Source organism: Kribbella hippodromi, assembly GCF_039531045.1.
GTDB classification, from domain to species: domain Bacteria; phylum Actinomycetota; class Actinomycetes; order Propionibacteriales; family Kribbellaceae; genus Kribbella; species Kribbella hippodromi.
Window position 1 is genome coordinate 135,038 of record NZ_BAAAPH010000012.1, and the last position, 57,671, is coordinate 192,708.

Below are 57,671 nucleotides of genomic sequence, written 5' to 3' on the forward strand. Positions count from 1 at the left end.
CCCGGTCACGTCGTGCTCGGTCACGCCGGTGATGCAGCGCTTGACCAGCCCGGTGATGCTGGGCTCGATCAGCCCGGTCACGTCGTGCCCGGTCACCCCAGTCATGCTGAGCTCGACCAGCCCGGTGATGCTGGGCTCGGTCAGCCCGGTCCCGCCGTGCTCGGTGGTTCTGGTCGTGTTGGTTCTGGCGTGGTTCGGAAGCCTGCGTGTGTGTTGTGGTTTGCGGGTGCGCACTACGCGGCTGGTGCGTTGCCGGTGGAAGAGGTTGTGCAGTGTGCTCGTGAGGCCGGCGTGCCGGTGATTGTGGACGCGGCGGCTCAGATTCCGCCGGTTGCGAGCTTGTGGCGGTTCACGCGCGACATCGGCGCGGACGCGGTGATTGTCAGCGGTGGGAAGGGACTGCGCGGTCCCCAGGCCAGCGGGTTGGTGCTGGGCAAGCGGTCAATTGTTGACAATCTGCGGATGCACACCTCGCCGAAGCACGAGCTCGGACGGGGGATGAAGGTTGGGAAGGAGGAACTGCTCGGATTGCTCGCCGCGGTCGAGTGGACGCTCGCGCAGGACGAGGGCGCACTGCTGGCCGGCTATGAGCGGATTGTCGACGATTGGATCGCCGGGCTGCAGGGGTTGCCTGGCGTGGTGGTCGAGCGCGGGTACCCGAGCGAGGCCGGTCAGCCGCACAGTCGCGCCGTACTCCGGCTGGTTCGTGACCGGGACGAGATCGTTCAGGCGTTGTGGGACGGCGACCCACGGATCTCCGTCGGTACGTACGGTCTGCCGGCCGATGCGATTGCCCTCAATCCGCAAACGCTGCAACCCGGCGAGGAGAAGGTGGTTCTCGATGCCGTAGTGCGTCTTCTAGGCCCATGAGCCGGAGTTTTCGGTGTTCAGGTGCGCATCGCCCGGTTGATCATCAAGGAGTCGAAGCTCGCGTGGGCCCACCGCGATCAACTGCCGCTCAAAGATGACCTGCAGCGTGCCGCGTTGATGAAACAGGCGGCTGGCGGCGCTGGGGAAGAGCTGCGAGGTACAGGTCTGGGCACCGCGAGCGCAGCCGGACTCCCGGCTCGGGACGCTAAGGTCAGGAGATGGTTCGTACGCGCCGAGGGAGGAAGCGTGCCGGGTACCAGGAAGCCGGATGAGACGCGGGACGGGGTCGATCTGACCAACTTGGACCAGCCGTTGTTCGACGGGTCCGAGGCGACCAAGCGGGACCTGGTCGACTATCTGGACGCCGTGCACGAGCGGATTCTTCCGGAGCTGCGGGAACGGCCGTTGTCGGTGATCCGGATTCGGCCGGGACAGCCGAAGTTCATGCAGAAGAACGTGCCGAAGTACACGCCCGAGTGGGTGAAGACCGTGCAGGTGTGGGCGGAGGCGTCCAAGCGCGAGGTGTCGTACGCGTTGTGCGACGACCGGCGGACGCTGCTCTGGTTCGCGAATCAGCGTGCGGTCGAGTACCACCCGACGCTGATGCGCGCCGACCGGTGGGACCGGGTCACGCACCTGGTTCTCGATCTTGACCCGCCGGAAGGCGAGACGTTCACGATGGCGGTGCGGGCTGCGTTGCTCGTACGACAGGCGCTGACCGACTCCGGGCTGAGCGGAGCGGTGAAGACGAGCGGCGCGAAGGGCGTGCACGTGATCGTGCCGATTGTTGACAATGTGACAATCGAGGACGCCGCGGCTGCTACCCGGGCGATCGCGGCGCGGGCCGAGAAGCTCGATCCTTCGGTCGCCACCACGGCGTACATCAAGGAGGATCGGCACGGGAAGGTGTTCGTCGACTCGACACGGGCTGGTGGGGTGACGGTGGTCGCGGCGTACAGTCCGCGGGTTCGGCCGGGGACCACGGTGTCGTTTCCGGTCGGGTGGGATGACCTGGAGAGCGTGACGCCGCGGGACTTCACGGTGCGTACGGCGCCGGGGTTGCTCGGTGCGGCCGACCTGTGGGCGGACCAGCTGCCCGCGCCACAGGCGATCCCCGAGGATCTGCTCGAGGAGGGACGAGCCATCCCCGTTGCCCGAGTGGCCGCCATGCACGAAGGCAAACGCCGCAAACGCGCCCGCGAAGCCCAACAAGCACCCGCTGACCACTCAGAGGAGTAAGTGCCGAGCTGCGGCGGCATTCCCTGTCGGTTTCGGCAAGCGGGTGTTGGGTGCCCCCAAACCGGTTTGGGGTGGTTTGTGTAGATGGTGTGGGGAGGGTTGTCTCCCGGTACGGGTGGTTAGGCGCCCCCAAACCGGTTTGGGGGCGGGCTCCCGTGGGTTCAGCTTGTGGTGGTGGTTGGTGGCTCGGACTGCAGCTGCTGGGTGGTGGATGGCGCGGAGTTCGGCTGCTGGGTGGTGGGTTGCGGGGCGGGGAGGGGGTTGGCGGATTGCTCGGTGCCGGGTTGCATTTCTTCTTCCCAGGCCTTCTTCGAGCGGCCCAGCTGGCGAACCAGGCCGGGGAGTTTGGCGGGGCCGAAGAGCAGCAGGACGATGGCGAGGATGACCAGCCATTCGCCGCCCTGGGGCATTCCGAGCAGAGGCATGACGTCTCCGTATCTTGATCGGGGGCAACCAGACGACGCGCAGCTGTCATCAACGGTTGTCATCCGAAGCTGACCACTTCCAGGTCCCTTCTAGGGCAACCAACGGCAGGCGTACCGCGCGCTGTTAGCGTTCTGCACCGGTAATCGAAGTCTTCGAGGAAGGTGGCAGGCGTGGCGGCGGTACGGCGGATCAGGTGGCGGCAGCGCTTGCGGTACTGGTTCGACGGGACGATGGACCGCGGGACGCCGGCGCTGATCGGCTGGCTCGGGCTCGCGTCGGTCGCGCTGATCGCAGTGGTGACGGTTCTGGTTGTCGTACTCACCAACTCCGACACCGAGGCCAGCGGTGGCTGGGGCGGGGTCGCCTGGATGAGCCTGCTGCGCACGCTGGACCCGGGAACGATGGGCGGCGACACCGGGCGCCCGGTGTTCCTCGGGCTGATGCTGACCGTGACCATCGGCGGCATCTTCATCGTCAGCGCGCTGATCGGTGTCCTGACGACCGGTCTGGACAACCGGATCAGCCAGCTGCGCAAGGGAAAGTCGCAGCTGATCGAGACCGGTCACACGATCGTGCTGGGCTGGTCCGACGAGGTGTTCACCGTGATCGGCGAACTCGCCAGGGCCAACCAGGGGCACCGCCGCGCCTGCGTCGTCGTCCTGGCCGACCGGGACAAGGTCGACATGGAGGACCAGATCCGGGCGCGGATTCCGGAGGCGAGCAGCATCAGGGTGATCTGCCGGTCGGGAAGTCCGCTGAAGCGCGCGGACCTGGAGCTGGTCAGCCCGAACACCGCGCGCGCGATCCTGGTGTTGCCGCCGACCGGGCCCGAAGCCGACATCGACGTCATCAAAACGCTGCTGCTGCTGAACAACCGCCAGTGGGACAAGACCAGGCCGCACGTGGTCGCTGCGGTGCTCGACTCGGACAATCTCGCCGCGGCGCGCTTGGCGGCCGGTGACCACGCGCTGCTGGTCGATGCCGACGACATCATGGTTCGGCTCGTCGTGCAGTCGCACCGGCAGGCCGGCCTGTCCGCGGTATGTATCGATCTGCTGGACTTCGACGGCAGCGAGTTCTACCTCACACCCGCCGCGCCGCTCGCCGGTTCGTCGTACGGCGAGGCCCTGAACGCGTACTCGCTGGGTGTCCCGGTCGGAGTGCACAAGCCTGGGCAGATGCTGCTCAACCCGTCGACGGATACGCCGATCGAGGCCGGCGACAAATTGGTCGTGCTCGCCGAGGACGACCTGCTGATCGAGATCGCCGACAGTCCGGCACCGATCGTCGAGGCCGCGATTGCCGCGCCCACCGACCGGCCGCCGGCGCCGGACCGTACGCTCCTGATCGGCTGGAACGCCCGCGCCACCAAGATCATCGATCTGCTCGACCGCTTCGTCGAACCAGGTTCACTGATCGACATCGCCGCGCCGGAAGAGCCGACGGCTGCCGTGCGGGCCCCGAGGGCGAATCTCACCGTCGGGTACAAGGTCTGCGAGCCCACTACCCGGGCGTCGCTCGAGGCGCTCGGGCTCGGTACGTACCAGCACGTCGTCGTACTCGCGGACGACCGGACCGATCCGGATCACGCGGACGATCGGACGCTGGTGACGCTGCTCCACCTGCGTGACATCGAGGTACGGCTCGGTGATCCGTTCTCGATCGTGACCGAGATGTACGACGACAACAACCGCCAGGTCGCGCAGGTGACGAAGGCGGATGACTTTATCGTCAGCAGCAAGCTGATCAGCCTGCTGCTGACGCAACTGGCCGAGAACCGGCACCTGGAATCCGTGTTCGGTGACCTGTTCGATCCGGCGGGCTCTGAGATCTACCTCAAGTCCGCCGGCGACTACCTCGTGCCGGCGATGGAGGCGAACTTCGCCACCGTGATCGAGTCGGCGCGGCGCCAGGGTCACAGCGCGATCGGGTACCGGGTGCGCAGTCGCAGTGATGTCGCTCCGGGGTACGGAATTGTGCTGAACCCACCGAAACTCGAGCCACTGACCTTGGCGCCGGAGGACAACGTGATCGTCGTGGCCCCGGCCTGAACGAACGGGGTACGCGGAAGGGGCGGGCGGGTGATCCGGTCGGGGCGTGCGGGTCGAGGCAACCGGGGCGGAGCTCGGCTGCGACTGGGGCGGAGCTCGCGTGGCAGCCGGGGTGGAGCTCGCCTGTCGACCGGGGCGCAGCTCGCCCGGCAACCGGGGCGGAGCTCGCCTGTCGACCGGGGCCGTTGGTCGCCTGCCGACGGGGGCCTTGTGGTCGGGGCCTTACTCGGGGGCGGTGTGGAGGCGGAGAGCTTCGCGGCGGACGGCGGGGGACGGGTGGTTGCGGAGGGCAACCAGTAGCTCACGCCAGGCGGGCGGCCAGCCGGCGCGGGGTGCCGCGCTGGTGATCACGGCGCAGGCCAGAAGCCCGGCCGCGACCCCGGCGGTGGATTCGGTGGCGGGGCCGGTGGTGGTGTCAGTCGTGGAGCCGGGGACGCGGCCGGTGGTGGAGACGCCGGCGACTGGGTCTGTAGCGGGGACAGGGCGCGTGGTGGAGCTGTCGGAGACCGGGGCCGTGGCGGGGACAGGGGTTGGTGAGAGGGCTGTGTGGGTTAGGGAGGTGGCGGTGGGGAGGAGGGACTCGGGGGTCCAGGTGTGTGTGGTCATGGACAGGCGGTGTTTTAGGAGGGTGGCGGCTGTCAGGGCGGCCAGGGGGTCGTGGGTGACTGTGGCCAGTAGGGCGGGGAGGTCGTCGGCGGGGGAGTGCAGGGCGGTGACAAGTAGCTGTATGCGCGTGTGCGCGAAGTCCGGGCCGGTCAGTTCGTCGGCGATCGGCTTCAGCAGCTGACGGGTGTCTGCGGAGCGCTGGCTGAGGTGGTTGGTCAGCTGGTCGACCAGGTGGGTCAGGCGTTGGCGGGCGGGGTGATCGCGGTCAGGGGTTGCGTTCGGCAGGTTGGGGTCGGTTTCCAGCCGCAGCAGCAGCCGCACCACATCAAGAAGCACCGCAAGGCTGGACGCCGGTTCCGCGACACCGCTGCCGGTCGGTCGGGCCGCACGTGGACCAGGCGGATTCGCCGCGACGCTGCCCTCGCTGCCGATCGGTCGGGTCGCCGCGACACTGCCCTCCCCGCCGGTCGGCGAGGTCGCACGTGGACCAGGCGGATTCGCCGCGACGCTGCCCTCGCTGCCGATCGGTCGGGTCGCCGCGACACTGCCCTCCCCGTCAGTCGGTGAGGTCGCATGTGGGGCAGGCGGATTCGCCGCGACACCGGGCGGTTGGGTGGGGTGTAGGGCAGGTGGGTTTGTGGTGAGGATGGTGATCAGGGCGGTGGTTGCGTTGCGCCATACGTAGCTGCGGTCGTGCAGGTTGGTGATGAAGTCGGCGCAGACCTGTGCCACAGCGGCGTTGTGGGGCGCCCAGCGTGGCAAGGCGAAAAGGGCGGCGCCGACGATCTCCGGCTCGCTGCGGGTGGTCACCGCGATCAGGAGGTCCGCGTACCTTGACCGGAAGGCGAGGGGTACGTCGTACGCCCGGCGTGCTGTCAGAGCCAGTGCAGTCGCGGCTGAGTCGTGTACGGCCTGCTGTAGCACCGCCCACGCCGACGGGTCGTACAACAAGTACTGCGAAGCGGTCCGGGCGATAGCAGCTCGTACGTCCCGGTGCGCACCTGCCCAAGTCTCAGTGAGCACTGCACCAGCACCAGGTGCCCGCAGCTCACCAAGCAGCCGCACTACCTCCTTGCGTGCAGTCACCTTGACGGCGTCCCCCGCCAGCACCGGCTGCAGTAACCCCGGCAACAGACTGGGCCGTACATACCGGGCAGCACGTGCAGCCGCGTACACAGCGACCCGCGCCCGGTCGTCACCTGCATGTGCCAGCAGCACAGGTACTGCGAGATCAGGTCGATCGGCCGACGCGAGCGCAGACAGCGCAGCCTCCGGCAACAGCACATCCGTACTGGCGAGGAACTGGTCCAAAGCAGGCCGACCAGCGGACGGCACCCGCCCGAGCGTCTTCACGGCTGATGCCCGGTACCACGAAGGCATCCGCTCGTCACGCGCTACTCCAACCAGCAGCTCCGCGTACCGGGCCTGCTGCCGCGGCAACCAAGTACGCAGTGCATAGCTCGGCACCTCCCACGACAAGCTCTCCCGGTCGAACCGCCGGATCTGGTCCGCGGCTGCGAACACCGGGTCGAGTAGGTCGGTGCGCAGTTCAGTGACTACCCACCAGACCGCATGCCAGCGCGCCATCCGGACGTCGCGGTGGATGATCCGCTCAATGCGGTCCCGCCGGGTCGCCGGTGCGTCCAGCCAGTACCGGCAGGCCTCTCCGACGATGTTCTCCCGCCCGGACCACACCGCCTGTTCCAGCACGTCCTGCAATGGTTCGATCGACCAGGCGCGGCGACCGAATGCGTCAGCCACAGCCAGTGCGAGCCCGTAGTCCTGACGCTTGGCCGCTGCCTCAACAGCCGGCCGCAGTGCCTCGTACACATCCGTCTCACGTCCGCGTGGCAGTCCGTCGACCAGGCCGTCCAGCCGGAGCGTGCCCACGTTCTCGGCCAACCGCCCGTGGGCCTGCAGACCCCATTCGAGTACGGCGGCCTGGTCGGCGATCGCGCCACGGACCACAGCACGCTCAGCCAGGCTCGCCAACGCCCGCCGCGTAGCCCAGGACGTATCGCGTGCGTTCAGTGCGTCAGTCAACAGTGTGTCGAGTGCAACCGCCAGCGCAGCACTGAACAGCGTTGGAGGCAACGATGCGACAGTATGCAGAGCAGCGAGCCGCACCGGGTCCTGGTCGTTGCGCAGCCGCTCAGCTGTCCAACCAACAGCCTCAACCACCTGCTCCGGCTGCCTGCTGTAACCAGCCGACCGGATGACTGCCTGATGAACAGAGCTACGCACCCCAGCATCCGGGTCACGTACGTCGACCTCAAGCAGTGCGAACGCCTCGGAGTACGGCAGATAGGCACTGACACTCCGCCGCAGCGCAGCATCCGCCTGGATCACCGGCAACGCCAGCATCCGCCGCGCCTGCTCAATGCGAACCGCATGCGGCAGTACGTCCAGCAGGTCGTTGCCCAACCGAGCCTGACCCAGATCGATGTACGCAGTGACGCCCGCGAAGATCGCAGCGCGCCGCGACGGCGCCAATGCGTGCAACAGACTGGACAGCTCCGGCCACATGACCCGGCCGAGTGCGATCAGCTCATCGTCGGTGTACCTGTGCAGGCGACGCTGATACGCCGGAGTGAGCGCCCGTGCCACGACACTGCGCCGGTCCGGTGCCATGAGCAGCTCCAGCACACCAGACGGGTCCTGGTCAGCTAGCGGACCGAGTACGTCAAGCACTGCGTCCGGTAGATCATGCGCAGGTACCGCCTGCTTGATCAGCATCATCACTGCGTCCGGTGCGATGTGCAGTGCCGCAGTGACGCCGTGGCCAACGCCCCGCCACCACTCGTCCCGGTCCTCACCAGCAGGCAGCGTTTCGGATGCGTACGCGAGCACTACCGCCGAGTGGTGTCGTGCGAGCTCTCGCCAGCCGCCGGGCGTCACGCAGTACGCCAGCTCAGGCAGTAGCCGCGCCACCGTCGCGTCATCGGTCGCGTCCAGCAATCCGGTTGCTGCTACGTCTCCCCACCGCGCCCGGTGCTCGTCGATCAGCCGTACGGCGAGGTGCTCACGCCGCTGCCGTCGTACCAGTGACACCAGCTTGGACCGTAGTGCGGCCGGTGCATCGTCGTACGCGATCCGCAAGTCGTCGTCCGGGACAGGTACGCCGCGTCCAACCGCAGCGAGTGCCCGCGACTGCACGGCCGGATCTTGATCGCGCAGCATCCGGCTGACGTACGCCGCATCGCGCGTGACCTCAGCGATCTGCAGTCCGAGGAACCGCTCGAAGCTACTACCACTACCGAGCTCCGGTAGCAGTCCGATCAGCTGTGGCGCCTGGTCGGCGAGCAGACGGACACGCTGGGCGTACGAGAGTCCGTCGATCGCACGCAGCAGCTCAGGCAGACGCATGCGCCTATTTTGCCGAACGACCAGTGTCAGTCCGTCAACTGACCCGTTCCAGTTCCGCGAATGCTTCAGCCAGCTTCGGCAGGGTGTAGTGGGCGTTCAGTCCACTGGGGTTCGGCAGCACCCACACACGGGTAGAACCGATAGTGCGGTCCTGTTTGCCTACTACCGCAGTACGCTCCGCGAAAGCATCCCGGTACGCCATGACACCCAGCACCGCAAGCCACTCCGGCTGGTACGTGAGTACTTTCGCGACCAGGCTCTTCCCACCGGCAACGTACTCCGCCCGGGTCAGCTCGGCCGCCTTCGCAGACGGCCGGTCCACCACGTTGGTGATGCCCAACCGGTAGTCCAGCAGCTCCTGCTGCTCGGCCGGCTTCAACTGCCGCGAGGTGAATCCACTCAGCTGCAACGCCGGCCAGAACCGGTTGCCCGGCCGAGCGAAGTGATGCCCGGTGGCCGCTGACATCAGCCCCGGGTTGATCCCGCAGAACAGCACCCGCAACCCGCCGCCGATCACATCCGCAATCCCGTCCACGCAGCACACCCTAGTCCGTCAACCCAGGGTTGACACCCATCAACCGTCAACCTAGGGTTGACGGCATGACGCCAGGTCCAGATCTGCAGCAACTCATCACCACGATCAAGACCGACGCCGGCAGCGACGACGAGCTCCAGCAGCTCGCCACCGCCGCCGCGACGATCAACGAACTCACCACGACCAGCGACGCAGCGCTCGGCTTCTTCGTCGATCGCGCCCGCGGCGCCGGCAAGTCCTGGGTGGAGATCAGCGCCGTGCTCGGCGTCAGCAAGCAGGCCGCGCACAAGCGGTTCGCCGACTCCTGGACCAGCAAACCCGCGCTCGACCGCTACACCGAGCGGACGAAAGCAGTGGTCGCCGCGGCTGCGGACGTGGCGCGGGAGCGCAACCACGCGTTCATCGGCACCGAACACCTGCTGCTTGCCTTCTTCACCCAACCGCAGGCGGTGGCGACCTTGGTACTGCTCGCGCACGGCATCACGGCGGACTCTGTTGGCGCCGCGGTGGACGTGGAGAGTCCGGCCGGTCCGAAGAGTGCGGAGCAGACGCTCGACGCGGACAACCCGCCGTACACGCGCCGCACCGCGCATGTGCTGCAGGGCGCGGTGGGGGAGGCGTTGACGCTCGGCCACAACTACGTCGGTACCGAGCACCTGCTGCTCGCCTTCTACCGCGACCAGGCCGGCGTCGCGACCAAGATCCTGCTCCAACAAGGCCTCGACGAAGCCACCGCCTGGAACGACATCCGCACCATCCTGGACCGCATCACGAAATAGCAGGGGCCGGGAGGGTAACGCCCAGGCGGTGAGATAAAGCAGGTGCACTTTGGGCGGAGCGAGCTAACGTCGTCAAAGTGACTAGTGCACCTGCTGAACTTCCCCGTAAGGCTGGTGACCTCCGGGCCGCCGGATACCTTCATCGGTCGATCAAGGCCGAGCTTCGTGACAACCTGCTGACTGCCCTCCGCGCCGGGCGTGATCCCTGGCCGGGCATCGTCGGCTTCACCCGTACCGTCATCCCCCAACTCGAACGTGCCCTGCTTGCCGGGCACGACGTCGTCCTGCTCGGTGAGCGCGGTCAGGGCAAGACCCGGCTGCTGCGTACGCTGGTCGGACTGCTCGACGAGTGGACCCCCGTGATCGAGGGTGCCGAGCTGCCCGAGCACCCGCTCGACCCGATCACGCCGGCCTCCCGCCGCCGCGCCGCCGAGCTCGGCGACGACCTGCCGGTCGCGTGGCTGCACCGCGACCTCCGGTACGCCGAGAAACTGGCCACGCCGGACACCAGCGTCGGTGACCTGATCGGCGATGTGGACCCGGTCAAGGTGGCCGAGGGCCGCAGCCTCGGCGATCCGGAGACCATTCACTTCGGGCTCGTACCGCGCGCGCACCGCGGCATCGTCGCGATCAACGAACTGCCCGACCTGGCCGAACGCATCCAGGTCGCGCTGCTGAACGTGATGGAAGAGCGCGACATCCAGGTCCGTGGGTACACGCTCCGGCTGCCGCTGGACGTGTTGCTGGTGGCAACCGCCAACCCCGAGGACTACACCAACCGCGGCCGGATCATCACGCCGCTGAAGGACCGGTTCGGCGCCGAGGTCCGGACCCACTACCCGCTCGACATCGAGGCCGAGGTGGACGTGATCCGGCAGGAGGCCGAGTTCACCGCCGAGGTCGGCGAGCCACTGCTGGAGGTGCTGGCCCGGTTCGTCCGGCACCTGCGTGAGTCGACGTCGATCGATCAGCGGTCCGGTGTGTCCGCGCGGTTCGCGGTCGCCGCGGCCGAGACGATCGCCGCCGCCGCGCTGCGCCGGTCCGCGATCACCGGCGAGGAGCCCGCGGTCGCGCGTCCGGTCGATCTCGAAGCGGTGCCGGCCGTACTGCGTGGCAAGCTCGAGTTCGAGCCCGGTGAGGAAGGGCGCGAGATCGAACTGCTGGAGTACCTGCTGCGGCGTTCGGTGGCCGACACCGCGCGCGAGCGGTTCGCCGGTCTCGATCTCACCCCACTCGCCCATGCGGTTGCCGACGGCAACCTTGTCACCACGGGTGAACGAGTGCCCGGTCGCGAGGTGCTGGCCGCGCTGCCCGAGCTGCCGGTGCTGCACGACGTCGCTGCTCGCGCCGGTGTCGAACCGGACGACTCGTCCGGCCGCATCGCCGCCGCGATCGAGCTCGCCCTGGAAATGCTCTACCTGTCCAAACGCGTAGCCAAGGACGCCGACGACGACACCACGGTCTACGGAGCCTGACATGAGCGCGTCGATCCCGGAAGGATGGTCGTACGGGCCGTGGCATGACGGGCCGGATCCGCTGAAGGCGCCGGTGGATTTGCGGGATGCGCTGGACGAGCTCGGCCGGGACGTGATGAACGGGTCGTCGCCGCGGTCCGCGCTGGAGGAACTGCTCCGGCGCGGCACCCGGAACACCCAGGGCCTGGACGACCTGACCCGACGGTTGTGGGAGCGCCGCCGCGAGATCCAGCAGCGGCACAACCTCGATGGCACCTTGCGCGACGTCCAGCGGCTGCTCGACGAGGCCCTCCAGGCCGAGCGCCGCGAACTGTTTCCGAACCCGTCCGACGACGCCCGCTTCAAGGAGGCCGAGCTCGACGCGCTGCCCTCGGGTACGGCGGCAGCGGTACGCGAGCTGGCCACCTACCAATGGGAGTCGCCGGAAGCACGCTCCAAGTACGAGGAGATCCGCGAGTTGCTCGGCCGTGAGCTGCTCGGATCGCGCTTCGAAGGCATGAAGGAGGCGCTGCAGCAGACCACGCCCGAGGACGTCGAAGCGATCAACGAGATGCTGTCCGATCTCAACGCATTGCTCGCGGCGCACGCGCAAGGCCGGCCCGAGGTGCCGGAGCTGTTCGAAGAGTTCATGGCCAACCACGGCGAGTTCTTCCCGGAGAACCCGCGCACCGTGGACGAGCTGATCGATGTACTCGCGCAGCGCGCCGCCGCCGCGCAACGGATGCTCAACTCGATGACTCCAGAGCAGCGTGCTGAGTTGATGGAGCTGTCGCAACAGGCGTTCGGCAGTCCGCAACTAGCGCAGCAGATGGCTCAACTGGATGCACAGTTGCAGGCGCTGCGGCCGGGGGAGGACTGGTCCGGTTCGGAGCGGATGAGTGGAGATGATCCGCTTGGTCTCGCCGAAGGCGCCCAGGCGATGTCGGATCTGGCGGAGCTGGATGCACTCGCGGAGCAGTTGGCCCAGTCGTACCCGGGTGCGCGGCTCGAGGACATCGATCTCGATGCGCTCACACGTCAACTCGGCGACGAGGCGACGGTCGATGCCCGGCGGCTGAGTGAGCTGGAGCGGCAGCTGCGTGATCAGGGGCTGATCGAGCGGGCGCCGGACGGTTCGCTGCGGTTGTCGCCGAAGGCGTTGCGGCAGCTCGGTCAGACCGCGCTGGCCGACGTACTGCGGGCAGCGCGTGGTTCCGGTGAGCGGGATGCGGCCAACGCCGGGGCGGCCGGTGAACTGAGTGGATCATCGCGCCACTGGCAGTTCGGCGACACACAGCCCTGGGATGTACCGCGGACAGTGCGCAACGCCGTACTGCGAACAGCCGGCGCGGGACGTGGTTCGGTACGGCTCGATGTGGCGGATGTCGAGATCGCCGAAACCGAACATCGTGCTCGGGCCGCGGTCGCGCTGCTCGTCGATACGTCCTGGTCGATGGTGCAGGAAGGGCGCTGGCTGCCGATGAAGCGTACGGCGCTCGCACTGCACCAGCTCATCTCGACCCGGTATCGCAACGATGCACTTCAGCTCATCACGTTCGGCCGATACGCGAGCGCGATCGAGCTGCCGCAGCTGATCGGGATGGAAGGTACCTGGGAGCAGGGCACCAACGCGCATCACGCTCTGCTGCTCGCGGGCCGTCACCTGCGCCGGCATCCCGATGCTCAACCGGTCGTGCTGATGGTGACCGATGGGGAGCCGACGGCGCATCTGGAGCCGGACGGGACGGCCGAGTTCTCGTACCCACCTGAGCCGGCCACGCTGCGCAAGACGATCTTCGAGGTCGACCGGCTCGCCAAGCTCGGCGCTTCGCTGACCGTGTTCCGGCTGGGTGACGATCCGCGGCTGAACGCGTTCGTGGATCTGCTCGCCCGGCGCAGCGGTGGTCGCGTGCTCGCCCCCGACGCGGACGGCCTCGGCGCCGCGGTCGTCGGCGACTACCTGCGAACGCGCCGCAAGCTCTAGCACCGGAGTTCGGACACCTCCGCGGGACCTTGGACAGCTGACCGGATGTCCAAGGTCCCGCTTTGCTGTCTGCACCCTCGGGATTTCGCCGAATGTCTCGCGTTGTCAATGGGGGAAGGGTTTTCCGGCCTTCGATCTGTGGGGATGGTCACGTCGGTGGAGTGAGACCAGTGTTCAACTGGACTGGTTTTTGGGCTTACTCTGAAAGCACGCCCCCGCCGCCGGAGTCGATGGGCCAGCGGGTCATCTTCCCGCGCCTGAGCACCGCTTGAACACCGCCTGCAACCCAGGGAGTGACCGTGCCGAAACTCGTGTACGACTTCGCCGAAGGCAACAAGGACCTGAAGCAACTGCTCGGCGGGAAGGGGGCGAACCTGGCCGAGATGACCAACCTCGGCCTGCCGGTCCCACCCGGTTTCACCATCACCGCCGACGCCTGCCGCGCGTACTTGTCCACCGGCGCGGTACCGGCCGAGCTCGCCGACGAGATCGACCATCACGTCGCGCTGCTGGAACAGAAGATGGGCAAGAAGCTTGGTCAGGCCGACGATCCGCTGCTGGTGTCGGTGCGTTCCGGCGCCGCGGTGTCGATGCCGGGCATGATGGAAACGGTGCTGAACGTCGGCCTCAACGACGACTCGGTGAACGGCCTGGCGCATCAGTCCGGCAATCCGCGGTTCGCCTGGGACGCGTACCGCCGGCTGGTGCAGATGTTCGGCAAGACCGTCCTGGGCATGGACGGCGAGGTCTTCGAGGACGCGATCGAGGCAGCGAAGCAGGCGAAGGGTACGCGCAACGATTTGGACCTGGACGCCGACGACCTCCAACGGCTCGTCGGCACGTTCAAGCAGGCAGTTCACGATCACACCGGCCGCGAGTTTCCACAGGACCCGCGGACGCAGATGGACCTCGCGATCGAGGCCGTGTTCGACTCCTGGAACGCCGATCGGGCGATCCTCTACCGCCGCCAGGAGCGGATTCCGGCCGATCTGGGGACGGCGGTGAACATCTGCTCGATGGTCTTCGGCAACCTCGGGATGGACTCCGGGACCGGCGTCGCGTTCACCCGCGATCCGTCCAGTGGTCAGCCCGGCGTGTACGGCGACTACCTGCAGAATGCGCAGGGCGAGGATGTGGTCGCGGGCATCCGCAACACGGTTCCGCTGGCCGAGCTCGAGCAGCTCGACAAGACCTCGTACGACGACTTGATGCGCATCATGGCGACCCTCGAAGGGCACTATCGCGATCTGTGCGACATCGAGTTCACCGTCGAGCGCGGCAAGTTGTGGATGCTGCAGACCCGGGTCGGCAAGCGGACCGCGGCGGCCGCGTTCCGGATCGCGACCAGCCTGATCGACGAGGGCGTGATCGACACCGGCGAGGCACTCGGCCGGGTCAAGGGCGCGCAGCTGGCGCAGCTGATGTTCCCGCGGTTCGACGCGGACGCGGACAAGGACCTGATCACCAAGGCGATCGGGGCGTCGCCCGGCGCCGCGTCGGGCCAGGTCGTGTTCACCTCGGCCGCCGCGGTCGAGGCCGCCGAGCGGGGCGAGAAGGTGATCCTGGTCCGGCGCGAAACCAACCCGGACGACCTGCACGGGATGATCGCGGCCCAGGGCATCCTGACCAGTCGCGGCGGCAAGACCTCGCACGCGGCCGTGGTCGCGCGCGGCATGGGCAAGACCTGTGTCTGCGGCGCCGAGGACCTCGACGTGAATGTTGCCAAGGGCACCATTGCGGTCGACGGTACGGTGCTCGAGGCGGGCGAACTGATCTCGATCGACGGCACCACCGGCGAGGTGTTCCGCGGTGAGGTACAGGTGGTTCCGTCGCCGGTCGTGCAGTACTTCGAGGGCACGCTCGCTCCGGACGCGGGCGATGAGCTCGTTGCGTCGGTGCATCGGCTGATCAAGTACGCCGACGACGTACGCCGGCTGGGCGTACGCACCAACGCGGACACCGCCGACGACGCGGCCCGGGCGCGGCGGTTCGGCGCCGAGGGGATCGGGCTGTGCCGGACCGAGCACATGTTCCTCGGTGAGCGCCGCGAGTCCGTCGAACGGCTGATCCTCGCGGACAACGATGCGGATCGCGACACCGCGCTGGCCGAGCTGGAGCCGTTGCAGCGCGACGACTTCCTCGAACTGCTGGACGCGATGGACGGTCTGCCGGTGACGATCCGGCTGATCGATCCGCCGCTGCACGAGTTCCTGCCGTCGATGGAGGAGCTCGCGGTGAAGGTCGCGGTCGCCCGCGAACGGGGCGAGGAGCCGGGGCATGACGCGGCGCTGCTCGCGGCCGTGGAGCGGTTGCACGAGCAGAACCCGATGCTCGGCCTGCGCGGCGTACGCCTCGGGCTGGTGATCCCTGGATTGTTCGCGATGCAGGTGCGCGCGATCGCCACCGCGGCGCTCGAGCTCCGGCGGCGCGGCCGGGATCCGCGGCCGGAGATCATGATTCCGCTGGTCGGTGCGGTCCAGGAGCTGCACCTGGTCCGGGACGAGGTCGAGCGCGTACTCGCCGAGGTCGGCGGCGGCCAGGAGATTCCGATCGGCACGATGATCGAGCTGCCGCGGGCGGCCGTGATCGCCGACCAGATCGCCGAGGCGGCCGACTTCTTCTCCTTCGGTACGAACGACCTGACCCAGACGACGTGGGGTTTCAGCCGGGACGATGTCGAAGGGGCGTTCTTCTCGCGGTACCTGGAGAAGGGGATCTTCGCGGTGTCGCCGTTCGAGTCGATCGACCGCGAGGGCGTCGGCGCGCTCGTACGCACCGGGGTGGACCGCGGCCGGGCGACCAAGCCGGGGCTGAAGCTCGGTGTGTGCGGTGAGCACGGCGGCGATCCGGACAGCATCCACTTCTTCCACGAGGTCGGTCTGGACTACGTGTCCTGCTCGCCGTTCCGGCTCCCGGTGGCCCGGTTGGAGGCCGGCCGCGCGGCGTTGCCGGCCGAGTAGTTGCGGCTTGACAAGTCGATGGCGTGACCGTCTGTACGGGGTATCGGCGCCCGGATCGACCGGTCCGGCGCGTCGGTCACGAAGCGTTAGCGCGATCAACTGTCAGTAGGAATTTCCTTCACCAACCTCTTGCATTGTGCGGCTTGCGCTGGCGAGAATGACCGGGCGGGAAGGGAGCTCACTCGTCGACTTTCGGGTCTGACCTGAACCAGCCGCTGTGGCGGCTCGTGACTCCCTTTCCCGCACCAAATCTCCTTGTCTCCAAGGCCGAACGCCCTTGTCTTCAAGAGCGTTGTAGGGTTCTGGGCATGGCTCAATTTGTCGTGCAGCTGCGCTTCGACGTCACCCAGACCGAGCAGCGGATGGAGGTCCGGCCGGCGCATCGCGAGTACCTCGCCACCCTCAAGGCCGAGGGCCGGCTGGTCGCCGCCGGGCCGTTCACCGATCAGACCGGCGCGCTGCTCGTGTACGACGTCGCCGACGAGGCCGAACTGCGCGACATCCTCGCCAAGGATCCGTACACACCGGCTGGGGTTTACGAGCTCGCCACTCTCGCGGAGTGGCAGCCGCTGTTCCCGTTCAGCTGAGCTGGGGTCAGGCGGTTTCCAGGTTCAGGTGGTCGACGTAGGCCCAGAGCCAGACGAGCGGCGCAAGGACCAGCTCGGGCTCGTCGTCCTCGTCGGCGATGAACAGCATCGAGGCCTCGCCCCGGGTGAGGTCCTCGATGACTGCTTCGCACATCTCGAGCGCGAGCTCGAACGAGAGCAGCCGCGGGCCGTCCTCCCACTGCGGCTGGGGGAGCGGCAGGACGGGCGCCTCGTCGGTGCCGTTCAGCTCGACCGAGACCTTGTGCAGTTCCTCGTACAAGTCGTACGTGATCAGGCCGGCCACCGGGTGCCCGTCCAGGCCGATCAGGTACGGGTCGTCGGCGCCGTCGCGGAAACTGTCCCGGATGTCCGGCATCGCTGCCTTCAAATCGGTCACTTCCAGGTACGGCGCCTCGTCCGGTTCGTCGACCTCCGCCTCGACGAGACCGCTGCGCATTTGATCGAACTGGCGGAGCAGTCCGTTCAGCTCCTCGTACGCGCCGCCGCCCGGGGTCTTCTGGGCGCGGGTCTCCAGGTCGCGGAGGTGCTCGATCAGGTCGTCCTCGAAGTGCAACTCGTAGCGCGGGAGGCCGGGCTCGCGGCCGGCGTTGAGCTGCGCGACCAGTTGGGTCGACACCGGACCGATCCGCTCGGCCAGCACCTCCAGCGGCGTGGTCGGCTTCTCCTCGTCGTCGTGCGCGCACGAGTCGTCGTCGCCCTTGCCGTTGCCCTCCAGCGCGACCAGCACCTGGAAGGCCTGGAACGCGAGCAGCGCCGCGGTCGCCATCGTGCCGTCGCCGATCAGCATCAGCGGGTTGCCACCGGCTTCGGTGCGGCGGACGTGGTCCGGCATCAGGGTCGCGGCCTGTTCGACGTTCACCTGGCTGGCCAGCGACGACAGCCCGTGGTCGGTGTCGACACCGAGCAGCTCGACCAGGCGCTCCGAGCTCATGTCGAAGTTGGACCGCAGGTAGTACCGCAGCCAGCCGGCGTCGACCGGGTTGCCGAGCAGCTCGGCGATCCGGGCCCGGAAGTCGGCCAGGTCGGCGATCGCCAGCACCACCAGCACCGGCTGGTCACCGTCGCCGATCACCAGCGGCCGGGTGTCGCCGTTGTGGAAGCCCTCGATCACCTGATGCAGACTGTCCGCGGCCGCATCCAAGGGCCACGACTCCGCTTCGAACTCGTTGACCAGCGCGGCGGAGGTGTCGTCGGGCATCTGCGGGTCCTCTCCGGGGCGCGGCGGGAGTTGGTGGCCAACTCTAGGGCAGTCGGTGTTTCAGCAGGTCAGGTGGGTCCTGGGGGCGACTCCGCGTGACATTCGCTACGCTGGAACCGGCGGGTCGGTGCTGGGGTATCTCACATGTGAGATACAGTCCGCCGCATGAGCGATGACTACCTGAGCCGGATCGGAAACCTCATCCGGGACGCCCGCAAGCACCGCGGCTGGACGCAGACGCAGCTCGCGGAAGTACTGAACACCAGCCAGAGTGCGGTGAACAGGATCGAGAAGGGTCATCAGAACCTCACCCTCGAGATGCTCGCCCGGATCGGCGAGGCGCTCGACTCCGAAATTGTCTCTCTCGGCGGCGGTCCGGTCCACCTCCGCGTCGCCGGTGGCCGGCAACTTTCCGGTTCCATCGACGTCAAGTCCAGCAAGAACGCGGGCGTTGCGCTGCTCTGCGCATCCCTGCTGAACAAGGGCCGGACGACACTCCGCAAGGTCGCGCGGATCGAAGAGGTCAACCGCCTGCTCGAAGTACTCAACTCGATCGGCGTGAAGACCACCTGGCTGAACGACGCCGGCGACCTGGAGATCGTGCCGCCGGCCCGGCTGGATCTCAGCTCGATGGACGCCGAGGCAGCGGGGCGTACGCGCTCGATCATCATGTTCTTGGGTCCGCTGCTGCATCGCGAGGACTCGTTCGAGCTCCCGTACGCGGGCGGTTGCGATCTGGGTACGCGGACGGTCGAGCCGCATATGACCGCGCTCCGCCCGTTCGGGCTGTCCGTGAAGGCGACCGGCGGGGTGTACCACGCGCTGGTGAACCGGACGATCGCGCCGGGCAAGCCGATCGTGCTGACCGAACGCGGCGACACCGTGACCGAGAACGCGATCATGGCCGCGGCCCGGCACGACGGCGTCACCGTGATCCGGAACGCCAGCCCGAACTACATGGTCCAGGACCTCTGCTTCTACCTCGATCTGCTCGGCGTGAAGATCGACGGCATCGGTACGACGTCGCTGACCGTCCACGGCAAGGCCGACATCGACGTGGACGTCGACTACGCGCCGTCCGAGGACCCGATCGAGGCGATGAGCCTGCTGACCGCGGCGATCGTGACCAAGTCGGAGCTGACCATCCGGCGGGCGCCGGTCGAGTTCCTCGAGATCGAGCTCGCGGTGCTCGAGGAGATGGGGCTGGACTACGACCGCAGCCCCGAATACCTGGCCGAGAACGGCCGGACCCGGCTCGTCGACCTCACCACGCGGCCGTCCAAGCTGCACGCGCCGATCGACAAGATCCACCCGATGCCGTTCCCCGGGCTGAACCTGGACAACCTGCCGTTCTTCGCCGCGATCGCCGCGACCGCGACCGGCCAGACCCTGATCCACGACTGGGTGTACGAGAACCGCGCGATCTACCTGACCGACCTGAACAAGCTCGGCGGCCGGGTCAAACTGCTCGACCCGCACCGCGTGATGGTCGAAGGCCCGACCCACTTCTCCGGCACCGAAATGATGTGCCCACCCGCTTTGCGCCCCGCCGTCGTCACTCTGATCGCGATGATGGCCGCCAAGGGCACTTCGGTCCTCCGCAGCGTTTACGTCATCAACCGAGGCTACGAAGACCTCGCCACCCGCCTGAACTCCCTAGGCGCCCAAATCGAAACCTTCCGCGACATCTGACCCCCATCCGCGCGCCGGCACGGGTCGATCTCGGCAGCTCGACAGTACGTATACGCCCATTGCGGGCGGCTGGGCGCCCGGCTGAGTGTGCGGGTGCGCGCGTCGCACGCACACCTCCTGTCGAGCTGCCGCTTACCCGCGCACCTTGTCCGGAGCTGGAATCGGTGACTTGTCTTCCTCTTGGAGGAAGGCGACTGCTTCGGTGATGACTGCTGGGTCGGAGAGGATTCGGCGGTGGCCGAGTCCGGTGGTTGGTAGGAAGTGTGCTTGCGGGCCGTAGTTCCGTAGCAGGAGCTGTGCCTGCTGCGGATCGACGATCTCGTCCTCGTCGTTGTGGATCACCAGCAACTCGGTCTTCCCGCCGCTGACCGAGAACCGCGACCAGATGTCCCGGTCACCCTCGAAGTACCCGCGCTCGATGAACCGCCGCAGTTCCCGATTGATCTTCGGCCCCAACCCCAGCGCCGCGCAGAACGTATCCGCGAGATACGCAAAGTCCGCGACCCCACTGATCATCACCAGCCGCTTCGCCGCGACACCCTCCCGGACCGCATACAGCGCGAACAGCACCCCGAGCGAATGCCCCACCACCGCCTCGAACGGACCATGCCGCTCCTCCAGCCCGCGAATGATCCGCTGATGCCCAAGGATCGACACCACCGCCCCATCCGAGTCGCCATGCGCGGGAGCGTCGTACGACACCGGGCTGTACCCAAGCTCCAGCAACCGCTCGATGAACGGCGCGTACCGCGAGGCCCGCGACCGCCACCCATGCACCAGCAGCACCGGCCGCGCTCCGTCACCCCAGGCGTACGTCACGACATCGTCGACAATCTCCACCCGCGCCGCGCCGTGCACCGCCTGCTCAGCCGTCCGCACCCGCCCCCGAGCCATCGGCCGCCGCCACAACCGGAACGTGAGCCACCCCGCACCCCGCGGCGACAACAATCCGATTGTCTGCAACCCGACACTGATCAGCTTCCGCATGCCATCCCCTCCACCAAACAATACGAACGGTCGTATTATTAGTTTCGCACACCCCTCCCGTCAACGAGCCCCCACCCACGCCACCCGCCCCGTCAACGAGCCGCCCACCCACGGCGCCAGCCCCGTCAACGAGCCGCTCCGCTCACCCACGGCACCCGCCCGGCAGCACTGTCATTTGAGGCGTTCACCCCCGAAGTTGTCCCTTCACCCCTCGCATCCGAGGTGCTAACGGCCAATTTCAGGGGTTCACCCCTGAAATGACGGTCGGCCTGGGCGGGGAAGCCGCCGGGCGTGGGAGGGGCGGGCGGGGGAGCGGCCGGGAGTGGGGGCGGGCGTGGGTGGGGTGGGAGGTCGGGGTTGGTGCTTAGGATCGGAGGGTGGAGAAGGTGGATGGGCGGTTGGTGCGGGGGGATCAGACGCGGCGGGCGGTGTTGCGGCGGTCGGTGGATCTTGCGTCTGTGGATGGGCTGGAAGGGCTCTCGATCGGGCGGCTGGCGAGCGAGCTGGGGATCAGCAAGAGCGGGGTGTTCGCGCATTTCGGTTCGAAGGAAGAGCTGCAGTTGTCGACAATCCGCGCGGCGCGGCGGATCTATGCGGACAACGTGGTGATTCCGGCGTTCGAGGTGGAGCCTGGTCTCGGGCGGGTGTGGGCGCTCAGCAAGTACTGGCTGGACTACTCGCAGCGTCGCGTCTTCCCGGGCGGCTGTTTCTTCCAGAAGGTCTCGCACGAGTACTCCGCGCGCACCGGCGCCGTACAGGAGATGCTCGCCGCCGTACACCTGGAGTGGATGGACCTGATCGAAACCACCATCGACGCGGCCATCGAAAAGGGTGAGCTGACCGGCGATCCGAAGCAGCTCGCGTTCGACCTCAACGCGTACTACGAGGCCGCGAACTTGTCGTCGATCCTCCACAACGACGAGTCGACGTACGTCTACGCGCGCGAGGCCGTACGCCTCCGCTTGGAGTCGGCCGTACTACCGGGTGCCACGGTTCCTTGGTGAGGTGGAAGATCGCGATGCCGGCGGATCGGTGATGCGAGTAGGACAAGAGCGGCGAGCGGTACGCCGGCTGTTGTGATCCACAAGGCCGGCGTGAGGCCGAGCGTCTGACCGAGCGTGCCGCCGAGCAGCGCGCCGAGCGGGATCGTGCCGTAGTTGACGAACGAGGTGGTCGCGGTCAACCGGCCGAGCATTTCGGGTGGGCAGTACGACTGCAGGAAGGTGACCTTCACGACGTTGCCGCCGACGACGCCAAGGCTCACCCCGAACCCGCCGATCAGGTAGAACACCGGGCTCACCCCACCCAGCGGGATCAGCAGCGCGAGCGTCGGCAGGCCGAGCTCGCAGAAGAGCAGTGCCCGTGCCGTACCGAACCGCATGACGCGGCGGGCGACGAAGGCGCCGACGACTCCGCCGCTGGAGGCTGCCGCGATCAGGGTGCCGACCGAACCGGCGGTGAGTCCCGCTTCGCGGACCAGGAACACGACGACGATCGCCTGGTATCCCATCAGGGCCAGGTTGGAGACTGCGCCGAAGATCATCAGCGTACGCAGCCAGACGTCGTGGAGTACCAGCCGGATGCCTTCGCGGATCGCGCCGGGGGTTCGTGGGGCTCGGGTGTGGTGTTCACGGAAGCGGATCGCGGCCAGGCAGGCAAGCGCTACCAGGAAGCTCGACGCGTCGATGAGCAATGCATTGGAGGCACCAACGAGTTGAACCATCAGGCCGCCGCAGCCGAGGCCGGCGATCTGAGCGGCGGAGGCGCTGCCGTGCAGCTTCGCGTTGCCTTCCGGGTGATCGGGTGGATCGAGCAGGGTGGGGAGATAGGCCGTGTACGCGGTTTGGAAGACGACTGAGGCGGCGCCGGCGAGAAGCGCGATCGCGAGCAGGAGTTGGATTGTCAACAATTGACAGGCGGCGGCGACGGGTACGGCTGCGAACAGGAGGCAGGAAGCGACACAGGAGGCGAGCATGACCGGGCGGCGGCGGATTCGGTCGATCCAGGCGCCGGTCGGGAGGCCGATCAGCAGCCACGGCGCCCAGGCGGCGGCGGTGAGCAGGCCGACCTGGAAGGTCGTTGCATCGAGCATCGAAATCGCGACGAGCGGGAGGGCGACCGAGGAGGTGGCGCTGCCGAACCGGTTGATCGTCTCGCCGACCCAGAACAACCGGAAGTCCCGGTGCGCCCGAAGCAGACTCATCGGCGCCGGGGAAACGACTGCAGTTGAACGATAACCCGCTCGGCGCGGCCGGTCCCGTCGGCCGACTCGCTGGTCGAGGATGCTCCGGATGTCCCGGATGTCCCGCCTGCTTCGGTCATCGCGTGTGCTTCGGGTGGTTCGGGGGTGGTGTAGCGGTCTATTACGGCGGCTAGCTCGTCGTTCAGGGCGGTTAGTTGTTCCGGGGTCAGGTGGAGGTTGCGCCAATCGGAGAGGCCGGTTGCCTGTTGCCATTCGGCGGGCCAGTCTTCGTCCAGGTACGTGCGGACGCGGGTGTGGTACCGGTCGACCAGGTCGCGCAGGTACACGTCCAGTGCGCGCCGGGTCTCCGGGTCGTCCAGGAACTCGGAGGGGTCGAGCACGGTTTGGCGGTGGGGCAGTCGCCACCAGCGTTCGCGCTTGGTGCCGCGATCCGGGTCTTCTTCCAGATACCCGTGCTCGGCCAGCAGCCGCAGGTGCCAGCTGATCGTGCCGGTGTTTTCGCCCAGCCGCGTCGCCAGCGTGCTCGACGTGGCCGGTCCGTCCAGCTCGATCGCTTCCAGGATGCGCATCCGAAGCGGGTGCGCCAGCCCACGCAAACTCCGTGCATCAATCCGCCGCATAAATGCAGAGTATCCTCTGCAAAGAAGTCTCTGCAACCCCGGTACGTTCGGTGAGCAAGGGCGGTTCCTCCCGACGTACGAGGTCCGGGAACTGTCGGTGGGCCTGGCTAGGTTGCGGGGTATGCGGCCTCATGTGGTGGCTCAGGTGGCGGTTTCGGTGGACGGGATGGTGGCGGGTTTCGACGTTGACCTGGCGCGGTTCTATGCGTTGGCGACGTTGTGGCAGGAGGACGTGACGTTGATAGGGGCGGACACCGTTCTTGCACAGGAGGGGGCGTTGGGTGGTGCGGCCCGGCGCGGTGTGCGGGAAGAAGGGCCGTTGCTGGCGGTGGTGGATGGCCGGGGGAGGGTTCGTAGCTGGGAAGCGTTGGCGGAGCTCGGGTACTGGTCGGGCGTGCTCGCCTTGTACGCCGACCAGACGCCAGCGCGGCCGCCTGATGCCAGTACACTTGAGCTGATCACCGGGTATGACCAGGTTGATCTGGTTGAAGTACTGGACGTGCTTGGGCGGCGTGGGGTCAGTACGGTGCGCGTGGACTCGGCGGACGCCTTGTTGCGCGCGTGTTTTGAGCTCGGACTGGTTGATGAGCTCGCCCTGTTGGTGCACCCGGTGATCGTCGGTACTGGGCAGCGCTGGTGTGGTGATACGAAACTCGAGCTGCGCCACGTCGGAACCGAGGTGTTCGAGGACGGCGTGCTCTGGATGCGGTACTGCGTCGCCACTTGAGCCGGGCCGGATTCCTGAGTTCCTGGGCCGTTCAACCGCGAGGCCACGAAAACTGTCGGTGGGCCTGGTTAGTGTGAGCTGTGATGAGGAAGCAACACGAAGGGTATGACGAGCATGATGCCGAGCGCTGGGTCGCCGAGCCGGTCAAGCGGCCGGGGCGGACGGCGTTCGCCCGCGACCGGGCGCGGGTGCTGCACAGCGCTGCGCTCCGCCGGCTGGCGGCGAAGACGCAGGTCGTCACAGCCGGCAGCGACGACTTCGTCCGGAACCGGTTGACCCACAGCCTCGAGGTCGCGCAGATCGGGCGCGAGCTCGCGGCGACGCTCGGCTGCGATCCGGACATCGTGGACGCGGCCTGCCTGTCACACGATCTCGGGCATCCGCCGTTCGGGCACAACGGCGAGCGCGCGCTCGACCAGGTCGCGGCGGACATCGGCGGGTTCGAGGGCAACGCGCAGACGCTCCGGCTGCTGACCCGGCTGGAGTCGAAGACGTTCGACGCCGACGGCCGCAGCGTCGGGCTGAACCTGAGCCGCGCGACCCTGGACGCCGCGACCAAGTACCCGTGGCCGCGGCGCGAGGGCGAGCGGAAGTTCGGCGTGTACGACGACGATCTTGCCGTCTTCACCTGGTTGCGTGCGGGCGTGGGGGAGCGGCGCTGCCTCGAAGCGCAGGTGATGGACTTCGCGGACGACGTCGCCTACTCGGTGCACGATGTCGAGGACGCGATCGTCGCCCACCACCTGGATCTCGCCGCGGTGCAGGCGGACCGCGCGCCGTACTGGGACACCGTCCGGCGGATGTATTTGCCAGAGGCAACCGATGCGGAGCTGGACGTGGGTTGGGCCCGGCTGCGCGCGCTGAACTACTGGCCGGCCGCCGGATTCGACGACAGCCGCCGGGCGCTCGGTGGGCTGAAGGACCTGACCAGTCAGCTGATCGGCCGGTTCGCCACCGGCGCCGAGCAGGCGACGCACGCTGCTTTCGGCCGGTCCCGCCTGATCCGGTACGAGGCCGATCTGATCGTCCCCGATGGCATTCGCACCGAGATCGGCCTGCTCAAGGGCATCGGCATGTTCCACGTACTCAACTCGCCGGAACGCCAGGCCCGCCGCGCCATCCAGCGCGAGCTGCTCACCGAGCTGGTCGAATCCCTGTGGAAGAGCGCGCCGCGGCACCTCGATGTTCCTTTCCGGTCCGACTTCGCGGCGGCGGCCGACGACAACGCGCGGCTGCGCGTGATCGTCGACCAAGTCGCCTCGCTGACCGATCCCTCAGCCCAGGCCTGGCACGCTCACCTGGTCCAAGGGCAGGTCAAGTCCTAGCTTCGAGCGGATCGGCTGGTTCGTCTCGCGGATCGCGGTCAGTTCCGCGTCCGTGAGCGCCCGGCGGTAGACGCGGACCTCGTCGACCGTGCCTTGGAACCGGTTCGCGCCGTCGACTCGCTGCCCGACGTGGAGGCCCTGCACGCCGAACTCCTTGCCCGCCGTGACCGACCCGGCCGGAGCGGTCGCGGAGCCGACCTCGGTGCCGTCGACCAGCAAGCGGAGCTTGCCGTTGGCGCGTTGCAGTACGACGTGATGCCACGCGTCGTCGTTGTACGCCGAAGCCGACTGCACCGTCACATTGAACCGGTCAACCGACAGCAACGCCCGGATCCGATTGCTCTCCGGCTCCGCCCGCAACCACACCTGCGGCGTACTGCCCGACCCGGTCCGGTACGCCCAGAGGATCGCCCGCGAACCGGTCTTCGCGCTGTACTTGATCCAGGTCATCATCGTGAAATCGTCCGCGCCGAGGTCGATCGACCGGTCGAACGGCACCTCGACGTAATCGTCCACGCCGTCCAGCGCGAGCCCGTTCCCGTACTTGCCTGCGGCAACAGTCGCCCCACCGCGGACGTACGCCGGGTTGTGCGCCGGGCCGATATCAGCCGTCCGGGGACCAGGCGCCGGCGGAGCGGGGATGCCCGGCGGCGTACCGTTCGGCGTCGACAGATAGGCCTCGTTGAAACGCGCCCAGCGGATCGTTTCGTACGGGTTCGCGACGCCGGCCTCGTACAGCAGCCCGGCCTGATCGCCATCGAGCCGGACCAGATCCGAGTACGCGGACGGTCCCCAGTAGAAGACCTTTCCTTGCTGCCAGGTGCCGAACGATCGCGCCTCGTCGTACGACGAACGCACCGTCATCACCTCGCGCGCGGCCGGATGCGCCGGTGCGGAGAACAGGATGCGGTTCCGCTTGCCGCCTTCGTTCCGCGCGCTGAATCGCAGCAGCGAACCCTGGACGTCCGGCATCACCAGTTGCGGGATCGTCTTGAACGGTGCGTCGAAGGTCGCGCCGCCGTCACCGCTGATCGCGTACGCGCGGTTGCCCGGATCGGTGCCACGTTCGCGGGCGAGTGCGTAGATCCGTCCGTCGGTCAGCTCGACCACGGTGACTTCCTGCGCGATCACCTTGCCGTCGTCGCGGGACGTGGTCGCGCCGATGTGCCAGGTTTCGCCGGCATCGTCGGAGTACAGCAGATGCGTCCCGTACACGTGTGGTCCGGCGCCGTCGTACGTCTCGAAGCTCGCACCGACGATCAGCCGGCCGGCGTGCGGGCCGTGCTGGAGCTGGATGCCGTGCATCGGGCCGGTGGCGTACCAGAAGTTCCAGCTCGGCAGTTTCGCGTCGGTCAGTTCGCGCGGCGCGGTCCAGGTGGTGCCGTTGTCGTCGCTGGTTTGCACGTACGGGTCGCGGTCGCAGCCGTTCGTACACGGCTGCGGGCCGTTGTGGGTCGTGACCAGGACGATCCGGCCTGTCTTATTGTCAACAATCGGCACGGGGTTGCCGTGCGTGCTGCCGTTGCCTTCGGAAACCACCTGCAGCGGTCCCCAGGTCTTGCCGCCGTCGGCCGACCGGCGCAGCACGATGTCGATGTCGCCGTCGTCGCCGCAGTCCGCGACCCGGCCCTCGGCGAACGCGAGCACCTCGCCGTCGGTCGCATGCACGACGGCCGGGATGCGGAAGCACGCATACCCGTCGGTCTTCTGCTGGAACAGCACACCGTCCTCGACAAACGGCGCGGCCGGCTCTTTGGCTTGGGCGGTAGGTGCGGCGGGGCTGGTGAGACTTCCGAGCACCAGTAGGGCGGCGGCCGCGAGACGGCCTGGTGTGAGTACGCGCATGACTCTCCCGGAAAGGACATAGGACGTATTATGTCCTCGACAAATTAGTCATCCGCGCCGCCGACGGCAAGGGTTCGCTGAGGGCTAAGGTCGAGGGCATGGCTGATGCAGAGCAGATCGTGATTGTCGGTGCGAGCCTTGCGGGTGCGACCGCGGCCGGGGCCCTGCGGGAGAACGGCTGGAGTGGTGCGATCGTGCTGATCGGCAGCGAGCAGTCGCTGCCGTACGAGCGACCGCCGTTGTCGAAGGGTGTGCTGTTGGGCAAGGACACGACCGAGTCGGCGCAGGTCCACGATCAGCAGTGGTACGACGACAACTCGATCGACCTCCGCCTCGGCACGACCGTGACCGCGATCGATCCGACCGGTCACACGGTCACGCTCGACGACGGCACCCAGGTCCCGTACACGAAGCTGCTGATCGCCACCGGGAGCCGCGTCCGCGAGCTCGACGTGCCGGGCGCGAAGCTGCCGGGCGTGCACTACCTGCGGACCGCCGAGGACGCACAGGCGCTGACCGACGCGTACGCCGCGAAGCCGCGCGTCGTCGTGGTCGGTGCGGGCTGGATCGGCTTGGAGTCGGCGTCGGCGGCCCGCGAGCGCGGCTGCGAGGTGACCGTCGTCGAGCCGCAGGCCACCGCGCTCGCCTCGGTGCTCGGTGAGAAGGTCGGCGAGCTGTTCGCCGAGTTCCACCGGCAGCACGGGGTGCAGTTCCGCTTCGGCACCGAGGTGGAAGGGTTCGAGGGCACCGACAAGGTCACCGGCGTACGGGTTTCCGGCGGCGAGGTGCTGCCCGCGGACCTGGTGGTCGTCGGGGTCGGCGTCCGGCCGAACACCGAGCTCGCCGAGGAAGCCGGCGTCGAGGTCGCGACCCCGTCGAACGGCTCGGGCATCGTCACCGGACCTGACCTGCAGACCTCGGTGGCCGGCATCTGGGCCGCCGGTGACGTGGTCCGCTGGGATCACCCGCTGTTCAACCGGCTGGTCCGCGTCGAGCACTGGCAGAACGCGAAGGACACCGGCGCGGCGGCGGCGAAGTCGATGCTCGGCCAGGACGTCGCGCACGATGCGCTGCCGTTCTTCTTCACCGACCAGTTCGACCTCGGTATGGAGTACGCCGGGGACATCCCGCACGACACGTCGACCGAGGTGGTGCTGCGCGGCGATCCGAAGTCCGGTGCGTACCTGGCGTTCTGGCTGGACGCAGAGCACCACGTGCTGGCCGGCATGCACGTCAACACCTGGGGCGCGATCGACGGCATCCAGGACCTGATCCGGTCCGGCAAGCAGGTCGACCCGGCGCGCCTGGCCGACTCGGCGGTCGAGCTCAGCGAGGTCTAGAACGGGTGGGTGGGCACGCTGCGGGCGTGCCCACCCCCAGGGTCAGCTCGGGGGCGTGCCTTGCGGATTGGCGACGCAGCCCGGTCCCTGCAAGGACAGCTCGCTCTGCAGGATGTTCAGGTACGCGCACCCGTCGCGCTCGTTCGGCTCGATGATGCCGCCCTCGTGCCACTCGTTCCACGCGTACAGGAACAGGTAGTTGTCGACAGTCGACGGACGGGTCGAGGTCGCCATGTCAGCGGCAGCGTTCCGTACCGCCGTCCGGTAGCCGGCCAGCGACTGGTCGGGCATCCAGCGGATCGCCTTCACATCGGTCGTCTCGATCGGGTACCGCGGGCGTTCGTCGAAGTCGGACAGTACGCACCGCCCGTACGCCGCCGGAGCCTGGTTGTAGAAGGCGCGCTGACCCTGCAGGTACGTCGCGTACGAACGGCTCTCGACCGCCGGACCGTCAGTGGTGCAGTACGGCGCGTCCGCACCGGCGTTGCCGACCTGCTTCGGGTCGAAGCCGGCCTGGTTGATCATCACGTAGATGTCCTCGCCGAGCTGACTGCGTGCCTTCGCCCGGACCGTGTCCACGAACTGCTTGACCTGCGCGTTGCTGCCGTCGCCGAGACCGCGTGCGTCGCAGATGTTGAGGATCTTCCGGCCGTCGTTCGTCCGCAGCGTGTTGTCCTGCTGCAGGTAGCGCATCAGGTTCGTGGCGACCGCGTCGTACTGCGTGGCCGGGATCTTCAGCTGGTCGTACGGGTGCGCGCAGACGCCGACGGTGAAGTCGATGCTCTCCCGGTTCCGCGCTTGCAGGAACGCGTTCAGCGAATCGGCGGTGACGGTCTGGGCCTGCTTCGTGTTGTCCCAGTACCAGTAGAAGTTGAAGAAGCTCAGCCCGGCCGAGGTGGCCTGGGTGATGTGCTTCTCCAGCGTCTCCGGCTTCGAGTCGTCGTAGTACCCGATCGACGGCTTCAGGTAGGACCAGTCCTCGCCCGGCCAGTTGTCGGTCGCGTAGTGGGTGCCGTCGTGGAAGTCGCGGACGCCGCCCCACCAGTCGTTGTCGCGGCCGTAGATCTCCTTGGTCCGGGCGATGATCGTGCCGTGCCCGTGGGTGTTGAACATGCCGAAGTACACCGCACCGGCGCGTACCCAGTTCTGGTACACGTACCCGACCGGTCCGTCCAGCTTGTAACCGGCCTTCAGCAGCTCGTCGGTCTTTGCTGCTAGCGCGAGCCGCCACTCTCTACCGTTGGTGAAACGGCGCAGCTCGACCAGACCGGCGCCTGGCTTGGTAGCCACGTACCCGGCTGTTCCCTCCAGCACCCAGTGCTGTGCGACGAGGGCGTCTCGTTCCTGGGTGGAGCTGGTGAACAGCCAGGAGCTGGCGGTGGCGGAGGGCTTCAGCCGGTACAGGGCGGTCCAGCCGGTCTTGGCTGCTCGGCCGATGAAGCCGGTGGTGCCTGGCTGCCGTTTGAAGCCGGCTGCTGTTGCCGAGGCGAGCTCGCGTGGGTCAGCTGTGTACAGGCGGCCGGTGCCGCTCGCTGCCACCAGCTCCACGAACGGCGCCGGTTGCGCGGGTCTGGTCACTGCCTGCGCCGCAGCGGGTGGTGGTGGTTTTTGGTCCGCCAGGACGGGTCCGGCGGTCAGTACAGCTCCGATCACGGCGGCACTCAGTGCGAGCAGTCCGGCAGCGCGACGCATACAGATATCCCCAGTTCGTCGTCCGGTGGGCGGATGGCTTGCCGATGATCGTAGACTCGCGGGGTGGCAGGCCGGATCAAGGAAGAGGACATCGCGCTGGTGCGCGAGCGAGCCCGGATCGACGACGTCGTCGGTTCGTACGTGACCTTGAAGAACGCCGGCGGTGGCAACCTGAAGGGGCTGTGCCCGTTCCACGACGAGAAGTCGCCGTCGTTCAACGTCACGCCGGCCCGCGGTTTCTTCTACTGTTTCGGCTGCCAAGAGGGCGGCGACGTGATCGACTTCATCCAGAAGATCGATCAGATCACCTTCTCCGAGGCGGTCGAGACGCTGGCCGCCAAGGTCGGCATCCTGCTCCGGTACGACGAGTCCGGCGCGCCCGTACAACGCGGACCCGGCAACCAGCGCCCGCGGCTGGTGGAAGCGCACAAGGTGGCCGCGGAGTTCTACGTCGACAATCTGTTCGGTGCGGCCGAGGCGTCGATCGGGCGGCAGTTCCTGGACAAGCGTGGGTTCGACAAGGATGCGGCCGTACATTTCGGGGTCGGATTCGCGCCGCGTGGTGGCGAGGCGCTGATCAATCACTTGCGCGGTCGCGGGTTCAGTACGGCCGAGCTGGTCGCGTCCGGCCTGGCCGCGGAGGGCCAGCGCGGGTTGTACGACCGGTTCCGCGGCCGGCTGATGTGGCCGATCCGGGACGCGTCGTCGGATGTGATCGGCTTCGGCGCGCGGCGGCTGTTCGACGACGACCGGATCGAAGCGAAGTACCTGAACACGCCTGAAACCCCGATCTACAAGAAGTCCAAGGTGCTGTACGGCGTCGACCTCGCCCGTCGCGAGATCGCCAAGGGGCGCCAGGCGGTCGTGGTGGAGGGTTACACCGATGTGATGGCGTGTCACCTGGCCGGGGTGCAGACCGCGGTCGCCACCTGCGGGACGTCGTTCGGCGAGGATCATGCGCGGGTGTTGCGCCAGCTGCTGCTCGATCATGATCAGTTCCGCGGCGAGGTGATCTTCACCTTCGACGGTGACGAGGCGGGTCAGCGGGCGGCGCTGAAGGCGTTCGCGGGCGATCAGGCGTTCGCCGCGCAGACGTACGTCGCGGTTGAGCCCGAAGGTTTGGACCCCTGCGATTTGCGGTTGCAGAAGGGTGACGCGGCAGTTCGGGAGCTGATCGGGCGCCGCGTGCCGCTGTACCGGTTCGTGCTCGGGAACGTGCTGCTCAAGTACGACCTGGACCGGGCCGACACGCGGGTCGACGCGCTGCGTGAGGCGGCGAAACTGGTGATCAGCATCCGGGATCGGTCGAAGGTGGACGCGTTCACCCGGGAGCTGGCCGGGCAGCTGGGCATGGAGGTCGACCAGGTCCGCTCCGAGGTGCACCGGGCCGCGGCGCGTCAGCCCGCTGTGGACCGGGGTGGTCGCCAGGCGCCAGGCAGCGTTGGTGGTTCGGGCGGCGCCGCGGGTCGTGGCGGCGCGGTGGCCGGGGACGGCGTGCCCGCGCCGGCGCCGCGGGCGGAGATTCCTTCGCCGCGGGATCAGCGGTTCACGATCGAGTGGGACGCGCTGAAGGTCGCGATGCAGTACCCGGCGCTGGTCGGGGTCGCGTTCGACGAGCTGGACGACCACGATTTCACCCACCCGTGGCTGGCCGCGATCCGGGCGGCGATGGCGAAGGTCGGTGGTCCGTCGGCGGCTGCTCCCGGCGAGGCGTGGGTGGTGGCCGTACGCGATGCCGTGGGCAACGATCCGGCCGCCGCGGTGGTCGGCGCGCTGGCGGTCGATCCGCTGCGGCTGGGTCGCGAGCCCGACGAGCAGTACGGGCATGCGCTGGTGGCGCGGGTGCAGGAGCTGACCTGTGCGCGGCGGATCCAGGACCTGAAGTCGAAACTGCAGCGGACGAATCCGATCGATCGCGCGGACGAGTACAACCGGATGTTCGGTGAGCTGATCGCGCTGGAGGCGTACAAGGCCGAGCTGCGCAACCGGTCGATCTCCGGCGCGCTCTAACTCATCAGGCCCGGCCTGCGCGGGGGTTGCTCAGGGTGCGGCTTGGCTCCGCTCAGCTCGGCTCAGTCGGGCTCGGGTCAGTCGGGCTCGGCGAGTAGGGCGACCAGTTTGGCGGTCTCCTCCGCGTACCTGGTCGCGAACTCTTCGCTGTCCGGGTCGAGGCCCAGGGCGCGGGCGATCTGCGGGAACACCACCGGCGCCGCGGACACTCCGAACAGGGCGAGCCCGGCGTACGCCAGATCCAGGCGGGACGCGAGCTCGCCCGCTTCCTGCCGGCGGCGGAAGTCGGCGAGCATGCCCTGGAACCGCTTGTGCTGGGCCTCCTCGTCGTTGCCGGCGGTGTCGCGGTCGACGCCTTCGCGGATCAGCAGCCGGAGCATGTCGGGCTGCTCGATCGACGCCCGCGCGTACGCGCCGACGACCTCGCTGATCGTCCGCGCGTTGGAGGTGAGGTCCGGTTCGGCGGCGCGCCAGCTGTCGGCGACCGCGCGGTAGAGGCCTTCCTTGCCGCCGAAGTAGTACGAGATCAGTTGCTTGTTGACGCCGGCCCGGGCCGCGATCTCGCTGACCCGCGCACCGCTGAATCCGTGCGCGCCGAACTCGATCACCGCCGCGTCCAGCAACTGCTGCTTGCTGCGCTCGGCATCGCGCCGCCGCTCGGCCGGCTCCGGTGATCTCCGCACGTGGTCATCGTAGCGGACGGCCATCCGGTGTGCTAACTTAATCATCCTCACGGTTGACAGGGTTGTACGCGAGGATGATTGGGGATGGCGATGAGGGTAGCGATCATGGGTGCGGGGATCGGCGGGCTGGCGCTCGCGCACGGGCTGCTGAAGGCGGGCGTCGACGTGCGGGTGTTCGAGCGGGATCCGTCGCCGCGGCATCGCAAGCAGGGGTACCGGATTCACATCAGTCCGGTGGGGGAGGAGGCGCTGGCGGCGACCTTGCCCGACGCCGTACGCCGCCGGGTGATCGCGACCGCGACGAAACCGGGTGACCTGGTGGCGGGTTTCGACTCGCTGCTGAACAAGCAGTTCGAGCAGGTGTTTCCGGTGCCGGGCCCGGATGCGGTGACGTCGGTGGATCGGTACGCGTTCCGGCGCGCGTTGATGACCGGCCTCGAGGAGGTGATCGAGTTCGGGAAGCAGTTCGAGTCGTACGTGGAGACGCCCTCGTCGGTCGAGATCTCCTTTGCGGATGGGAGTTCGGCGACGGCTGATGTGCTCGTCGGTGCGGACGGGGTTGGTTCGCGCGTTCGTGGGCAGCTGCTACCGGAGCTCGATGTGGTGGACATCGGGGTGCGGTGCGTTTACGGGAAGGTGCCGCTGACGGATGAGGTTCGTGCGATGGCGCCGGCGGCGTTCTTGCGCGGGTTCTGTTTTGCCAGTGATGGTGCGGGGACCGGCGTTGCGTTCGGGCCGGTGATGTTCCGGGAGGCGCCAGAGGAGTACGGCGACTATCTGATGGCGGTGCTGACCGGGACGAACTCGGTGCTTGGCGCGTCGGACGAGGAATTGTTCGCGATGAGCCCCGCCGAGCTGTGGGGGATCGTGACGCGGTCAGTCGCCGGCTGGCATCCGTCGATCCGGGCGCTGATCGCTGCGGGGGAGGAGTCGGCCGCGTTCCCGATCACGTTGCGGACCTGCGTGACGGTGCCGACCTGGTCGTCCGCACGCGTGACGTTGCTGGGTGATGCAGTACATCCGATGACCCCTGCCGCCGGCGCCGGCGCGAACACCGCGTTGTGGGACGCCGCACGCCTCACCCGAGCCTTGATCTCGGGTGAGGACCTGGCGACGTACCAGCAGGACGTGGTCGCCAACGGTCAGAAGATCGTCACGGAGTCCTTGCACAACGCGGAACGGCTGTTCAATGTATCGATCCCAGCCTGAGCGCCCGCCGGGGTCAGATCACACCGAGTGCGAGCATCGCATTGGCTACCTGGACGAAGCTGGAGATGTTGGCGCCCGCCACATAGTTGCCCGGGGCACCGTACTCCTCGGCGGCGGTGGCGCAGCGGGTGTGGACGTCGACCATGATCTGGTCGAGCCGGGCCTCGGTGTGGTCGAAGTGCCACGAGTCGCGGGACGCGTTCTGCTGCATCTCCAGCGCGCTCGTCGCGACCCCACCGGCATTGGCGGCTTTGCCTGGCGCGAAAAGTACGCCGCGCTCACGCCAGACCGCGACCGCTTCGGGCGTACACGGCATGTTCGCGCCTTCGGCAACCGCGAGTACGCCGTTGTCGGCGAGCGTCCGAGCGGCGCGGCCGTCCAACTCGTTCTGCGTGGCACACGGCAGCGCGACCTCGCACGCGACATCCCACACCGAGCCGTCGGTGTGGTGCGTCGCCTTCGGGCGCTGGTCGGCATAGTCGGCGACCCGGCCGCGCTCGACCACCTTGATCTGACGCAGCAGCTCGACGTCCAGACCGTCCTCGTCGACGACATAACCGTTCGAGTCGGAGCACGCGACCACCTCGGCGCCAAGCTCCTGCGCCTTCTGCGCCGCGTGGATCGCCACATTGCCCGATCCGGACACGATCACCCGGCGGCCGGCCAGTTCCAGCCCCTTCGTCGCCAGCATCTCGCGCGTGAAGAACACCGTGCCGTACCCGGTCGCCTCAGTTCGTACCTGACTGCCGCCGTACGCAAGGCCCTTCCCGGTCAGCACCCCCGACTCGTACCGGTTGGTGATGCGCTTGTACTGCCCGAACAGATACCCGATCTCACGCCCGCCGACGCCGATGTCACCGGCCGGTACGTCGGTGTACTCGCCGATGTGCCGGTACAGCTCGGTCATGAACGACTGGCAGAACCGCATGATCTCGGCGTCGCTCTTGCCCTTCGGGTCGAAGTCCGACCCGCCCTTGCCGCCACCGATCGGCAGCCCGGTCAGCGCGTTCTTGAAGATCTGCTCGAACCCGAGGAACTTCACGATCGACAAGTTCACCGACGGGTGGAACCGCAGCCCGCCCTTGTACGGCCCGAGCGCCGAGTTGAACTCGACCCGGAATCCACGGTTGATCCGTACCCGCCCGCGGTCGTCCGTCCACGGCACCCGGAAGATGACCTGCCGCTCCGGCTCACACAGCCGCTCGATCACCGCTCCCGCCGCGTACTCCGGGTGCTTCGCGACCACGGGCTCCAACGACTCCAGCACCTCACGAACCGCCTGGTGAAACTCACTCTCACCAGGATTCCGCCCCAGCACCACCCCGTACGCGGCATCCAGGTGCTTCTCCAGGGCAGGCGTCTGCGTATGAACCATGCCGCGACAATACGAAACCCCCGCGTCCACTCAGCTCAGCGGGTCCCGGCCGTGCTGAGCGATCAGCACCTCGATGCCGTCCAGGATTCGGTCGAGGCCGAAGGTGACGTCGTCGTCGTGGACCTCGTCGGTGTACTGGTCGCCGGCCATCAGGCCGGCCAGGATCGAGTATCCGAGTTCGCGCAGCCGGGGCTCGAGGAACCGTGCCACCGCGGCCGGCTGGTCGGAGGCCGTGGGGCTGTCGCGTACGTCGCGACGCGCGCTGGCGGTCCGCCGGGCGTAGCCGTCCAGCAGCAGCGCGCAGGACAGGCTTTCGGTGGGACTCAACCCGGTGCCGGTCAGCACCTTCAGGATCGCCTCCGCCCAGCCGAGCAGGTTCGGCGTCATCGGCGCGCCGCGGATGGGGAGGTCGCACAGCCAGGGATGGATGTCGCACCGGTCGACCATCGCCTGAGTCCAGGCGGTCGCCGCGGCTCGCCAGTCCGGCGCGTCGCTGATCCGGTCCGGTGCAGGGCCCCAGCCGGCGTCACCGAGGAGTACGAGCAGTTCGTCGCGCGACCGGACGTACCGGTAGATCGCGTTGGCGGTCAGCCCGAGCCGCTGGGCGATCTTGGGCATCGACAACGCGGCGAAGCCGTCCGCGTCGGCCAGTTCGACGGCCGCGTCGACGATCTGCTCGACGCTCTGCGTCGGCTTCCGGCCGAGTTTGTTCGCCTTGGCCGGCCGGCCCCAGGCCAGCACCAGTCCCGGCGGCAGCTGCGCATCGTCGGTCAGCGGCATCAGGCCGGCTCCTCCCAGTCCGCGGAAGCCGAAGTTGACTTCGTGTGTACCTTACACTTTATATTAGTGCGAGCCACACACAAATAAGCTGAGGATGCTCGATATGAAACTGCAGAATCATCACGACGGACCGCGGCGACGACAGCGGTCCGGCTTTTCGCGCCGGCTCGGAGTGCTGCTGACCGCGACGGTGCTCGCGGGCGCGGCGGCAGTCGGCGGGGGTGCGGCCGGCGCGGGTGCGGCCGATGCCATGACGAACAGCCGAAAGACGGAGACTCCCGCGGATGCGGTGGTCTCGACGGACGCCGGGGCAGTACGCGGCACGCTCACCGCTGACGCCCGGCTGTTTCAGGGAATCCCGTACGCCGCGCCGCCGGTCGGCAAGCTCCGCTGGGCGTCGCCGCAACGGGCCGCGTCCTGGCGTGGCATCCGGGATGCCACCAAGCCCGGGGACCGCTGCGCCCAGGCGGGCGGGCTGATCGACCAGGAAAGTACGGCCGAAGACTGTCTTTATCTCAACGTCACCACGCCCCGCGTGAGCGGCGCACGGAAGCTGCCGGTGATGGTGTGGATTCACGGCAACGGCTTCATCAACGGAGCCGGCAGCCTGTACGGCGCGCAGCAGTTGGCGAACAGCGGCCAGGTCGTCGTGGTCAGCCCCAACTACCGGCTGGGCATCTTCGGCTTTCTCGCCCATCCGGCGCTGGACCACGGCGGAGCCCGGCACCTCTCGGGGAACTTCGGCCTCGAAGACCAGCAGGCCGCGCTGCGATGGGTCCGGCGCAACGCGGCCGCGTTCGGCGGCGATCCCGGCAATGTCACGATCTTCGGTGAGTCCGCCGGCGGCACCAGCGTTTGTTCCCACCTGGTCGCGCCAGGATCGGCAGGGCTGTTCCAGAAGGCAATCGTGCAAAGCGCCGAATGCACCGGGCGGAAGTGGTCGCCCGGACCGCCGACATGGTTTCCGTTGCCGCGATCGGAGCGCGAGCAGCACGGCCTCGAGGTCGCAGCCGAGCTCCACTGCACCGACCCACGGACCGCGGCGGCATGCCTGCGGGACAAGAAGCCCGAAGAACTCACGAAGTGGTCTGACAACGGGCTCGGATCAGGACCGACTGTCGGTGGCGGGGTGCTGCCTATCAGCCCGGATCGCGCCTTCGCGACCGGCCGCTACCACCAGGTACCGATCATTCAGGGAACCACCCGGGACGAGCATCGCCTGTTCACCGCGGCCATCGAAACCGCAACCGGCGCGGTGACGACACCTGCCAGCTATCGCGAGGAGATGCAAACACTCTTCGGCCCGTCGGACGCTGCACGGGTCCTGGCCCGCTATCCCGTCGACAAGTACCGTTCCGCCGGCGAGGCCTTGTCAGCCGTCGTGACCGACTGGGCCTGGGGCTGTCCGGTACTCGATCGAGATCGCGCCCTCGCCGCGCAGACACCGCTGTACGCGTACGAGTTCGCCGATGAAACCGCTCCGTGGTTCAGTACGCTCCCGAAACCCAACTTCCCGACCGGCGCGTTCCACGGCGCCGAGCTGCAGTACCTCTTCAACGACGAACAACTTCCCGGCCCGAGCACACCCGCGCAACAACAGCTCTCCGCCACGATGATCCGCTACTGGACACAGTTCGCGCGTACCGGAAACCCAAACGCCCCGGGCCTGCCCCGATGGCAGCCCTTCCAGAACAAGGGCCACGTCCAATCACTCGCCCCCACCCGCATCACCTCAGCCGACCTGGCCAAAGAACACCAATGCGCCTTCTGGAACACCATCAACTCCTGACCAAGCCTGCTCCGCATCGTGCAGCCGGCGTACGCCCTGCGTGATGCGGAGCAGGCTGTCGCTCACGTCGCCTGGTCCGGTTTCTTGAGTACTTCGACCAAGGCCGAGATGCTGTGATCGCCATAGCCCGCCGCGACGGCCCGATTCAGCAGGTCGTGCAAGGGGGCGTGCCAGGCCACGTCGAGGCTCGCCTCCTTGCCCAACTCCTCGTCGTAGGCAGCCCCCGCGAGGAAGAGATTGACCGACGACGCGGGCTTGGAGTAGTCGCCGTTGTCGATCTCCTCCGCAAAGACCGGCAGCACGGAGTTGATCATCTCGAACCATTTGGTGGTGAACCGCACCAGCGAGCTCGCCGGCAGCCCACGTGCCTGGACAGCGGCCGCGCCCTGGAAGAAGCCAACAAGCGCGGGCAACAAAGTGCCGCCCACCGCCATCTCGTACAGCGCCGCCAGATCCGGTTCGTCGCCAAGATGCACGGTGTCGCCGCCAAGCACCCGCAGCGTCGTTTCGTACTCGTCAAAAACGCTCTTGTCGCCGCTGTAGTACAGCAAGGTATCCGACGCCCCGACGGCCGAAGGCACGTTCTTCACAGCCCCATCCAAGAACCGAGCACCGTGCCCAACCGCCCAACTCGCCATCTCCCGCGCCCCCGCCGGCGACCCGCTGTTAAGGGTGACCAGCGCGCGACCCCTCAACGCCGCGCCCGCCGGTTCGAGGGCTTGACGAGTGTCGTCGTAGCTCGTCAGACAGGCGACAACGAGCGGACTCGCCGCTACCGCGTCCTCGATCCTCTCCGCCTGCTTGGCGCCCTTGCCAACAAGGGCCGCGACCTTGCCGGCAGTCCTGTTCCAAACCGTGGTCGGATGCCCACCCTCGACGAACGCCGCAGCCAACGCCGCCCCCATCGACCCAAGCCCAATCACCGTCACCGGCGTCCGGTGGTCCCCAGTCATATACGTACTCCAGACATCGTGGTTATGAATGTCCGATCCATGCTGGAGCTACACAGACCAACCCTCAAGTACCGACTAATTTGTCAGGTACTAACAAAATGGTAAGTGTGAGTCGAGTACTCATGTACCGCCACGGCGACTTGTCGAAGTGATGGTGGTGTTGCTGGCGAGGTCCACGGGGTCGGCAACTCTGCGGAAGATGATCGGTACGGTGGATTTCGCGTTGAGGTCCGCCATGGTGGCTTCGATGGGTGCTGTCGACCACAACGTGACGCTGACGCCCGTGTAGTCATTGCTTGGGCCGGTTGAGCTCACGAGGCCTCTGTTGTCGGCCAGTACTTGTCGAGCGATCAGATCAAGGTCAGCCAATGAGTACGGCGATGCGTGGAAGCGCACGGGCACCAGCTGGGCATCAGCCAGGCTGCGTAGCTCGGCCGGTGGCGTGCCTTTCCAGTAGACCGCGACGGTCTTGGTGCCCCGGAAGATTCGGACGCCGGACCCGGTGTCGGAACCTTCGGAGTGCGCCGACCTGTCATGATCCCTCTTGCATCCGCGGCGACGTCCCCAGCTGCTACCGAGGGCACGACGAAGACCCTTGTGCTGAGTCTACGCGGCAGTCCCGCACCGCCTCGGACTTCATGTCACAGGACATGGCACGGGCAACATCGGAGCTGCGGCAGGTCACTGCCCAATGTGGCCGTGGCCTGGGGTTTTGCTTGTAGGGCGGACGGGACTCGAACCCGTGACCCAGGGATTATGAGTCCCCTGCTCTAACCAGCTGAGCTACCGCCCCGTGTGCGGGTGATCGTAGCTGGTGGGGGGCTTGGGGGTGGAATCGTGGGTCAGGACTTGGGGCCCAGGCGGAGGGCTTCTTTGAGGAAGACTCGGTAGACGCTGGGGGTGTTCTGGGTGGTGATGACTTCGACCACGGCGCGGGGGTGGCGTGGCGTGGTGGCTTCTTTGAGGAGGGCGTCGGCGAGGTCGCGGCGGGAGGTGAAGCGGCCGATCGTTTGGGGAGGGGTGACGGTGTAGCTGGTGATGCGGTCGCCGTCGAACAGGCCGGAGGGGCGGAGGACCGTCCAGTTCAGGTCGGTGGCGGCGACGAGCTGCTCCAGGCGGGCGGCGTCTTCGTAGAGAGGACGGCCCATCTTGAGCAGCATGGGGATGACGACTTTGCTGTAGATGAGCGTTTCGCCGGGCGGGGCGGTCATGGGTACGCCGGTTGAAGTTACGCAGACGAGGCGCTGGATGTCGTGTGCGGTCATCGACTTGGCGATGTTGGCGCCGGCTTCGGACAGGGTGGTCGGCGCCTCGGAACCGTACGGAACGCCGAGGGTTGAGATGACCGCATCGTGACCGGCGACGGCTTGGTGTACCGCGTCGGGGTCGAGGGCGTCGGCCTTCATGACGGTCAGGGCGTCGTCGCGGAGCGGGAACGTCTCGGGGTGCCGGGTGATCGCCGTGACGGTGTGGCCCTCAGCGAGTGCCTGGGCGGTGGTGAGACGTCCGGTTGGGCCGTTGGCCCCGAAGATCACGAGCTTCACTTGCCTGCCTCTCGATGGATTCTTACGCTGATCATATTCATTATAAGCAGCGTAAAGTATCGATCCGGTTAGGGTGCGGGCATGGGAGCAGAGCCGGAGCGCCGGCGGTACGACTCGATCCGCCGGACGGCGCAGGCGCTGCAGACGCGCGCCGAGATCGCCGACGCCGCGCGCAAGCTGTTCGTCAGCAACGGCTGGGCCGCCACCACCGTGCGCGACGTGGCGCGGGAAGCCGGCGTGTCCACACCGACCGTCTATTCGGTGTACGGGAACAAGGCCGGTCTGACGCAGGCACTGGCCGACGCAGCTGACCTGTCCGGTGATCTGGATCGCCAGATTGCCGAGCTAGATGCTGCGAAGGGCAGGCCGGTGCTACAGCTCGCCGCGATGGCCGGATTCGATCGCCGGCTGTACGAGCGCGCCGCGGACGTCATCCTGCTCGTACGCGAAGCCGGCCGCGCCGAACCCGAACTGGACGCTGTGTACCGCGAAGGGCGCCGCAAAGCCGACCAGACGCGCGTCGCGGTGTTCTCCGAGTGGGGGAAGAACGTACTGCGCGCGGGCCTGGATGTGGCGTCGGCTGTCGACGTGTACGCCGGTCTGTGCAATGTGGATGTGTATCAGACCCTCATCGGCGAGCGCGGCTGGTCACCTGACCGCGTGGAGCAGTGGTGGGCCGAGACGCTGGCGCTGGTACTGCTGGCGGATCAGGTCCAGTGATAGAGCAGGTTGACTGCCAGTGCGGCGACTGAGGTGAGGAAGAAGAGCGCCCAGTTGCCCAACTTGCGGGAACCGACTCTGAGGTGTGCGAGGAGTGCGCCGAGGAAGTACAGCACCAGGCTGTACGTGGCTAGCAGTCCCAGCATCGGTAGCGCGAACCCACCGACCAGGCCGAGTGCGCCGGCCGCGAGTAGTACGCCGAACACCGGTACCCAGGAGCGGGGTAGGCGTTTGATGTCCATCTGGGCCTTGGGGAACTCGTGGCCGATCAGGTAGACCACCGCGGCGCTGGCGTAGAGCAGTGCGGCGAAGATCGTGACGACGGCGTACGTGACGAACATTGACCCTCCGGGCGATTGATCGAACTGACCCCTTCGACGAAACAGGGATCAGTTTTGCCAGCCGTCGTCGGTGGGGTGGAGTGAAATCAGGGGTGGGTCAGGGGTTTGACTGAGGGGAGATTAGGTCTGACCAGGCATGATGGAGTCAGCTCCGGACGAAGGGAACACCGATGGGCTGGTTCATTTTCCTGGTGATTGTGATCGGCGCGGTCGCGGCGTACAAGTACCGCGTGCCGCTGCTGGCGAAGCTCACCGGTCAGCCGCAGCAGCGCATTCAGCGAGCGATCGACCGGAAGAAGGGGAAGTAGGCCGCCGAGCCACCTCCTCACGACAAGCAAGAGGCCCCGACCGGACATCCGGTCAGGGCCTCCTTGATCTCCTGCCCCCGATCCAACTGACGAGCCGCCGCGCACAGCGGCGGCCGTCAGTCCAGGCGTGCAGTGAGGTCGCGGCGCTCAGCCGACACGAACCGCGGCAACCGATGCGGCGGCCCTCAGCCGACGCGTGCCGTGGTGACCGAGGCGCCCGTGGTCAGCCGACGTGTGCGGTGGTGATCGGGGCGGCTGTGGTTAGCCGACGCGTACTGCGGTGACTGAGGCGGCAGCGGTGATTTCGCCGCTGCCGGCTGCGCTGGCGTCGTCGTTGTAGCCGAAGGCAAATACCTCAACGGTCGTTGCCTTGTCGACCTTGACCACCTTCACCGTGGAGCCGGTGAGCTCACGGTCCGCCGACGGTGAGATCTCGGCGCCGAGGATGGTGCCGTAGTCCGTACCGAACGAGGTCGTCGAGGCGCCGACCCGGAGGGCGAGCTGCGGGCGCGTACCCGCCACGCCCTTGGTCGTCCGGGCGAACGTCGCGGTCGAGTTCAGCAACCACGTCCCCGGCTTCAGCGTGAACTCGCCGACCTTGGTCTTGTTCGCCTTGAACGACCCACCGATCTTGTCGACCTTCACCGGGTCGAAGTCCTTCGAGACATCCGACTTCCCGTACTCGTCCGGGGTGTCCTTCAGGAACTTGGCCCGGTCGGCCGGAACGATTTTGCTGGCAGGCAGGCTGTTGTCGACCACTTGAGACGCGGCGACGGATCGCGGGCAGAGCGGGTACGACAGGGTCTTGCAGTCCGGCTTCACCGCGCCGTTGGCGGCAACGGTGACGCCGACCAGCACGCCGGCTCCCAGTACACCGGCGATGAGCAGGCGCCCGCCCTTGGTGTTCAGCACCTTCTTGACGTTCACAAAGGGTCCTTTCCCCTCCATCCCCGAGTCCCCCTCGGGATTTGGAGAGGAAGCTACGGCACTTGGCGGTCTAGGCCAATAGCTCCGGCGAAAGAATTTTCAGCGCCGTGAGTTGGCCAGGTGGCGCGCGACGCACCCAGAGGCGGGAACGAGCGACAGGAACGAGCGACAGGAACGAGCGACAGGAACGAGCGACAGGAACGGGGAGGCGGGAGCGGTGGCATGAGTGGGAAGCGGGAACATGAAAAACCGGGCTCCAGATATGGAGACCGGTTGTGATCTTGCTCCCGCGACTGGACTCGAACCAGTAACCTGCCGGTTAACAGCCGGCTGCTCTGCCAATTGAGCTACGCGGGATCAGGTGCTGCTCTGTGCCTCTAACCCCGAGGACTTGAGTAGGTTAGCAGGACGGCGGCGAACTACAAAAACGAGATTCGGGTGGCTGTCGGGTCAGATTCCGAACTCGTCGCGGACCTCCCGGAGGGCGGCCTCGGCGGCGTCCAGGACGCCGGGCTGGTCGGGCTCCAATCCCTTGTCCAGAACGAGGTTCCAGTTCACCGGGGCATCCGTGGCGGCCGGGCTGCGGCGGCCGACGACGCGTACGCCGCGTTTGCCCGCGAGCGGAATGTGGCGCTGGATGACGATGCTGGCGTCGACCCGCTCGCGCAGCAGCTGACCGAACCGCCCGGGGTTCTCGACCTTGAGCTCGGTGGACCGCAGCGGCGTCCCGAAATCGGTGGTCTCGTACACGTGCAGGACGGAGCCCTCGGCGTCCCAGTTGGCGCGCTCGATCCGCTCCCAGCCGACTCGGCGATCCGCATCCGCGGAGTCCGACGGCAGGTACACCGCTGCCCGGGTGCCGGCCACCCAACGTCCGTTGGTCAGCTGCACGGCGGCCAGGATGTCCTCCTTGCCACCGGTCTCCTGCCGAGCGGCCGCTGTCACGGCGTCGCTCAGCTCACGGGGCCAGGCGGTACGCAGAAGTCTCACAGTCACATCATTCCAGTCGCTCCAAGCGGGGACTCAGGCGACGTAGTCGCGGAGTTGGGGGAGTGCCCGGCGGCGCAGTTGCCGGAGCGCTTCCCGTTCGAGCGTGCGAACACGCTCAGGGGTCAGATCAAGCTGAGCAGCGGTCTCCTCGGGGGTGCAGGGGATATGACCGTGCAGCCCGAACCGGTGCTGCACGACGGAAACATGCAAGTCGTCCAGGAACTGCAGTTGGTGCGCGATGTCCCGGCGCAGCGCGGCCCGGAGCACGATCGGCTCGTCGTCGACCACCGGATCGGCGCCGTCCAGATCGAGCGTCTCGGGATGCATCCGCCACGCCTGCGCCCGCTCGACCCGGGCCACCGTCAGCCCGGTCGCGAACGCGAGCTCACGCGTACTCGGCTCACGTCCAAGTCGCTGGGTGAGCTCGTGCCGGCTGACCATCACCCGCGACGAGTCCGCGTACGCCTGCGCGGGCATCCGCACCAGCCGCGATCGATCCGAAATTGCTCGCCCGATCGATTGCCGAATCCACCAGATCGCGTACGTCGAGAACCGGTGCCCGAGCCGATGGTCGAACCGCTCGACCGCGCGCATCAGGCCGATGTTGCCCTCCTGAATCAGGTCCAGCAGTGAAATCCCCTTCCCGGAGTAGCGCCGCGCGAGCGACACCACCAGCCGTAGATTGCCTTCGATCATTCGCCGCCACGAGTCCCGTCCGAGCAGGACCACCTCTCGCAGGTCGCTCGGATCGTGCCGCCCCGGATCGCCGGACAGCCGCTCCGCCGCGAGCACGCCCGCCTCGATCCAGTACGAGTGCTCGTTCACCTCCTCTGCCGTGAGTAGTTCGTGCTGCCCGATGTCGCGCAGATACGCCACCAAAGCCGTCACGTCGGCCGGTTCACAGTCCAGCTCCGCCATCCGCGCTTCCCGCTCCTTCGCATCTCCTTGCCCAAGAGAATGCCGGGATCGGGGCCACAAATCCCCGACGACTTTCGCGGCTGTGGATAACCGGCGCTTGTGATTGATGTGTGGGTCGGGTGGGGGTTGTTGGTCGAGCCTTTTCCTGAAATGGCGCCAGAAAGACTCCTGCCCGCTGCGGAAAAGGCTCCTGCGACGGTGCAGTGGACGTGCGGTGGGTGTGTTGTGGGGGGCGGGGTGGGGCTGGGGTTGTGGGGCGGGTGGTGCGCAGGCGGACAGGACGTATGGGCTGGGTGGGTAGTGCACTGGAGCGTGAACGGGGCGGGGTGTACGGCGTCTCGGGAGTGCACTACCTGTCAAGCTGCCGATTGCCCGCTGCAACCGCGGCCGTAACGGGCGCTGCCGGCAGGTCGATGCGCGACCTGCCGGACCATGGACAGTTACCGGACCGTGGACAGCTGAGCAGGTATCCAGACTCTCCATGGAGTGTTCTAGCTCCGCCGCAAGGCTGGACCGACTCATCGTGCGGGTCTCCGCGCTCACCGCCGGCGACTAGCGACCATCCCTCCCCGCCGCAACTGACCCACACATCAATCACAAGAGCCGGATAACCGCGCCGGCCGGAATCAGTCGTGTTCGAGATGGCGCCGGTTGATCTCCACGGCGGCGGTCATGAACTTCACGCACACCTGCAGGTCCTCGTCGCTCAGCGACTGCAGGTACTCCTGCCACTCCGCGCCGATCTGTGCGTACAGCGGCCCGACCCGGCGCTCGACCTCCTGGACGACCGGCGAAACGACCACCCGGCGCCGGTCGGTCGCGCTGCGTTCCCGCCGGACGAAGCCGGCGCTCTCCAGCCGGTCGACCAGTTGGGTGATGCCGCCACCCGCGCTGATCCCGGTCCGGCTCGCGAGCAGGCCGGGGGACGCCGGCCCGTCGTTGATCAGCATGCCGAGTGCCTGCAGGTCGCTGGCGGTCAGGCCGGCCGCCCGGGCGACCGAGTCCTGGAAGAGCACGGCGTACGTCATGAAGTCGCGCATCAGGCGGGCGGAGTCGTCCAGCAGGGACTCCCGTTTGGTCATCGGTATCTCCTCAGGATATTCTCTCGCTAAGAGAGAGAATACAGATACGAGTAATCGGATCGTCCACTCTAGAGGAGTGCGCATGCCCAAGGCTCTTGTCATCGGTGCCGGTGTCGCCGGCCCCGCTGTCGCCACCTTGCTGACCCGGAACGGCTGGGAGGCGCCGGTGTTCGAGGCGCGCAGCGAGCCTGACCCGTTCGCGGGGCTGTTCCTGAACATCGCAGTCAACGGGCGTCGCGTCCTCTCGACCCTCGGACTCGAGGAACGGCTGCTGTCCGACGCGCACCCGGCTCCGAACATGGTGATGTGGAGCGGACGCGGCAAGCAGCTCGGAGTGGTCCCGAACGGTCCGGCCGAGCGTCCGGCGGACGGCGGCGTCGTGGTCCGTCGCTCCTGGCTGCACGAGGTCATCCGCGACGGCGCCGAGCAGGCCGGAGTCAAGCTCACATACGGTCGCCGCCTGGCGGAGGTCCATCAGCACGCTGACGGTGTCACCGCGCGGTTCACCGACGGGACGGAGGAGGACGGCGACTTCATCATCGGCGCCGACGGCATCGGGTCCGCCGTCCGCAAGTACGTCGCGCCGGACGTCGTACCGACCTTCACCGGGCTCTTGGGCAGTGGGGGATTCGCACGCGTACCAGGACTCGAACCGACGCCGGGCATTCAGCACTTCGTCTTCGGAGCGAGGTCCTTCTTCGGGTACCTCGTCCGGCAGGACGGCACGGTGTACTGGTTCGCGAACCTCACCGCTGACGCGCCTCCGGCCGACCGGAGTGGACTGATCGGCAGCGGCGCGACGTCCGACGACTGGCTCGCCCGGCTGCGCGAACTGCACTCGGACGACCCCGCGCCGGTCCCGCAGATCCTCGCCGCGACCCAAGGCCCGGTGACGGTCTACCCGATCTTCCGCCTGCCGCGCGTGCAGCCGTGGTGGAACGACCGCGCGGTGCTGGTCGGCGACGCCGTCCACGCGACGAGTCCGTCGGCCGGCCAGGGCGCGTCGATGGCGCTCGAGGACGCGGTAGTGCTCGCGAACCACCTGGGCAAGGACAACGGCCTCCAGGCGTACGAGGACGCGCGCCGGGACCGAGCCGAGAAACTGGTCGCGTACGCGGCCGGAATCGACAAGCAGAAGCGGGTGTCGAAGTCCCGGATCTCGGTCGCGATCCGGGACCTGATGCTGCCGATCTTCCTGCGCAAGGCCGGCGCGGACCATCGCAACGACTGGATCTTCGACTACGACGTCCCATTCGGCGGAGGCCGCGCGTAACCTTGCTCGAATGCGAGTGGCGACCTGGAATGTGAACTCGGTCAAGCAGCGGATGCCGCGGTTGCTCGGGTGGCTGGACGAGCGGCAACCCGACGTCGTGTGCCTGCAGGAGACCAAGCTGACCGACGACGCGTTCACCGCGCTGCTCGGCGACGAGCTGACCGCCCGCGGGTACGAGCTCGGTCTGTTCGGCGAGCCGCAGTGGAACGGGGTCGCCCTGCTGTCGAAGGTCGGCCTCGACGACCTCGTGACCGGGGTCGCCGGCGCGCCGGGCTTCCCGCATCCGGAGGCGCGGGCGGTCGCGGCGACCTGCGGCGGCATCCGGATTCACTCGCTGTACGTCCCGAACGGGCGCGTCCCCGACTCCGACCACTACCAGTACAAACTCGCCTGGCTGAAGGCGCTGGCCGAGGTCGTCGCGGGCGGCCCGGACGAGCAGATCGTCTGCGGCGACATGAACATCGCGCCGACCGATGCGGACGTCTTCGATCCGGCCGCGTACGTGGGCCACACGCATGTGACCGCACCGGAACGGCAGGCGCTCGCGGACCTGATGGCAGCCAAGGACCTGCACGACGTGGTCCGTGAACGCTGGCCGGAGGACCGGGTTTTCAGCTACTGGGACTACCGCGCGGGCATGTTCCACCAGGACCTCGGGATGCGGATCGATCTGATGCTGACCACCGCTCCGGTCGCGGAGCGGGTGCGGGCGGCGTGGATCGATCGCAAGGCCCGGAAGGGTACGGGTCCGAGCGACCACGCGCCGGTGATCATCGACTTGGACACTGCTCCGGACGGCGACATCGGCCCGCTCGTACCGCCGCCGTCCGCGCCACGAACCGCCCGTAAGAAGACCACCAAGCTGCCGCAAAGCCGCTGACCAGAGCAGCTGACCGAGGCCGCCGACATGAACCGCCCACCACGAAGCCATGCCATCCTGGTCGCGGTGGTGCTGTGCACCGCAGCAGCCCTCACCGCATGCACTGCCAACAAACAACCCACGCCAGCTCCGGTCGCTTGGACCAAGGTCGACGTCGGCCCAGCCGAGCCGGTCACCCTGACTGCTCACGACGACCAGCTGCTCGTCGGCCTACGGCACCGTGGCGCGAAGGTAGTACCCGAGCTGCAACTCCTAGATGCGACCGGCAAACGCACTGAGATCCCGGTCAAGCCCAATCCGGCCAGCCCGTACGCGTTCGAAGCCATCTGGTACTCGATCGCGTACGACGGCAAGCAGCTGCTCGCACTTGGCGGAGCCGCCGGCGGTGCGCACTCCAACACCCGCTGGACTGTCTGGACAGGCAGTCCGCAAACCGCACTCGTGGAGCACCCGCAGAACTTCTTCACATTCGGCGGCCAGACCGCCGGTGATCTGTACAGCGCAGTCATCACGCCGGCCGGCAGGGCGCTGCTCGGCTCGTGGGGTGGCGTACAGACCGGCAACGACGCGATGGTCTGGCTACCGGAAGGCGCCGACGCGAAGTGGACCCGTCAGAGCCCAGCGAAGACAGCCCTGCAGAGCACGCCGTCCCTCCTGGTCGGACCCGGTTTTGGTACGACATTGGGCGCGCGAATCGTGCTTGCCGGTTCACAGGTACGGCTTGCGCCCGGAGTGGTCGCCCAAGAAGCAGCGGTCTGGTGGTCCACGAAGCTCAACCAGGGCTGGTCGCGGATCGTCCTCCCCGATCCCGGAAACCGCAGTCAGGCCAACACGGCGACCTGCGCCAAGGACTGTGTGATCTCCGGCTACGTCGACGGTCAGCTCGCGCTCTGGCGACTGGACGCGTCCGGCACGGCGAAGCGGCTTCAAGGCGTCCCGTCGATCCCAGTCGGCGACAAGGACAAGCTGCCGCCGCCGGTCGTCACCGGCGACACCATCGTCCAGATCGTTGCTCAGGACAACAAAGTGAAGCTGGTCAGCGGGCAGGACGGGCACTGGACCGTACAGGACTCAACCGGCCCGACAGGACCGGTGACCAGTGCCGCGCTGCTTCCGGATCACAAGCTCTACTTGATCGCCGGCGCAGCCCTCTGGCAAACCACGCTCAGCTGAGCAGACCCTTCACGTACGCCGCCTGCCCCGCGTGCTGAGTGCAGTCGTCGATGACGCTGACGAGCCGCACTCCGAGGGTGACCGGCGGGTCCCACCGGCGGTCGACGATCCGATCCAGGTCGTCGTCACTGAGTAGCCGGAGGAACTCGACCGTCCGCGCGTGCACCGCGTCGTAGTACCCAATGAGTTTGTCCGCGCTCAGCTTGACCTGCTCGACCTGCTCCGGGGTGTGCGCGTAGCCGGTGTCGGCCGCGTCGAGAGGCAGCCCGAGCCGCTCATGCCAGCCGTCTGCGGTGTGGACCTGCTCATAGCCACCGGCGTCGGCCAGATGGTCGTCCTGGACGCGGGTCAGGTGCCAGATCAGCCAGGCGATCGAGTTGGCCGTCCCACCCGGCCGGGTGGCGAGCGTCTTGTCGTCGAGCCCCGCCACGACGGCGTGCACGACTTCCTGAACCCGGCTGTGGGCATCGATCAGCAGTTCACTCGTCTTCATACCCGCCACCGTAGTCTCCAGGTCGGACAATTCCCCGCGGTCGCGGCGCTGGCGCTGCGGGGCCGCACGATCACAGCTGGTGGTCCTTGAGAGATATTTCAGGTAGCTGAGCGATTCTGAGTGAAAAGCACCGAGGCGTTTCCCAGCTGTTCGCCTCCGACGGCTCGCGGCCGGCGGACTGCGGACCGAGGCTGGGTGAGCCGATGCGCCGTCGACCTGACGGCTCCGGCTCGCACAGCCCGAAGGAGCTAGAACGTGTTCGTCCGCAGCAAACGCCGGCTTCCCCTGGCCGCCGGACTCGGCGCGGCCCTGATCGCCGCGGTCGCCGTCCCCGCCGTTGCCCTGGGCCACGATCAGGGTGCGCCGACCAGCACCCCGATCAAGCACCTGGTGGTGATCTTCCAGGAGAATGTGTCGTTCGACCACTACTTCGCGACCTACCCGAACGCCGCCAACACCGCGGGTGAGCCGCGCTTCACCGCGGCCGCCGGTACGCCCACCGTGAACGGCCTGAACGCCCCACTCGCCGCGCCGAACAACCCCAACTCGACGCAGCCGTTCCGGCTCGGCCGGGACCAGGCGCAGACCTGCGACCAGGACCACAGCTACACCGACGAGCAGAAGGCCGTCGACTCCGGCCTGATGGACAAGGTGGTCGAGACCGTCGGTCGTGGCGGCGCGACCTGTGCCGACTACGGTCACGGCAAGGGCCTGGTGATGGGGTACTACGACGGCAACACCGTCACCGGGATGTGGAACTACGCCCAGCACTACGCGATGAGCGACAACTCGTTCGGCACCGTGTACGGCCCGTCGACGCCGGGTGCGCTGAACCTGGTCTCCGGCCAGACGCACGGCTTCAGCGCCGACGGTGACGCCGTACCGGCCGCGTCCGGCACGGTGATCGGCGACCCGCAGCCCGCGGGCGACAAGTGCGACACCCGGGACACCTCCACGTCGACCGACAGCAAGAACAAGAACGTCGGCGACCTGCTGAACGCGAAGGGCGTCAGCTGGGGCTGGTTCCAGGGCGGGTTCGCGGACTGCAAGGCGACGCACAAGGACGTCGGTGGGGCCAGCAGCGCGGACTACATCGCGCACCACGAGCCGTTCCAGTACTACAAGAGCACCCAGAACCTGCAGCACACGCCGCCGGCCTCGGTGCAGGAGATCGGCCACAACGGTCCGGCGAACCACCAGTACGACCTGACGGACTTCTGGGCGTCGGTGGACCACGGTTCGATGCCCGCGGTGAGCTACCTGAAGGCAGCCGCGTACCAGGACGGCCACGCCGGGTACTCGACTCCGCTGGACGAGCAGCACTTCCTGGTCGACACCATCAACCGGCTGCAGAAGTCGAAGGACTGGAAGAACACCGCCGTCGTCATCTCGTACGACGACAGCGACGGCTGGTACGACCACCAGGTCAGCCCGGTGGTGAACCAGTCCAACGACACCGCGCACGACGGGCTGACCGCTGACAAGACCTGCGGTACGAACCCGGCCCGGATCGCCGGCGGCTACCAGGACCGGTGTGGGTACGGGCCGCGGCTGCCCTTGCTGGTGATCTCGCCGTACGCGAAGCAGAACTTCGTCGACCACACGACCACTGACCAGTCGTCGATCCTGAAGTTCGTCGAAGACAACTGGAAGACCGATCCGATCGGCAACTACTCGTTCGACGAGAAGGCCGGTTCGCTGGACAACCTGTTCGACTTCCACCGCAAGAACAAGGCGCTGTACCTGGACCCGGCGTCCGGCCAGCCGGTCAAGCACTGACTATCCAGGCAGTACGCCGGACCACATGACGCCAACAGCCAGACAGCCGAGTGTGACCAGGCCGAACACGCCGACCCACAGCAACGCCGGTACGCCGGTCAGCCTTCGTAGCTGATCGGCGTCCGAGCTGCGGCCCTGCCCGCGCCGCCGCGAGTGCTGTAGCTCCAGCACTGCGCGTGGCGCGGCCAGTAGCAGGAACCAGGTCAACAGGTGCGCGAACGTGGACTGCACCGACGGCGAGCCCCACCAGGACACCCCGAAGACCAGGGCACCGAAACCCAGCACGGACCACAGCCCGTACAGGTTGCGGATCTGCAGCAGCAGAATGAGCAGTGCGACGAGTAGGCCCCACAGCAGCGCAACGGCGTACCCGCGGCTGAGTACGAACGCTGCGGCCAACCCGAACAAGGCAGGACCGGGATACCCGGCCAGTAGTACTGCGATCATGCCCGCGCCGGTAGGGCGCCCACGCGACACGGTGACACCGGATGTATCCGAGTGCAGACGAATCCCGGACAGCTTCCGGCCGACCAGTGCCGCGATCAGGCCGTGTGCACCTTCGTGCGCGATCGTCACGACCTGTCGCGTGTACTGCCAGATCGGCCGCCATGCGATCAGCAGCAGCGCGACCACACCGGTACCGATCACCAACTGCGACGACGGATCAGGCTGCACCGACGTGATGCTGTTCCAGAACTCACTCACTCGCCCATCCTTACAGGCGAGTGGTCAACCCTCAGGGGAAGGGCACATGCACGGTCACGCGCTCGCGCAGCTGTTCACTGATCAGCCACAGCTCGTGGGTAGCGGGCCAGTACGACAGGTTCTCGGTGTTCTTCGGTGCCTTGGTCCAGACCGAAGTGGACACTCCGCCGGTACCGCGGTGCAGGCAGCTCGGGTAGTCGATACCGTCACCGATGTTCCCCGCGTACTCCGGACACACCCCGGAGATGACGAACTCGTTGTTGTACGACACCGCGCCCTGCATGCCCCACACCGGCGAGTCGAACGCTTCCACGGCGCGTACGACACCGTCGGCGCCCGCGCGGGGGAGTCCGGTGCTTTCGTCCAGTGGCCAGCGTACGATCCGGCCGCCACCGCGCGTGGTGTGTTCAGCCGCGACAAACGAACCAGTACCACCGTGGTCGACTCCTAGCGACGCAAAGCACGGTTTGGTACCTGTGGTGTTGGCGCAACCACCACCGGCGTACCAGTACGCACCAACTTGAGGTAGTGCGAACGCATGCCAGAGCGCGTGGTACTTGCCGTCAGTACCCAGTCCCACTTCACCGGTGCTGGTGTCAGTACGCCAGATGTGCCGTAGGTCGAACACCCGCAGTACGGAACCACCTGTCGCTACCACCAACATGTTGCCGGACCAGAACAGCCCATGGCCGTGCCCCGCGATCGCCTGGAAGTTCCCGTCTGCAGTGGGCTCCACCAGCAGGACATGCCGGTACTTGTTCGTAGCCACGTCCAGGAAGGACACCCGGATCGCACTGTCGTCACTGTTGTGCCAGGTGGCGACTACGACCCGCTGCGCGCCGCCGGCTGGTTGCGCGTCACCAGAGCCGCTGACTCCCTGCGGTATCCAGACGTTCTGCGCGTCGTCCTCACCGTCCTGCCAGCAGAACCCTTGTGGGTTGAGCGACGCGTTCAGGTACGTGCCGTGGCACAACGGCCGACCGGTCCGGTTGGACGCCGCGAGTACTTCGCTGACGCCGACCGGTGCGAGCTGTGGTTTGGTCTCCAACTGCGCGACCCGGGCCGCGTACGTCGCGAACGTGTCGCCGGAGACGAGCTGGAAGCCACTGGCATCGATCCGTGGGAAGGTCGCCGCTGCCTGCGCAGGCGTCGGTACCAGCACGCCGATCAGGAGGGCGGCCGTCAAGAAAGTACGGCTGATCCGCATGTCTTCGATAATCATTCACAACCGCGCGAGCTGTCCTGACGAAACGGCGTGGCGGCAGTGGGAGTGTCCTGATGGGGCGGCGTGGCGGCTGATTGGTTTACATTTCCCCCTGTGAACCCACGGGCCCTCCTCGCGACCTGCGCCGCCGCAGTGATCCTGTTGTCCGGCTGTACGTCGAAGAAGGACGCCACCTCGGACGCCGATGCAGCCGCCGCCTCCGAGGTCGCCAAGGCCCGTGAGGCCGTGCCGACGACCTCCGGCACCCCAGGCCCCGACTCGACCGCCCCCGTCTCGGCGCCGCCGATGCCGGCCGCTCTGGCCAGCAACCCGATCTACCGGGTCGGAGCGCTCCCGGCCGCACGCTGCGCCGAGCCCGCGTACGAACCGACCTCGCTGGCCAACGTCCGCGCGTACTTCACGCAGTACCTCGCCTGTCTGGACAAGGCCTGGGAGCCGGCGATCCGCAAAGCGGGGTTCACCTTTACCAAGCCGAAGCTCGTCGTCGTACTCGGCCAGTCCCCGTCGTCGCCATGTACGGTCGACGACGGACGCGACTACTACTGCGACGGCACCATCTACATGGACGCCGCGACGCACCTCGACATCGCCCGCGACGATCCGGACTGGGCGCGGGCCTGGATGGCGCTGGAGATCGGGCACGAGTACGGGCATCACGTCCAGGCGCTGACCGGGATGCTCACCGCGCTGTACAAGCACGACAAAACGCTGAACGGCGTTGACGCGCACCTCGAAGGCACCCGGCGGATGGAGTTGCAGGCGTCCTGTTTCAGCGGCGTCTACATCGGTGCCGACCGCAACTATTTCCCGGTCACGCCGGACTGGCTGGCGGTCTGGAACAAGGCGATCCTGGACACGATCGACACCGAGCACGACCACGGCAAGGGCCCGAACCACGCGCACTGGACGTCGGCCGGCTTCGACGCAGCGACCCCGGCAGCCTGCAACACCTACACCGCCAAGTCGTCCCTGGTCGGCTGACCCACCACCACGCCGGCCGCGGCGAAGATCAGTAGCAACGCGCCGCTGTACTACTGGGCCGGCGCGCTCTACTTCGCCCCTTCGGTGAACCAGCAGGATCAGACCGGTCGCCGCACCGGTCAGCTGAGCGCGGGTAGCGCGGGCGAGGACCCAGCTGATCTCGTCCGGCGGCTTCAGGGGTGTGAGGTGGTTCATATTTTTCGCAATTATCAGCAAGTTGCGATAATTTGAAATGGTGCCAAGGATCACAACGGAAAACGAATGACCGTTCTTGATCTCGGCGTGAGCCCGGGCGCAAGGTGTTCAGGAGAACGTGCGTTCGGTTTGAGCTGGGGGGTCGGCATGGCGCAGGTGACGATCGAGCGGGTGGCGCAACAGCCCGTGGAACCAAAGCCGGGCGGGGGATGGTGGCGGATCGTCCGGGAGGTCGCCCTGCTCGCCGTGCTCTTCGGCGTGTACAACCTCGGCCGCTTCCTCTCCGCCGACCACACCGGATCGGCGTTCCGGCACGCGAACGAGCTGATCCGCTGGGAGGCCTGGCTCGGGTTGCCGAGTGAAGCGGCGGTCCAGCGGCAGGCGCTCGAGCTCGACGGCGTCGCCCACGCGGCGAACCTCTTCTACGCCACAGTGCACTTCCCGCTGACCGCGGCGGTGCTGCTCTGGCTGATGATCCGCCGCCCGGCCGCGTACGGGAAAGCGCGCTGGGCGTTCGCGTCGCTGACCGGGCTGGCGCTGGTCGGGCACATGTTCTTCCCGCTCGCGCCGCCGCGGATGATGGCCGGCTGGGTGGACACCGGCGTGCTGCTCGGGCAGTCCGTGTACGGACCGAGCGCGCACTCCGGTGTCGCGAACCAGTTCGCCGCGATGCCCAGCCTGCATGTCGGCTGGGCGTTCATGGTCGCGGTGGTGATGATCCGGGTGACACGCTCACGCCTGCGCTGGCTGTGGATCGCGCACCCGGTGCTCACCTTTCTGGTCGTGGTGGTGACCGCGAACCACTACTGGCTGGACGGATTGGTGGCGATCACGCTCGCCGTCCCGTTGCTTCTGATCTTCGACAGCTCGCCGTCGGCGCGGGCCAGGAAGGGCTCGCGGTCCAGCACCAGCCTGGCCGCGGCCGCGCCGATGTCGAACCAGAGCCCGATCAGCTCGAGCCTGCCTTCCTCCTCGGCCCGCCGGACCGACGGGAAGCTGCGGAGGTTCTCCAGCTGGACGGCGACGTTGGCGACCGAGAGCTTGTCCGCTGCGATCAGCTTCACACCGGTTGCCGGGTCGCTGATGTCGGGCAGCCCGACCGCGTGCCTGACCGACGGTTCGAAGTGCCGCAACCAGGCCTGCAGCCCGGAGCCGGTGGGTGCGTCGGCGGCGAGCGTGGCCGCCGCCGCGCCGCAGGACGAGTGACCGCAGACCACGATCGACCGGACCCCGAGGACATCGACCGCGTACTCGATCGCGGCGTCGACCGAGCTGCTGTTCGCCCCTTTCGGCGGGACCAGATTGCCGATGTTCCGGACGCAGAACTGGTCGCCCGGGCCGCTGGTGGTGATCATCGTCGGCACGATCCGCGAGTCGGCACAGGTGATGAACAGATGCTCCGGCCGTTGTCCTTCGGCCGCGAGTTTCGCCAGCATCGGCCGGATCGACTCCGCCGACGCCTCGAACTCGCGGACGCCGTCCAGCATCTTTGCCGTCGACCGCAGTACCTCGACCGAACCGCCGCGGGCGATATGACCGCGCCGCCAGTCCTCGATGGCTTCGTACGCCGCGTGGTCGAGATGTTCCACGGTCAGCTCGACGCGTACGTGTGCGCCGGCCGGAATCGACCGCAGCTGCCGTACCAGCGAGGCGACGCCGAGGAAGACCAGTGCGCCGCTGATCCGGACAGTCCACACACCGCCCGTTTCGGTCGAGATCACGGTCGCGCGGGCGAGCCGGTACAAGACGCGGATCAACGCCAGCACAAGGCCGATCAAGACTCCTTCGGCCAGGCCTAGTACGGCCACACCTACTGCAGTCACCACGTACACAAGCAGCTCGTCGTGCCGGCGCAGCGTACGGATATGGGCGAGCTGCACCAGCCGAAGGCCGGTCACCAGTAGGACACCGGCCAGCGCGGCCATCGGGATCAGCTCGAGCATCGCCCCGGCCGCGAGTACGAAGGCCGCGATCCACAACCCGTGCAGAATCGAGGAGGCGCGGGTCCGGGCGCCGGCCGCAACGTTGGTGGACGAGCGGACGATGACGCCGGTCACGGGCATCCCGCCGAGCATGCCGGACACCGCGTTCGCGGCGCCTTGGCCGATCAGCTCGCGGTCGAGATTGCTGCGGGCGCCACGATGAAGCTTGTCGACGGCAACGGCCGACAGCAACGACTCGACGCTCGCGACCAGAGCGACAGTCAGCACGGCAGTGAGCAGCTCGACCGGCGTACCGTCGGGGAACTTCGGCAGGATCAGGCTTTCAAGCGGTTTGTCCGGCAGGTCCACGCGGGTGACATGCGGCATCGCGATCGCTGCCAGCGCGGTCACCGCGACCACGGCGACCAGCGGCGCCGGGACGATGTTGACTTTCGGTATCCGTGGCCAGGCGAGCACGATCGCGACGGTCAGCACGCCGGCCACGACCGAGTGGCCGTGATGGGTGACGAGTTGTGCGGGAAGCTCGGCCACATTGGCGATCAATGAACTTTGGGCTTTGCCGCCGAGCACCACGTGCAGCTGCTGGACAGCGATCGTGACGCCGATCCCGGCCAGCATGCCGTGCACGACGGCGGGCGACAGCGACAGGGCCAGGCGCCCGATCCGGGTGACGCCGAGCAGGATCTGCAGCAGTCCGGCGGCGCAGGTGATGGCGGCGGTCGCGGCCCAGCCGAACTGCGTGACCAGGCTGGCGACGACGACGGTCAGGCCGGCCGCGGGGCCGCTGACCTGGAGTGGTGAGCCGCCGAGCGCGCCGGCGACGACACCGCCGACGACGGCGGCGACCAGGCCGGCGATGAGTGGGGCGCCGGACGCGGCGGCGATCCC

General features: G+C 67.6%; 46 protein-coding genes, 2 tRNA genes and 1 pseudogene (1 of these 49 cut by a window edge). 24 read left to right on the forward strand and 25 right to left on the reverse strand.

Annotation, left to right across the window (positions count from 1 at the left end):
• The first annotated feature begins 210 nt into the window (after positions 1–210).
• Complete coding sequence (locus ABD260_RS19790) at positions 211–870, forward strand: hypothetical protein (RefSeq protein WP_344235081.1); 660 nt, start codon at positions 211–213, stop codon at positions 868–870.
• Positions 871–1,116: 246 nt separating this feature from the next.
• Complete coding sequence (ligD, locus tag ABD260_RS19795) at positions 1,117–2,109, forward strand: non-homologous end-joining DNA ligase (RefSeq protein WP_344235082.1); 993 nt, start codon at positions 1,117–1,119, stop codon at positions 2,107–2,109.
• A 161-nt stretch (positions 2,110–2,270) separates the two neighbouring features.
• Here ligD and ABD260_RS19800 read toward each other — a convergent pair whose 3' ends face one another.
• The gene (locus tag ABD260_RS19800; protein WP_344235083.1) at positions 2,271–2,534 is read right to left on the reverse strand and encodes a twin-arginine translocase TatA/TatE family subunit; all 264 of its coding nucleotides are present in this window, start codon (positions 2,532–2,534) and stop codon (positions 2,271–2,273) included.
• A 171-nt stretch (positions 2,535–2,705) separates the two neighbouring features.
• On the opposite strand from ABD260_RS19800, the gene ABD260_RS19805 reads away from it, so the two are divergent.
• Positions 2,706–4,586: a CASTOR/POLLUX-related putative ion channel gene (locus ABD260_RS19805; protein ID WP_344235084.1), complete on the forward strand. Its 1,881-nt coding sequence runs from the start codon at positions 2,706–2,708 to the stop codon at positions 4,584–4,586.
• A gap of 222 nt (positions 4,587–4,808) precedes the next feature.
• Here ABD260_RS19805 and ABD260_RS19810 read toward each other — a convergent pair whose 3' ends face one another.
• Positions 4,809–8,558: a hypothetical protein gene (locus ABD260_RS19810; RefSeq protein ID WP_344235085.1), complete on the reverse strand. Its 3,750-nt coding sequence runs from the start codon at positions 8,556–8,558 to the stop codon at positions 4,809–4,811.
• A gap of 34 nt (positions 8,559–8,592) precedes the next feature.
• Positions 8,593–9,093 carry a G/U mismatch-specific DNA glycosylase gene (gene mug, locus ABD260_RS19815; RefSeq protein ID WP_344235086.1) on the reverse strand — a complete coding sequence of 167 codons (501 nt, stop codon included), beginning with the start codon at positions 9,091–9,093 and terminating at the stop codon, positions 8,593–8,595.
• A gap of 65 nt (positions 9,094–9,158) precedes the next feature.
• On the opposite strand from mug, the gene ABD260_RS19820 reads away from it, so the two are divergent.
• From ABD260_RS19820 to ABD260_RS19840, 5 genes are all read left to right on the forward strand, one after another.
• Positions 9,159–9,872, forward strand: coding sequence for a Clp protease N-terminal domain-containing protein (locus ABD260_RS19820; RefSeq protein ID WP_344235087.1), 714 nt, complete (start codon positions 9,159–9,161; stop codon positions 9,870–9,872).
• Positions 9,873–9,949: 77 nt separating this feature from the next.
• On the forward strand, positions 9,950–11,347 hold the full coding sequence (locus tag ABD260_RS19825; RefSeq protein ID WP_344235088.1) for an ATP-binding protein: 1,398 nt from the start codon (positions 9,950–9,952) through the stop codon (positions 11,345–11,347).
• A 1-nt stretch (position 11,348) separates the two neighbouring features.
• Positions 11,349–13,310, forward strand: a complete 1,962-nt coding sequence (locus tag ABD260_RS19830) for a vWA domain-containing protein (protein ID WP_344235089.1) — start codon at positions 11,349–11,351, stop codon at positions 13,308–13,310.
• 299 nt (positions 13,311–13,609) lie between these two features.
• Positions 13,610–16,270: a pyruvate, phosphate dikinase gene (gene ppdK / locus ABD260_RS19835; RefSeq protein ID WP_344235090.1), complete on the forward strand. Its 2,661-nt coding sequence runs from the start codon at positions 13,610–13,612 to the stop codon at positions 16,268–16,270.
• Positions 16,271–16,578: 308 nt separating this feature from the next.
• Positions 16,579–16,857: a YciI family protein gene (locus ABD260_RS19840; protein ID WP_344235091.1), complete on the forward strand. Its 279-nt coding sequence runs from the start codon at positions 16,579–16,581 to the stop codon at positions 16,855–16,857.
• Between the two features lie 7 nt (positions 16,858–16,864).
• Here the strand turns inward: ABD260_RS19840 and ABD260_RS19845 are convergent, their stop codons facing one another.
• Positions 16,865–18,076 carry a hypothetical protein gene (locus ABD260_RS19845; RefSeq protein ID WP_344235092.1) on the reverse strand — a complete coding sequence of 404 codons (1,212 nt, stop codon included), beginning with the start codon at positions 18,074–18,076 and terminating at the stop codon, positions 16,865–16,867.
• Positions 18,077–18,241: 165 nt separating this feature from the next.
• Between ABD260_RS19845 and ABD260_RS19850 the strand changes: the two genes are divergently transcribed.
• Entirely contained in the window at positions 18,242–19,768 is a 1,527-nt protein-coding gene (locus ABD260_RS19850) for a helix-turn-helix domain-containing protein (protein ID WP_344235093.1), read from the forward strand.
• Between the two features lie 132 nt (positions 19,769–19,900).
• Here ABD260_RS19850 and ABD260_RS19855 read toward each other — a convergent pair whose 3' ends face one another.
• Entirely contained in the window at positions 19,901–20,755 is an 855-nt protein-coding gene (locus ABD260_RS19855) for an alpha/beta hydrolase (RefSeq protein WP_344235094.1), read from the reverse strand.
• Between the two features lie 377 nt (positions 20,756–21,132).
• Between ABD260_RS19855 and ABD260_RS19860 the strand changes: the two genes are divergently transcribed.
• Positions 21,133–21,759 carry a TetR/AcrR family transcriptional regulator gene (locus ABD260_RS19860; RefSeq protein WP_344235095.1) on the forward strand — a complete coding sequence of 209 codons (627 nt, stop codon included), beginning with the start codon at positions 21,133–21,135 and terminating at the stop codon, positions 21,757–21,759.
• Here the strand turns inward: ABD260_RS19860 and ABD260_RS19865 are convergent.
• Both ABD260_RS19865 and ABD260_RS19870 read right to left on the reverse strand, forming a co-directional pair.
• Positions 21,690–22,958: an MFS transporter gene (locus ABD260_RS19865; RefSeq protein WP_344235096.1), complete on the reverse strand. Its 1,269-nt coding sequence runs from the start codon at positions 22,956–22,958 to the stop codon at positions 21,690–21,692. The two genes, ABD260_RS19860 and ABD260_RS19865, sit on opposite strands and share 70 nt — an antisense overlap.
• Entirely contained in the window at positions 22,955–23,578 is a 624-nt protein-coding gene (locus ABD260_RS19870) for a helix-turn-helix domain-containing protein (protein WP_344235097.1), read from the reverse strand. The genes ABD260_RS19865 and ABD260_RS19870 overlap by 4 nt, the downstream gene beginning before the upstream one ends.
• Before the next feature lie 121 nt (positions 23,579–23,699).
• On the opposite strand from ABD260_RS19870, the gene ABD260_RS19875 reads away from it, so the two are divergent.
• Positions 23,700–24,305: a dihydrofolate reductase family protein gene (locus ABD260_RS19875; protein ID WP_344235098.1), complete on the forward strand. Its 606-nt coding sequence runs from the start codon at positions 23,700–23,702 to the stop codon at positions 24,303–24,305.
• Positions 24,306–24,388: 83 nt separating this feature from the next.
• The gene (locus ABD260_RS19880) at positions 24,389–25,630 is read left to right on the forward strand and encodes a deoxyguanosinetriphosphate triphosphohydrolase (RefSeq protein ID WP_344235099.1); all 1,242 of its coding nucleotides are present in this window, start codon (positions 24,389–24,391) and stop codon (positions 25,628–25,630) included.
• On the opposite strand, the gene ABD260_RS19885 is transcribed toward ABD260_RS19880, so the two are convergent.
• Positions 25,580–27,475 carry an exo-alpha-sialidase gene (locus ABD260_RS19885; RefSeq protein ID WP_344235100.1) on the reverse strand — a complete coding sequence of 632 codons (1,896 nt, stop codon included), beginning with the start codon at positions 27,473–27,475 and terminating at the stop codon, positions 25,580–25,582. The two genes, ABD260_RS19880 and ABD260_RS19885, sit on opposite strands and share 51 nt — an antisense overlap.
• 98 nt (positions 27,476–27,573) lie before the next feature.
• On the opposite strand from ABD260_RS19885, the gene ABD260_RS19890 reads away from it, so the two are divergent.
• Positions 27,574–28,815 carry an NAD(P)/FAD-dependent oxidoreductase gene (locus tag ABD260_RS19890; protein ID WP_344235101.1) on the forward strand — a complete coding sequence of 414 codons (1,242 nt, stop codon included), beginning with the start codon at positions 27,574–27,576 and terminating at the stop codon, positions 28,813–28,815.
• Positions 28,816–28,857: 42 nt separating this feature from the next.
• Here ABD260_RS19890 and ABD260_RS19895 read toward each other — a convergent pair whose 3' ends face one another.
• Positions 28,858–30,507 (reverse strand): glycoside hydrolase family 99-like domain-containing protein, encoded by a 1,650-nt coding sequence (locus ABD260_RS19895; RefSeq protein ID WP_344235102.1) that lies wholly within the window; start codon positions 30,505–30,507, stop codon positions 28,858–28,860.
• 63 nt (positions 30,508–30,570) lie between these two features.
• Between ABD260_RS19895 and dnaG the strand changes: the two genes are divergently transcribed.
• Positions 30,571–32,517, forward strand: coding sequence for a DNA primase (gene dnaG, locus ABD260_RS19900; RefSeq protein ID WP_344235103.1), 1,947 nt, complete (start codon positions 30,571–30,573; stop codon positions 32,515–32,517).
• Between the two features lie 77 nt (positions 32,518–32,594).
• On the opposite strand, the gene ABD260_RS19905 is transcribed toward dnaG, so the two are convergent.
• A complete protein-coding gene (locus ABD260_RS19905) occupies positions 32,595–33,200 on the reverse strand; it encodes a TetR/AcrR family transcriptional regulator (RefSeq protein ID WP_344235104.1) in 606 nt (201 codons plus the stop codon).
• A gap of 84 nt (positions 33,201–33,284) precedes the next feature.
• On the opposite strand from ABD260_RS19905, the gene ABD260_RS19910 reads away from it, so the two are divergent.
• Positions 33,285–34,409 carry an FAD-dependent oxidoreductase gene (locus ABD260_RS19910; protein ID WP_344235105.1) on the forward strand — a complete coding sequence of 375 codons (1,125 nt, stop codon included), beginning with the start codon at positions 33,285–33,287 and terminating at the stop codon, positions 34,407–34,409.
• Positions 34,410–34,422: 13 nt separating this feature from the next.
• Here the strand turns inward: ABD260_RS19910 and gdhA are convergent, their stop codons facing one another.
• Both gdhA and ABD260_RS19920 read right to left on the reverse strand, forming a co-directional pair.
• On the reverse strand, positions 34,423–35,784 hold the full coding sequence (gene gdhA / locus ABD260_RS19915) for an NADP-specific glutamate dehydrogenase (protein ID WP_425553359.1): 1,362 nt from the start codon (positions 35,782–35,784) through the stop codon (positions 34,423–34,425).
• A gap of 30 nt (positions 35,785–35,814) precedes the next feature.
• Entirely contained in the window at positions 35,815–36,564 is a 750-nt protein-coding gene (locus ABD260_RS19920) for a TetR/AcrR family transcriptional regulator (protein WP_344235106.1), read from the reverse strand.
• Between the two features lie 103 nt (positions 36,565–36,667).
• On the opposite strand from ABD260_RS19920, the gene ABD260_RS19925 reads away from it, so the two are divergent.
• Positions 36,668–38,353, forward strand: coding sequence for a carboxylesterase/lipase family protein (locus ABD260_RS19925; protein ID WP_344235107.1), 1,686 nt, complete (start codon positions 36,668–36,670; stop codon positions 38,351–38,353).
• Between the two features lie 62 nt (positions 38,354–38,415).
• Here the strand turns inward: ABD260_RS19925 and ABD260_RS19930 are convergent, their stop codons facing one another.
• The 3 genes from ABD260_RS19930 to ABD260_RS19940 form a co-directional block, all read right to left on the reverse strand.
• The gene (locus ABD260_RS19930; RefSeq protein ID WP_344235108.1) at positions 38,416–39,306 is read right to left on the reverse strand and encodes an NAD(P)-dependent oxidoreductase; all 891 of its coding nucleotides are present in this window, start codon (positions 39,304–39,306) and stop codon (positions 38,416–38,418) included.
• Between the two features lie 719 nt (positions 39,307–40,025).
• Positions 40,026–40,099, reverse strand: a tRNA-Ile gene (locus ABD260_RS19935).
• A 49-nt stretch (positions 40,100–40,148) separates the two neighbouring features.
• Positions 40,149–40,850: an NAD(P)-dependent oxidoreductase gene (locus ABD260_RS19940; protein ID WP_344235109.1), complete on the reverse strand. Its 702-nt coding sequence runs from the start codon at positions 40,848–40,850 to the stop codon at positions 40,149–40,151.
• 81 nt (positions 40,851–40,931) lie between these two features.
• Here ABD260_RS19940 and ABD260_RS19945 point away from each other — a divergent pair, with 81 nt between their 5' ends.
• The gene (locus ABD260_RS19945; protein WP_344235110.1) at positions 40,932–41,570 is read left to right on the forward strand and encodes a TetR/AcrR family transcriptional regulator; all 639 of its coding nucleotides are present in this window, start codon (positions 40,932–40,934) and stop codon (positions 41,568–41,570) included.
• Here ABD260_RS19945 and ABD260_RS19950 read toward each other — a convergent pair.
• Positions 41,558–41,911 carry a DoxX family protein gene (locus ABD260_RS19950; protein WP_344235111.1) on the reverse strand — a complete coding sequence of 118 codons (354 nt, stop codon included), beginning with the start codon at positions 41,909–41,911 and terminating at the stop codon, positions 41,558–41,560. The two genes, ABD260_RS19945 and ABD260_RS19950, sit on opposite strands and share 13 nt — an antisense overlap.
• Positions 41,912–42,081: 170 nt before the next feature.
• Here ABD260_RS19950 and ABD260_RS19955 point away from each other — a divergent pair, with 170 nt between their 5' ends.
• Positions 42,082–42,219: a hypothetical protein gene (locus ABD260_RS19955; RefSeq protein ID WP_344235112.1), complete on the forward strand. Its 138-nt coding sequence runs from the start codon at positions 42,082–42,084 to the stop codon at positions 42,217–42,219.
• A gap of 261 nt (positions 42,220–42,480) precedes the next feature.
• On the opposite strand, the gene ABD260_RS19960 is transcribed toward ABD260_RS19955, so the two are convergent.
• The 5 genes from ABD260_RS19960 to ABD260_RS19980 form a co-directional block, all read right to left on the reverse strand.
• The gene (locus ABD260_RS19960; protein WP_344235113.1) at positions 42,481–43,146 is read right to left on the reverse strand and encodes a hypothetical protein; all 666 of its coding nucleotides are present in this window, start codon (positions 43,144–43,146) and stop codon (positions 42,481–42,483) included.
• A gap of 284 nt (positions 43,147–43,430) precedes the next feature.
• Positions 43,431–43,503: transfer RNA gene (locus tag ABD260_RS19965), tRNA-Asn, on the reverse strand.
• 93 nt (positions 43,504–43,596) lie between these two features.
• Positions 43,597–44,136 carry a hypothetical protein gene (locus tag ABD260_RS19970; RefSeq protein WP_344235114.1) on the reverse strand — a complete coding sequence of 180 codons (540 nt, stop codon included), beginning with the start codon at positions 44,134–44,136 and terminating at the stop codon, positions 43,597–43,599.
• A gap of 33 nt (positions 44,137–44,169) precedes the next feature.
• Positions 44,170–45,054, reverse strand: coding sequence for a sigma-70 family RNA polymerase sigma factor (locus ABD260_RS19975; protein WP_344235115.1), 885 nt, complete (start codon positions 45,052–45,054; stop codon positions 44,170–44,172).
• 626 nt (positions 45,055–45,680) lie between these two features.
• A complete protein-coding gene (locus tag ABD260_RS19980) occupies positions 45,681–46,136 on the reverse strand; it encodes a MarR family winged helix-turn-helix transcriptional regulator (RefSeq protein WP_344235116.1) in 456 nt (151 codons plus the stop codon).
• 82 nt (positions 46,137–46,218) lie between these two features.
• Between ABD260_RS19980 and ABD260_RS19985 the strand changes: the two genes are divergently transcribed.
• The 3 genes from ABD260_RS19985 to ABD260_RS19995 are packed head-to-tail and all read left to right on the forward strand — an operon-like array spanning position 46,219 to position 49,462.
• The gene (locus tag ABD260_RS19985) at positions 46,219–47,409 is read left to right on the forward strand and encodes an FAD-dependent oxidoreductase (protein WP_344235117.1); all 1,191 of its coding nucleotides are present in this window, start codon (positions 46,219–46,221) and stop codon (positions 47,407–47,409) included.
• A 10-nt stretch (positions 47,410–47,419) separates the two neighbouring features.
• The gene (locus tag ABD260_RS19990; RefSeq protein ID WP_344235118.1) at positions 47,420–48,289 is read left to right on the forward strand and encodes an exodeoxyribonuclease III; all 870 of its coding nucleotides are present in this window, start codon (positions 47,420–47,422) and stop codon (positions 48,287–48,289) included.
• A gap of 27 nt (positions 48,290–48,316) precedes the next feature.
• Positions 48,317–49,462, forward strand: coding sequence for a hypothetical protein (locus ABD260_RS19995; protein WP_344235119.1), 1,146 nt, complete (start codon positions 48,317–48,319; stop codon positions 49,460–49,462).
• On the opposite strand, the gene ABD260_RS20000 is transcribed toward ABD260_RS19995, so the two are convergent.
• Entirely contained in the window at positions 49,455–49,955 is a 501-nt protein-coding gene (locus tag ABD260_RS20000) for a mycothiol transferase (protein WP_344235120.1), read from the reverse strand. The two genes, ABD260_RS19995 and ABD260_RS20000, sit on opposite strands and share 8 nt — an antisense overlap.
• Positions 49,956–50,210: 255 nt before the next feature.
• Here ABD260_RS20000 and ABD260_RS20005 point away from each other — a divergent pair, with 255 nt between their 5' ends.
• Complete coding sequence (locus ABD260_RS20005; protein WP_344235121.1) at positions 50,211–51,734, forward strand: phospholipase C; 1,524 nt, start codon at positions 50,211–50,213, stop codon at positions 51,732–51,734.
• Here the strand turns inward: ABD260_RS20005 and ABD260_RS20010 are convergent, their stop codons facing one another.
• Both ABD260_RS20010 and ABD260_RS20015 read right to left on the reverse strand, forming a co-directional pair.
• Complete coding sequence (locus tag ABD260_RS20010) at positions 51,735–52,439, reverse strand: M50 family metallopeptidase (protein ID WP_344235122.1); 705 nt, start codon at positions 52,437–52,439, stop codon at positions 51,735–51,737.
• Between the two features lie 31 nt (positions 52,440–52,470).
• Entirely contained in the window at positions 52,471–53,661 is a 1,191-nt protein-coding gene (locus ABD260_RS20015) for a hypothetical protein (protein ID WP_344235123.1), read from the reverse strand.
• A 96-nt stretch (positions 53,662–53,757) separates the two neighbouring features.
• On the opposite strand from ABD260_RS20015, the gene ABD260_RS20020 reads away from it, so the two are divergent.
• Entirely contained in the window at positions 53,758–54,645 is an 888-nt protein-coding gene (locus ABD260_RS20020) for a neutral zinc metallopeptidase (protein ID WP_344235124.1), read from the forward strand.
• A 342-nt stretch (positions 54,646–54,987) separates the two neighbouring features.
• Positions 54,988–55,623 (forward strand): annotated as a pseudogene (locus ABD260_RS20025) (phosphatase PAP2 family protein); the annotation flags it as partial.
• Between the two features lie 20 nt (positions 55,624–55,643).
• Here ABD260_RS20025 and ABD260_RS20030 read toward each other — a convergent pair.
• Positions 55,644–57,671, reverse strand: the 3' portion of a protein-coding gene (locus ABD260_RS20030; RefSeq protein WP_344235125.1) for a bifunctional SulP family inorganic anion transporter/carbonic anhydrase. Its footprint extends 114 nt past the window's final position; only the last 2,028 of its 2,142 coding nucleotides appear in the window; its start codon lies off the right edge, out of view — the gene reads right to left on this strand; its stop codon occupies positions 55,644–55,646.

Coding starts and splice junctions, on each gene's coding strand:
- ABD260_RS19800 (WP_344235083.1), bottom strand. CDS start 2,534: ATGCCTCTGCTCGGAATGCCCCAGGGCGGCGAATGGCTGGTCATCCTC.
- ABD260_RS19810 (WP_344235085.1), bottom strand. CDS start 8,558: ATGCGTCTGCCTGAGCTGCTGCGTGCGATCGACGGACTCTCGTACGCC.
- ABD260_RS19820 (WP_344235087.1), top strand. CDS start 9,159: ATGACGCCAGGTCCAGATCTGCAGCAACTCATCACCACGATCAAGACC.
- ABD260_RS19830 (WP_344235089.1), top strand. CDS start 11,349: ATGAGCGCGTCGATCCCGGAAGGATGGTCGTACGGGCCGTGGCATGAC.
- ABD260_RS19840 (WP_344235091.1), top strand. CDS start 16,579: ATGGCTCAATTTGTCGTGCAGCTGCGCTTCGACGTCACCCAGACCGAG.
- ABD260_RS19845 (WP_344235092.1), bottom strand. CDS start 18,076: ATGCCCGACGACACCTCCGCCGCGCTGGTCAACGAGTTCGAAGCGGAG.
- ABD260_RS19850 (WP_344235093.1), top strand. CDS start 18,242: ATGAGCGATGACTACCTGAGCCGGATCGGAAACCTCATCCGGGACGCC.
- ABD260_RS19855 (WP_344235094.1), bottom strand. CDS start 20,755: ATGCGGAAGCTGATCAGTGTCGGGTTGCAGACAATCGGATTGTTGTCG.
- ABD260_RS19865 (WP_344235096.1), bottom strand. CDS start 22,958: ATGAGTCTGCTTCGGGCGCACCGGGACTTCCGGTTGTTCTGGGTCGGC.
- ABD260_RS19870 (WP_344235097.1), bottom strand. CDS start 23,578: ATGCGGCGGATTGATGCACGGAGTTTGCGTGGGCTGGCGCACCCGCTT.
- ABD260_RS19875 (WP_344235098.1), top strand. CDS start 23,700: ATGCGGCCTCATGTGGTGGCTCAGGTGGCGGTTTCGGTGGACGGGATG.
- ABD260_RS19880 (WP_344235099.1), top strand. CDS start 24,389: ATGAGGAAGCAACACGAAGGGTATGACGAGCATGATGCCGAGCGCTGG.
- ABD260_RS19885 (WP_344235100.1), bottom strand. CDS start 27,475: ATGCGCGTACTCACACCAGGCCGTCTCGCGGCCGCCGCCCTACTGGTG.
- ABD260_RS19890 (WP_344235101.1), top strand. CDS start 27,574: ATGGCTGATGCAGAGCAGATCGTGATTGTCGGTGCGAGCCTTGCGGGT.
- ABD260_RS19895 (WP_344235102.1), bottom strand. CDS start 30,507: ATGCGTCGCGCTGCCGGACTGCTCGCACTGAGTGCCGCCGTGATCGGA.
- ABD260_RS19910 (WP_344235105.1), top strand. CDS start 33,285: ATGGCGATGAGGGTAGCGATCATGGGTGCGGGGATCGGCGGGCTGGCG.
- gdhA (WP_425553359.1), bottom strand. CDS start 35,784: ATGGTTCATACGCAGACGCCTGCCCTGGAGAAGCACCTGGATGCCGCG.
- ABD260_RS19920 (WP_344235106.1), bottom strand. CDS start 36,564: ATGCCGCTGACCGACGATGCGCAGCTGCCGCCGGGACTGGTGCTGGCC.
- ABD260_RS19925 (WP_344235107.1), top strand. CDS start 36,668: ATGAAACTGCAGAATCATCACGACGGACCGCGGCGACGACAGCGGTCC.
- ABD260_RS19930 (WP_344235108.1), bottom strand. CDS start 39,306: ATGACTGGGGACCACCGGACGCCGGTGACGGTGATTGGGCTTGGGTCG.
- ABD260_RS19945 (WP_344235110.1), top strand. CDS start 40,932: ATGGGAGCAGAGCCGGAGCGCCGGCGGTACGACTCGATCCGCCGGACG.
- ABD260_RS19950 (WP_344235111.1), bottom strand. CDS start 41,911: ATGTTCGTCACGTACGCCGTCGTCACGATCTTCGCCGCACTGCTCTAC.
- ABD260_RS19955 (WP_344235112.1), top strand. CDS start 42,082: ATGGGCTGGTTCATTTTCCTGGTGATTGTGATCGGCGCGGTCGCGGCG.
- ABD260_RS19975 (WP_344235115.1), bottom strand. CDS start 45,054: ATGGCGGAGCTGGACTGTGAACCGGCCGACGTGACGGCTTTGGTGGCG.
- ABD260_RS19980 (WP_344235116.1), bottom strand. CDS start 46,136: ATGACCAAACGGGAGTCCCTGCTGGACGACTCCGCCCGCCTGATGCGC.
- ABD260_RS19985 (WP_344235117.1), top strand. CDS start 46,219: ATGCCCAAGGCTCTTGTCATCGGTGCCGGTGTCGCCGGCCCCGCTGTC.
- ABD260_RS19990 (WP_344235118.1), top strand. CDS start 47,420: ATGCGAGTGGCGACCTGGAATGTGAACTCGGTCAAGCAGCGGATGCCG.
- ABD260_RS19995 (WP_344235119.1), top strand. CDS start 48,317: ATGAACCGCCCACCACGAAGCCATGCCATCCTGGTCGCGGTGGTGCTG.
- ABD260_RS20000 (WP_344235120.1), bottom strand. CDS start 49,955: ATGAAGACGAGTGAACTGCTGATCGATGCCCACAGCCGGGTTCAGGAA.
- ABD260_RS20015 (WP_344235123.1), bottom strand. CDS start 53,661: ATGATTATCGAAGACATGCGGATCAGCCGTACTTTCTTGACGGCCGCC.